Genomic DNA, 57,671 nt, shown 5'->3' with positions numbered 1-57,671 from the left:
GCTCTGCGCCCGTGCCAGCGCGTCCAGTCGGGCGTCGAAACGGCTCGAGAAGTCAGCCATGTCGCGGCTGGTGGCCAGCGTACGGCTGGCCATCGCACGCACCACCGACATGATGTTGCGCGTGCGGTGCTGCAGTTCGTCCACCAGCATGCGCAGCAGCGATTCGTTGCGGGCACGTTCCTCTTCGTGTTCGCTGCGTTCGGTGACATCGCGCGTGGTGCCGATGATCGCCTCGACCTCGCCATCCAGCCCCAACTGCGGCACGAAGATGTAGTCGTACATGCGCCGGCCCAGCGGACCTTCGAAGGGCACGTCGCCGCGGATCGGACGACGCGTGGCGATCACCTGTTCGATCTCGCGGCTGTGCATGGCCGCGTGCCAGTCCGGATAGCCCAGTTCCAGGCAGTTGCGGCCCAGCGCCTCCTCTTCGGTCTTGCCCCACATGCGCAGCAGTGCGCGGTTGGCATAGGTGAAACGGTGTTCCAGGTTGAACACGTAGGCCAGGTCGGGCGAGCTGTCCAGGAAGGCTTTCAGCCTGCGCCGCTCGCGCTCGGTATCATGCAGCGCATTGCCAACCGCATCGGCGGCCTGCTGCAGGGCGATCTGCTGGTCTTCCCGGTCCAGCACCAGCGCGGCGATGCGGGTGGCGAAGCTGGCCACTTCCTGTTCCCATCCGGTAAGCGCGCGCGGCGTGGACAGGAACAGCAGCAGCCATGCCCGTTCGGGATGGGCTTGCCGAGGAACCGCGATGGGCCTGCAGGCGGGCAGGTCGTGCTGGCCGCACGCAGCCTGCCAGTTCGTGCGCCACTGCGTATCGGTCGCGAAATCAACGCCACCCGGTAGTTCCAGATCCGCCGACTTCGGCGCCGCGCCGGGATGTTCCAGCAGCGCGGTGATCGTCGGGTGCACGTTGCAACTGCTGCCGTAACCGGGCCGCTGCTGGCCGCCGGGTGTGACGAAAAAAGCGCTGCGCAGGCCGGGCTTCAGCCGTTCGATGGCCTCGGTGAGCACGCGCAGGCACTCGCGCGGCGGCGTACCCCGGGCGAGGGTATCCAGCAGCATTGCCTGCTCGCGGACCAGCTGTTCGGCACGCACCCGGCGGGTCATGTCCACGCACATGCCGCGCACTTGCCCCAGCGCGCGATCATGGCGGCCGCGCAGCATCAGCCAGCGGCGGCTGATGCCATCGGTCCAGGGCAGCTCTATCTCAAAGACCGGCTGGTCCGGTTCCTGCCGCAGGATCCGCCGCCACGCACTGCGCAATGTGTGCGCGCCGATGCCGGCCAACTGTGCGCTGGCCATGTCCGAGCCGCTCAGCTGGCGCGTTGCGAGGTCGAACTGCCACACGCCTACGCGGGTGTCGTCGAGGATGGCGTCGATGGCGAGCGCGTCGGTCAGGACAGGTTGCATGGCAGGCGCGGGCGTTCAGGGATCGCCTTTTTTGCCAAGCTTGCCGCCAACATGCCGTGAAGATGGCAACGCTCCAGTCAGATTCAGTTAAAGCGAAGGCGCACGCCCGCGTACACGCCAAAACCTTCGCCCGGCGTGGAGCGCGCTACATCGCGCCCCCCATCGTCATAGCCCGGTGTCACCGTGGCAGCGTAGTGGCGGTCACCCAGGTTGCGCAGCTCCAACCAGCCCTGCCAGCGACCAGTGGGCGCATCGAAGCCCACGCGGCTGCCGAAGATGAGGTGGTTGTCGGCACGATAGCTGTTGGCATAGTCGACGAACACCTTGGAGGCGTACTCGGTGTTCACTGCGGCATACAGCCCCGATGCGTGGTCGTAGCGCAGCTCGGCCTGGTAGAAATGCATCGGCAGGCCGGGCAGGCGGTTGTCACCGAAGCGCTCGTCATGGCGGTAGCGGAAGCCGCTGAAGGTGTACGCCTGGCGCAGCGAGAGACGCCCGGTTCGCCCTTGCCACAGCGTGCTGTCCAGCCCGGCCTCGATGCCACGATGCACGGTGGGGCTGGCGTTGTTCTCGGCGATGAACAGGTTCGGCACCGGCACGACTTCAACGCTCAACAGTTCGTGGTTGACGTGCGCGTAGTAGCCGGTGAGCTCCCAGCGACCGATGCGGCCCTCGCCGCGTGCGCCGAGTTCCAGCGTGGTCGCGGTCTGGTTGTCCAGTTCCACCGGCGCGCGCTGGCGGCCGGTAGACGCGCCGTTGCCGGCGGCGAAGTACTGGTTGGAGCCCCAGATCATCGACCAGGGATGGGCCGGCTCCACCGAGCGGCTGAGATTGCCGAACCACTGCGTGGCCGGCGAGACCTGCCAGGTGAAGCCGAGCCGCGGCGCGTAGTCCCAGTCGCGCTCGTTCAAGCGCTGATCGGTACGCGGCCAGATCACTTCCACCGTGCGGCGGGTCTGCACCAGCGCCAGCCCGGTCTGCACGCGCAGTGCATCGCTCAACTGTAGTTCGTTGCCCAGGTGCAGCGTGCTGTCGGTGCCGTGGTGGGAAAAGTCACGCGTGTGGGTGCCCGCCGCATAACCGTTGCTGGCCAGGCGCAGCGTCTCGCGCACGTCGGCATCCAGGTCATGGGTGACGCGCAGGCCGAGCGTGGTCACGCTGTCATGGCCGAACAGGGTGTGCCGGCGGCGGTAGTCCAGGGTGGCATTGAGGTTGCTGTAGTCCAGCTGCTGGCGGTACAGGCTCTCGTTCAAGTCCATCGGGTACTTGTGGTACACCAGCCCGGCCTGCAGCGAGGAGTCTTCATCCAACTGCAGCGTGGTCATGTTGCCGATCCAGGTGCTGCCCGGTTGCGGCCGCTTCGCGTCGATCGCCACGTTGGTCGGGTTGGCCGCGCGGGGGTCGTTGCGGATCTGCGCGCGGGTCAGTCTTCCCGGTGTTTCGTGGTTGGTTTCGCGGTAACGCAGGTAGAAGCGGGTCTGCAGGTCCGGGTTGATCTGCCAGCCGATGTTGGCCATTGCGCCCTTGCCATCACCGCTGGCATGCGTCTGGTAGCCGTCGAACTCGGTGTCGGTGTAGGAGAAGTAATAGTCCAGCGTGTCCTGCACGCCGCCGTAGCCCAGGCTGCGCTTCTGGTAACCGCGGCTGCCGGCTTCATAGTGAAGTTCCAGGCCCGGCGCATCGCGGCCACTGCGGCTGACGTAGTTGATCGCACCGCCCAGTGCCAGCGCGCCGCGCTCGAAGCCGTTGGCACCGCGAAGCACCTCCACCCGCGACAGCCATAGCGGCTCCAGCAGCTCGTACGGCGTGCCGCCGGCGGCCGTCAACGGCAGGCCATCCAGCGACGCCGCGATGCCGGAGGCATGCGCGCCGGGGCCGCGGTTGATGCCCGATCCGCGGATGGACACCTTGGTGCCTTCGTTGCCCGGAGACTGCGCACTGATGCCCGGCTGGTAGGCCAGCACATCGGCGGTACTGCCGACGCGGCCCTGCGCGACCTTGGCCAGGTCGATCACGTTGCTGGCGCCGGGCACACGCGCCAACGCCTTGCGGGCGTCGTCGGTGTTGCCGGCGGCGATGACCTCGACGCGGTCCAGGGTGGTGGGTTGGACAGCCGTTTCCGCATGGGCGGGCAGGGCGGCGAGGGCGCTCAGCACGGCAACGGTGAGCACGCAGGTACGTGGGCAAGCAGGAGTCATGAGCAGTAGAGCCAGCAGCGGAGTGGGGCCGCGGCCGGGGTGTGCCCTGTAAACCGCGTAGAGGCGGCGAAAGTTAACAGGGTGCTCTGAAGTTGTCGAGCCTCCTCGAGGCATGAGGACGGTTGGCGCTGGGAGCGCCGCGGCAAGGGCAGAAGCGTGACGACCAACGGTCGTCACCCACCAGGGCGAAGAGCGGACGGCTAACGGTCGTCACTACCGGGGAGCAGGTAGCGCCGAGCCGTGCTCGGCGAGCTCAGCGGCAAGGGCAGAAGCGTGACGACCAAGGTCGTCACCTACACACTGGGGTCAGCGCAGGATGCTGGGCAGGTCCAGGCCCTTTTCCTTCGCGCAGTCGAGGGCGATCTCATAGCCGGCATCGGCATGCCGCATCACGCCGGTGGCCGGGTCGTTCCACAGCACGCGGGCGATGCGCTTGGCCGCCGCTTCAGTGCCGTCGCAGACGATCACCATGCCGGCATGCTGGGAGAAGCCCATGCCCACGCCGCCGCCATGATGCAGCGACACCCACGTCGCGCCGCTGGCGGTGTTCAGCAACGCGTTGAGCAGCGGCCAGTCCGATACCGCATCGGAGCCGTCAGCCATCGCTTCGGTTTCCCGGTTCGGCGAAGCCACGCTGCCCGAATCCAGATGATCGCGACCGATCACCACCGGTGCCTTCAGTTCACCGTTGGCCACCATCTCGTTGAATGCCAGGCCGAGCCGGTCACGATCGCCCAGCCCCACCCAGCAGATACGCGCCGGCAGGCCCTGGAACTTGATCTTCTCCGCTGCCATGTCCAGCCAGCGATGCAGGTGCGGGTTGTCCGGGATCAGTTCCTTCACCTTGGCATCGGTCTTGGCGATGTCCTCCGGATCACCACTGAGCGCGGCCCAGCGGAACGGCCCGATGCCGCGGCAGAACAACGGGCGGATGTAGGCCGGCACGAAACCGGGGAAGTCAAACGCATCTTCAACGCCTTCTTCCAGCGCCATCTGGCGCAGGTTGTTGCCGTAGTCCACGGTCGGCACGCCCAGCGCATGGAAGGCCAGCATCGCGCGGATGTGGTTGGCCATCGATTCGCGCGCGGCTTTCTCCACTGTCTTCGGTGCGGACACGCGCTTTGCGTCCCATTCTTCCACCGTCCAGCCCTGCGGCAGGTAGCCGTTGACCGGATCGTGCGCAGAGGTCTGGTCGGTCAGCAGGTCCGGCTTGATCCCGCGCACCAGCAGTTCGTCGAGCACGTCGGCGACATTGCCGAGCAGGCCGACCGACAGCGGCTTCTTCGCCGTGCAGGACTCTTCGATCAGGCGCAGCGCTTCATCCAGGTCGTCGGTCCAGGTGTCCAGGTAACCGGTGCGCAGGCGCATTTCGATGCTGGTCCCGCGGCATTCCACCGCCAGGCACGAGGCGCCGGCCATCACCGCGGCCAGCGGCTGTGCGCCGCCCATGCCGCCCAGGCCGCCGGTGAACAGCCACTTGCCGGCCAGGCTGCCGTCGTAGTGCTGGCGGCCCATCTCCACGAAGGTTTCAAAGGTGCCCTGCACGATGCCCTGCGCGCCGATGTAGATCCAGCTGCCGGCGGTCATCTGGCCGTACATCGCCAGGCCCTTTTTATCCAGCTCGTTGAAGTGGTCCCAGTTGGCCCAGCGCGGCACCAGGTTGGAATTGGCGATCAGCACGCGCGGCGCATCGGCATGGGTGCGGAACACGCCCACCGGCTTGCCCGACTGCACCAGCAGGGTCTGGTCGTCCTCCAGCCGGGTCAGTGCATCGACGATGCCGTCGAAGCTTTCCCAGTCCCGCGCGGCGCGGCCGATGCCGCCGTAAACCACCAGTTCCTGTGGTCGTTCGGCCACGTCCGGGTGCAGGTTGTTCATCAGCATCCGCAGCGGTGCTTCGGTCAGCCAGCTCTTGGCGGTCAACGTGCTGCCGGTCGGCGCGATGATGGTGCGGGACGGGTCGTTACGGGTCATGCGGCGCTCCGGTTCGATGCGAATTCAAGGCAGGCGGTGAGTACCTGCGCCAGCGTGTGGCGCAGCGGCGTGGCGTGGTCGTCATCCAGCGGCGTGGGCCAGCTGTGCGCATCCAGCGCTTCGGCGGCCGGTTCGGCCATGTAGCCGCGGCAGGCCAGTTCCATCTGCAGGCTGTGCACGCCGCCGGGGATGTCGCTGTAATGGCGGGTGATCCAGCCGCCCTTGAAGCGGCCGTTGCGCACGTGTGGCATCCCGCTGAGCCGGCACAGGTTGTCCACCACGTCGGACAGCGCGTTGTCGCACGACGTATCGACCTCGCCGGTCGGGCCGGCGGTACCCAGGTTGAACTGCGGCAGCTCGCCATCAAACAGGTGCGGGATGCGCGAGCGGATCGAGTGCGCGTCATACACCACCACGGTGCCGTGGCGCGCGCGCAGGCGGGCGATCTGTGATGCCAGCGCGTCGTGGTAGGGCGCGAAGTACCTCTCACGGCGAAGCAGGATCTCCGCTTCGTCCGGTTCCTGCCCGGGCTGGTACAGCGGCTGGTTGTCGAAGGTGGTCAGCGGGCACAGGCCGGTGGTGTTCTGGCCGGGGTACAGCGATACCCCGCTGGGGTCGCGGTTTAGGTCGATCACCGACCGCGAAATGGACGAGCGCACCGTGGTCGCGCCAAGCCCGCGCGCGAACGCGTACAGCTCATGCACCCACCAGTCGGCATCGCGCCGGGCCAGCCAGGGCGACACGAAACGCCCGGCCAGGTCGTCTGGCAGTTCGGTGCCGGTATGCGGGAAACTGATCAGCAGTGGCGCATCGCCTTCATGTACCTCCAGCCACGGCGGCTGCGGGCTCATGCCACCGGCTCCACGTTGGGCAGCACGTCGGCCAGCCCGGCGGCCAGCGCGCCACTGCGTACCAGGTCGGTGGCGGCCACCATGTCCGGGTGGAAGTAGCGATCTTCTTCCAGCGTCGGCACCTGCGCGCGCAGCAGCACGCGGACCGCTTCCAGCGCGCCACTGGACTGCAGCGGGGCGTGGAAATCGCAGCCCTGCGCGGCGGCCAGCAGCTCGATGCCGACCACGTTGGCGGCGTTCTCGGCCATCTGCAGCAGGCGGCGCGCGCCGTGCGCGGCCATCGAAACATGGTCTTCCTGGTTGGCCGAAGTGGGGATTGAATCCACGCTGGCCGGGTAGGCGCGCTGCTTGTTCTCGGACACCAGCGCGGCGGCGGTGACCTGAGGAATCATGAAGCCGGAGTTCAAGCCCGGGCGCGGGGTCAGGAAGGCCGGCAGGCCGGACAGCGCCGGGTCCACCAGCATCGCGGTGCGGCGCTCGCTGATCGAGCCGATCTCGCAGATCGCCATCGCCAGCATGTCCGCGGCGAAGGCCACCGGCTCGGCGTGGAAGTTGCCACCGCTCAGCGCATCGCCGGTATCGGTGAACACCAGCGGATTGTCGGACACGCCGTTGGCCTCGATTTCCAGCGTGGTGGCGGCCTGGCGGATGATGTCCAGCGCCGCGCCCATCACCTGCGGCTGGCAGCGCAGGCAGTACGGATCCTGCACGCGCACGTCGTTGTCGCGGTGCGATTCGCGGATGGCCGAGCCCTGCATCAGCGCGCGCAGCGCGGCGGCAGTGAGGATCTGCCCGCGCTGGCCGCGGATGCTGTGGATGCGCGGGTCGAACGGCGTGTCCGAGCCCTTGGCTGCTTCCACCGACAGCGCACCGGTGACCAGGGCGGCCTGGAACACGACCTCGATCTCGAACAGGCCGGCCAGCGCATAGGCGGTGGAGAACTGGGTGCCATTGAGCAGCGCCAGGCCTTCCTTCGCACCCAACTGCAGCGGCTGCAGGCCGGCACGCGCCAGTGCATCGGCCGCACTCAGGCGTTCACCGCCAAGGAAGGCGTCGCCGACGCCAATCATCACGCTGGCCAGGTGGGACAGCGGGGCCAGGTCGCCGGAGGCGCCGACCGAGCCCTGCGCCGGGATCACCGGCACCACGTCGTGCTGCAGCAGCGCTTCCAGCAGCTGCAGCGTCTCCACGCGCACACCCGATGCCCCTTGCGCCAGGCTGACCAGCTTCAGCGCCATCATCAGCCGCACCACCGGCAGCGGCATCGGCTCGCCCACGCCGGCGGCATGTGACAGCACGATGTTCCGCTGCAACGTGGCCAGGTCTTCCGGTTCGATGCGCACGCTGGCCAGCTTGCCGAAGCCGGTATTGATGCCATACACCGGCGCGCCCCGGGCCACGATCGCGTCCACGGTGGCAGCACTGGCACGCACGGCCGGCAGGGCGGCGGCATCCAGCTCGATGCGCGCCCCGCGATAGACCTGCCGCCACTGCGCCAGCGGCACATGGGCGGGGCGAAGCACCAGGGTGTCGGGTGTTTCATGCTGCATTGAAGCGTGCTCCGTCAGAGGGGATCGAGCTGCCCGCGCACCACGCGCGCGTGCAGCGGGTTGAAGCCGATGCGGTAGACCAGGTCGGCCGGGGCGTCGATGTCCCAGATCGCCAGGTCGGCGTCCATGCCCACCACCAGCTGGCCGATGCGGCCGGCGCGACCGAGCGCGCGCGCGGCGTTGCGGGTGAAGCCGGCGATGCATTCGTCCACGGTCAGCCGGAACAGCGTGGCGCCCATGTTCATCGCCAGCAGCGGACTGGTCAGCGGCGAGGTGCCAGGGTTGCTGTCGGTGGCCAGCGCCAGCGGCACGCCGGCCGCACGCAGCGCCGCGATCGGCGGCGGGGTGGTGTCACGGGTGAAGTAGAACGCGCCCGGCAGCAGTACGGCGACCGTGCCGGCGGCCGCCATCGCCGCGATGCCGGCCGCGTCCAGGTGCTCGATATGGTCGGCCGACAGCGCCCCGTGGCGCGCGGCCAGTTCAGCGCCGTGCTGGTTGCTCAGCTGTTCGGCGTGGATCTTCACCGCCAGCCCGTGCGCGCGTGCAGCGTCGAAGACCTGCGCCGCCTGCGCGGTGGAGAACGCGATGTTCTCGCAGAAGATATCGACCGCCTCGGCCAGCCCTTCGGCGGCGATGGCGGGAATCATCAGGTTGCAGACTTCATTGATGTACTCCTGGGCGTCCCGCCCCGGTGGCACCGCATGCGCCCCCAGGAAGGTCGGCACCACGTGCACGCTGCAGTCCACACCCAGCTGGCGTGCGACCTGCAGCTGCTTGCGCTCATCGTCCAGGGTCAGCCCGTAACCGGATTTGATCTCCAGCGTGGTGATGCCTTCGGCGCGCATCGCCAGCAGGCGAGGGCGGCTCTGGCGTGCCAGTTCTTCGTGGCTGGCCGCGCGGGTGGCGCGCACGGTGGAGACAATGCCACCGCCGGCGCGGGCGATGTCGGCATAGCTGACACCCTGCAGGCGCTGCTCGAATTCGTTGGCCCGGTTGCCGGCGTAAACCAGGTGGGTGTGGCAGTCGATCAGGCCGGGCGAGATCCAGCGGCCTTCGCCGTCGATGCGCGTGGCCGGCTGCAGGTGCGCGCCACTGCCGGCCGCGCCCACATGCACGATGCGGCCATCCAGGCAGGCCAGTTCGGCATCGGCGATCACGCCCAGGCCGTCGCCCTGCAGGGTCATCAGGTGTACGTTGGTCCAGAGGGTGTCGCAATGCATGGGCGGCGCTACACGGATGAGCTTATATGTCTATACAATATAGGCGTCCCTTTCCGGTTGTCCAGCCATGACGGATTCGTTGTCTCCCCCTGCCTTCCACGCTGACCGCGCATTGCTGCCGCAGGGCTGGGAGCGCGATGTCCGGCTGACCGTGGTGGATGGCTGCATCGGGGAGGTGCGCACCGGTGTTGCGGCCCAGGCAGGCGACCAGCGCGTGCGGATCCTGGTGCCGGGCGTGCCCAACCTGCACAGTCACGCCTTCCAGCGCGGCATGGCCGGGCTGACCGAAATCGGCGGGGGGGACGGCGATAGTTTCTGGAGCTGGCGCGAGCTGATGTACCGCTTCCTGGCCAAGCTGGTGCCCGATGCGGTCGAAGCGATCGCCGCCCAGGCTTACATGGAAATGCTCGAATCCGGCTTCACCCGCGTCGGTGAGTTCCATTACCTGCACCACGATGCCGACGGCCAGCCGTATGCCGATCGCGCCGAAATGTCCGCGCGCATCGCCGCCGCCGCCGCGCAGACCGGTATCGGCCTGACTCTGTTGCCGGTGTTCTACGCGCATGCCGATTTCGGCGGCGCGGCGCCCAACCCGGCCCAGCGCCGGCTGATCCACGACGTGGACGGTTTCGCGCAGCTGCTGGACGGTGCACGCACGGCCCTGCGGCCGCTGCCCGATGCGGTGCTCGGCATTGCCCCGCACAGCCTGCGTGCGGTGACCGGCGAGGAGCTGTCCGCGCTGCTGCCACTGAACGATGGGCCGGTGCACATCCACATCGCCGAACAGCTGCGCGAGGTGGATGCCTGCGTGGCCTGGAGCGGCCTGCGCCCGGTGCGCTGGCTGTATGAAAACGTGGCGGTGGACGCGCGCTGGTGCCTGGTGCACGCCACCCATATCGACGATGACGAGCGTGCGCGCATCGTCGCCAGCCGGGCCGTGGCCGGCCTGTGCCCGGTCACCGAAGCGAACCTGGGCGATGGCCTGTTCCCGATGCAGGCCTTCGCCCGCGAGGGCGGCCGCTTCGGCGTCGGTTCGGATTCCAACGTGCTGATCGATGCAGCCGAAGAGCTGCGCCTGCTGGAATACGGCCAGCGCCTGAGCCTGCGCGGGCGCAATGTCATCGCCCCGGATGCGCAGCGCAGCAGCGGCCGTTACCTGTTCGATGGTGCGCAGCAAGGCGGCGCGCAGGCGTTGGGCGTGGCCGCCGGATTGCAGCCCGGCGCCAGTGCCGACCTGCTGGAACTGGACGCCGACCACCCGGCGATGATCGCCCGCGATGGTGATGCCTTGCTTGACAGCTGGGTGTTCGCCGCACGTAATGGCGCGCTGCGTTCGGTTTGGCGCCGCGGCCGCCAGTGCGTCGCAGACGGTCGCCACCTGCAGCGCGACGTCATCACCGCCCGTTTCGCCCAGGCCCTGCGCAGCGTGCTGGGCTGATCCTCTTTCCAGATCGAGACCACAGTGAAGGCCAGCAAGTCCGCCACGCTCAACCAGCGCATCCGCAGCGAACTGGAAGGCCGCATCCTCAGTGGCGAATGGGCGCCGGGATTCCGCATCCCGTACGAACACGAGCTGATGGAGCAGTACGGCTGCTCGCGGATGACCGTGAACAAGGTGCTGACCGCACTGGCTGAAAGCGGGATGATCGAACGCCGGCGGCGTGCCGGTTCGTTCGTGGCGCGGCAGTCACCGCACCTGGAACAGGTGGCGCTGGCGATACCGGACATCGCCATGCAGGTCACCGCGATGGGCCACCAGTACGCGTACCGGCTGCTGCGCCGTCAGTTGCGCGCCGCGCGCGATGGCGATGCCGGCGAACGGGAGCTGGCCGGTGAGGCGAGGCTGCTGGCGATGGATTGCCTGCACCTGGCCGATGACCGGCCGCTGGCGCTGGAACACCGGCTGATCAGCCCGGCCGGCGTGCCGGAGGTGCTGGAGGTGGATTTCGAAGTCACCGCGCCCGGCAGCTGGCTGCTGCAGAACGTGTCGTGGACGCGTGCCCAGCACCGCATCAGTGCGTGGGGGGCGGATGCGGCCAGTGCCAGGCTGCTGGATGTCAAAGCCGGCACGGCGTGCCTGGTGATCGAGCGGCATACGTGGCGTGGGGACCAGGCGATCACCCGGGTACGGCAGATATTCCTGGGCGATGCGTGGGATCTGGTGGCGCGGTTCGCGCCTGGGAATAATCGCTGATGGGTTGGCTCGGCTTCGGTGGGTGACGACCGTTGGTCGTCACGCTGTTGCCTGGAGTAGAAACGTGACGGCCCACGGTCGTCACCCACGCCATCCGTCACTACCGGGTTAGAGGGTGCTGCATTGGCGCCAGCGGACGGGTTCGTCCACGCCGGGGCGGGCGTTGAGCTGGATGCGCACGTTGCTCAGCGCGGGGTAGCGGGTCACCTGGTCGCAGATCATCGGCCATACCTGGTCCAGTTCGCCGGTGCGGTTCACCGCCAGTGTCTGCCGGGTCTGCCAGATGCCGCTGTGCACGCCAGGCAGCTTGCTCAGCGCGCGGGAGATTTCCTGCTGGTAGCGATCCAGTGTTTCGGTATCCGGGTTGAGGTCCGGACCGGCCACGGTCGCCTGCGTGGCGCGCGGCGCCGGATCGGCGGCGGCAACTGCAGGCACGGTAGCGGCAACGGCAGGCGCTGCAGGCGCGGCCCTGGTGACGGCCGGGGCGGGCGCCGGGTCTGGCGTGGCCACGTGTACGGTCTGGTAGCCCATGCCCACCAGCAGGCCCAGTGTGCTGGAGGCAAATGCCGCAATCACGATGCGCCGGATCGCCTCATGGCGGGCGGCATTCTTGACGCCCGATTCGATGTCACCGGGCAGGTAGGGCGAGAGCAGCGGCCACAGCCGGCGGCCATCCAGCACTTCCACGGCCTGCTTCTCCGCAATGGCCTGGCCATCGCCGTCCACCAGGCCTTCGGTGATCAGGATGCCGCCGCGGGCACCCGCCAGCCGCGCCGCCGCGCCCAGTTCGTTGATCGCCGCGGTGCCGATGCGGTACGCCAGCCCATGCTTGCAGGTCACCAGGAAGTGGCCGCTGGCGTCGGCCATCAGGAAGTCGCTGCGTGGCTCACGGGTGTCATCCTCGTGCCGGCTCATCTCGGTCAGTCCGCGCCGTTCGTGCAGGGCGCGCTTGACCAGTTCGGAGAAGTTGCGCCAATGCATGCCGGCCAGGGCCTGCAGGCCCAGCTGCATTTCCTTGCGACGCCGTTTGACCAGCCACAAGTAGCCGGTGGCGAGGACGAAACAGGTGACGGCCAACAGCAGGGCCAGTATCCAGGAGAACATGCAGGCAGCAACGCACAACGCAGGAAGGGGCGGACAGTGTACTGGGGCGTAGCGCTGATCGCGTCAGGGCGCCCCCTACAACTGGGCGCTGCATCTCAAATCGCAGGCACGAAAAACCCGCCATTACCGAATCCGTGAGGGGAGGGACAAACGGGGTAATGACGGGTTGGATGCAGTGTCACCCACCGCCTGCTGCATTGCAACAAAGCGGCGGGTAACACAGTGTTCCGGCAGGATCAGCTGCCGGTGGGCGACTGGTGGCTGCCCGGGGTCGGTTCCCCGCTTGCCGCGCTGGCCTGCCGGCTTTCCAGCCGATTCAACCGCGTGGTCAGCGCATCGATGCGGGCATTGAGCGTGGACACATCCTCGGCATTGGGCACGTGCAGGCGCTTCAGGACCCCGTGCACGCGGTCTTCGAAGGCTTTTTCCACCTTGTCCCACGTGCCGGAGGCCTTTTCACGCGCCTGGCCCAGCTGTTCTTCCACATTGTCGCGCCAGCCCGGGCCGTCTTCGGTGCTCTTCTCGCGGCGGCGGTTCTCGAAGGCTTCGCCTTCCTTCACCAGGCCATCGAAGAAGCGGCTGCCTTCGGCCTGCGCGCGGCCCAGCGCACCCAGGCCGGCCAGCCACACCTGCTGCGCCGAGTCGCTGAGCTTGCGCGAAACGCGCTCGGCCTGGTCCTGGAAGGACGCCTTGTCCTGGCCGTCGTTGCGGGGGTCGTGCTCGTCATACTGGTTCATGGGGTCTCCTGCATGGGCGGATGCAGGGACCAGACTAGCGCTGCAAATGCGGGGGCGGCGTGATGGCCGGCAACAGCGCCGGCCGGCAGTTCAGCCGACGGTTGGATCAGCCGAGCTTTTCCTTCAGCACGCGCTGGATCTCGCTTTCCACCATGCCCTTCATCGCCGACAGCAGGAAGCCGAGCTTGGCGGTCACGCGCACCGCAGTGGGCTGCAGTTCGATGGCACCGTCCACGCCGCTGCCGGAGAAATCCAGCACGTCGCCGCGCCAGGTGGACTGCAGGCCGAAACGATCGGCCAGTTTGGCGGCCACTTCCTCGATCGCCTGGCGCGCGGCCGGTGCGGCCAGGGCATGGGCGTGGACGATATCGATGCTGGACATGCGGGTTCCTTTGCGGGGTGGAGCGATGACAGGGCGAGCATTGTGCGCATCAGGCGCGCAAACGCCAAGCGAGGGTTCTTCTGCGATTGCCAGCCAACTGCTAGTCTGCGCCGCATGCCTAAACTGCTCGTGCACTACAGCCAACCCTCGCAACCCGACCAGCCGCTGGTGCCGGGCGTGCAGAAGATCGTGCGCCAGGCCAACGGCAGCATTCGCCTGGTCGAAGCCAGCCAGGGCAGCCTGCTGCTGGCCCAGCTCAGCCTAGACCAGCGCGGCCTGTGGCTGCAGGTGGCCGCCGGCGTGCGGGGCGTGCATGTCAACGGACGCCCAGTGAAGCGCATGGCGCTGCTGCGCGCCGGTGATGCGGTGTACGTGGAAGGGGTGGAACTGCTGATCCAGGGCGAAGTGGATACGCCGATGCTGCCGCCCTCGCCACAGGCGGCGGTGCAGTCCGACGAACCGCGCCTGCTGCGCGGCGTGGGCGGGCCACACCACGGCCGCGGCTATCCGCTGCACGGACCCTTGCTGGTAGGTCGCAGCAGCGAAGCGGACATCGAAATCGACGAGCCGGCCTTCGCTGAACAGCACGCGCGCATCGAAAGCCATGGCGAGCGGATCCTGCTGCGCGACCTGGGCACCGGCGAAGGCAGCCGGGTCAACGGTGTGGCAGTGCGCCACTGCTGGCTGCAGGGCGGGGACCAGGTGGTGTTCGACGGCCAGCACCGCTTCGTGCTGGAACTGCCCGACGACCCGCGCCAGCGCCCACTGCCGACCGAAGAATTCGTCTTCAACGACCTCGACGAAGCGGCCGAACCGCAGGCCCCGCGCCGCGTGCGCCGCTGGCCCTGGCTGCTGGTCAGCGCATTGCTGCTGGCCGGCGTGTTGAGCCTGCTGCTGTGGTTCGGCGCCCGCTGACCTGCCGATAGTGACGGCCGCTGGTCGTCAGATCCTGCCTCGGTGGTTGACGACCGCTGGCCGTCAGATCCTGCCTCGGTAGTGACGGCCGCTGGTCGTCAGATCCTGCCTTGGTGGGTGACGACCGTTGGTCGTCACGCTGGTGCTCCCTCACCGCTGCGCTCGCCGAGCACGGCTCGGCGCTACCAGATCGGGCTCCGATGGATACCAATGCAACCAAATTTCCCTTGAACGGCGCGGTCTAAAGCCTGATGCGCTGCGGCATACTAGGGATCTTGCCCCACAGGTGTGACATGACCCGCGCGTACAACTTCAGTGCCGGCCCTGCAGCGTTGCCGGAAGTGGTCCTGCGCCAGGCGCAGGAAGAGATGCTGGACTGGCATGGCGCCGGGGCCTCCATCGTGGAAATGAGCCATCGCGGCCCGGAATTCATGGCCGTCGCGGCTGCAGCCGAGGCCGACCTGCGCCAGTTGCTCAGTGTGCCCGACGACTACGCGGTGCTGTTCCTGCCTGGTGGTGCCACCACCCAGCAGGCGCTGATTCCGATGAACTTCGCCAGCCCCGGCCAGCGCACCGATTACGTGCTCACCGGCCACTGGGGAAAGACCGCGGTCAAGCAGGCCTCGCCGTACGTCAGCGCGCACATCGCCGCCAGCAGCGAGGCCAACGCCTTCCGTGACATCCCCGCGCGCGCCGACTGGCAGCTGTCGCCGGATGCCGCCTATGTGCACATCACCGCCAATGAAACCATCCATGGCGTGGAGTTCCGTGACATTCCCGATACCGGGGATGTCCCGCTGGTGGCCGATTTCAGCTCGTCCATCGCCAGCGAGCCGCTGGATATCAGCCGTTTCGGCGTCATCTACGCCGGTGCGCAGAAGAACCTCGGCCCGGTCGGCATCGCTGTGGTGATCATCCGCCGCGACCTGCTCGAACGCACCGGCCAGCCGCGTGCGGACATCTTCAACTACGCCTCGCACGCTGCCCGCGACTCCATGCTCAACACCCCGCCCACCTGGAACTGGTACCTGGCCGGGCTGGTGTTCAAGTGGATGCTGGCCGAAGGCGGGGTGGTGGAATTCGCCCGCCGCAACGCCGCCAAGGCTGCGCTGGTGTATGCCGCCATCGACGCCTCCGGCGGCTTCTACCGCAACGAAGTGGCCGTCTCGGCGCGCTCGCGGATGAACATCCCGTTCTTCCTGCCCAGCACCGAGCTGGACGCGCGATTCGTCGCCGATGCCAAGGCCGCCGGGCTGCTGGCGCTGAAGGGCCACAAGGCGGTCGGCGGCATCCGTGCCTCGCTGTACAACGCCATTCCGGTAGCGGGTGCCGAAGCGCTCGTTGCCTTCATGGCTGATTTCCAGCAGCGTCACGGTTGAGTCGCTTCACTGTGTCTACCCCCGGCGCGCGTTGACCGCGCGCCCTGCACCAAGGAACACCGATGGCACGCAAACCTGCCAAGCCGGCCAGCCCCAAGGCCCTGCCTGCAACGCCGAAGACCGCCAAGCCGAAGGCCAAGGCCAGCAAGCCGGCCAAGCTGGAAACCGCCACCAGCGCACCGCCGGTATTGGCCGATGTGCGCGGCAAGATCGACCAGATCGACCGTGACATCCAGTCGCTGATCGCCGAGCGCGCGCGCTTCGCCCACCAGGTCGGCAAGGCCAAGGGCAAGCTGGCTGCGGCCGTGGACTACTACCGTCCCGAACGCGAAGCGCAGGTGCTGCGCATGGTGGTGGACCGTAACGAAGGCCCGCTCAGCGATGAACTGCTGGTACATGTCTACCGCGAAATCATGTCCGCCTGCCTGGCCCAGCAGGAGCCGCTGAAGATCGGTTACCTCGGCCCGGAAGGCACCTTCAGCCAGCAGGCCGTGCTCAAGCACTTCGGTCGTTCGGCACTGGGCCTGCCGATGGCCAGCATCGAAGAAGTGTTCCAGGAAGTTGAAGCGGGCAACGCCGATTTCGGCGTGGTGCCGGTGGAGAACTCGGGGCAAGGCACCATCCAGATCACCCTGGACATGTTCCTGACCTCCAACCTGAAGATCTGCGGCGAAGCCGAACTGCGCGTGCAGCAGTACATCATGTCGCGCAGCGGCCACCTGGAAGACATCGAGCGCATCTACGCGCATCCGCAGTCGTTCATGCAGACCTCCGCCTGGCTGCGCGCCAACCTGCCCAATGCCGAAAAGATCCCGGTGTCCAGCAATGCCGAAGGCGCGCGGCGTGCCCGCAATGCCGACGACGCGGCGGCGATCGGCGGTGAGAACGCCGGCCACGTGTACAACCTGAAAAAGGTGGTCACCAAGCCGATCCAGAACGATGCCGACAACACCACGCGCTTCCTGGTGATCGGCCGCAGCCTGTTCCCCAGTTCCGGACACGACCGCACTTCGGTGCTGGTGCTGATCCATGACAAGCCCGGCGCGCTGTTCGATGTGCTCAGCCCGTTCGCCCGCCACGGCATCAGCATGAACCGCATCGAATCGCGGCCCTCGCACCACGGCAAGTGGGAATACGGCTTCTTCATCGATCTGTCCGGCCACATCGACGACGCGCCGATGCAGGCCGCCTTGGCCGAACTGGAAGGGCATGCGGCACAGATCAAGGTGCTCGGCTCCTATCCGGTAGCCGTGCCCTGAGTGAGTTCCGCGGGGGTGCCAACGCGTCCCCGCGCCCAGATCCCTCGCCGCACTGCGGCGCTGACGGAAGCAACAGACGATGAGCAACGCGCAACACTGGATCGCCCGCAAGGGCCGGCCCCTGCAGGGCAGCCTGGTCATCCCGGGCGACAAATCGGTTTCCCATCGTGCGGTGATGTTCGCCGCGCTGGCCGATGGCACCTCCACCATCGATGGCTTCCTGGAAGGCGAAGACACCCGTGCCACCGCGCGCATCTTCAGCCAGATGGGCGCGCGCATGGAAACCCCGTCGCTGTCGCGGCGCGTGGTGCACGGCGTGGGCATCGATGGCCTGCAGGCCCCGCAGGGCGAACTGGACTGCGGCAACGCCGGTACCGGCATGCGCCTGATTGCCGGTGTGCTGGCCGGGCAGGCGTTCGACAGCGTGCTGATGGGCGATGAATCGCTGTCACGCCGCCCGATGCGCCGGGTCACTGGCCCGTTGGCCCAGATGGGCGCACGCATCGATACCCAGGCCGACGGCACCCCGCCGCTGCACGTGCACGGTGGCCAGCCACTGAAGGGCATCGCGTTCGCCTCGCCGGTGGCCAGCGCGCAGGTCAAATCCGCGGTGCTGCTGGCCGGGTTGTACGCCGATGGCGAGACCTCCGTGGTCGAACCACATCCCACCCGTGACTACACCGAACGCATGCTCGCTGCCTTCGGCGTGGAAATCGAATACTCGCCCGGCAAGGCCCGCCTGCGCGGCGGCCAGCGCCTGCGTGCCACCGATATCGTGGTGCCGGCGGACTTCTCCTCGGCCGCGTTCTTCCTGGTGGCGGCCAGCATCATTCCTGGTTCCGAACTGCGCCTGCAGCAGGTCGGCCTGAACCCGCGACGCACCGGCCTGCTGCACGCACTGCGCCTGATGGGCGCGGACATCACCGAAGAGAATCCGGCCGAGCAGGGCGGTGAGCCGGTGGCCGACCTGCTGGTGCGTCATGCCCCGTTGAAGGGCGCACGGATTCCCGAAGCGCTGGTGCCGGACATGATCGATGAGTTCCCGGCGTTGTTCGTGGCGGCCGCTGCGGCCGAAGGCCAGACCGTAGTGACCGGTGCGGCCGAACTGCGGGTAAAGGAATCCGATCGCCTGGCCGCGATGGCTACCGGGCTGCGCACGCTGGGCGTGCAGGTGGACGAAACCGAAGACGGCGCCACCATCCACGGCGGCGCGGTACTGGGCAGCGGCACGATTGAAAGCCACGGCGACCACCGCATCGCGATGGCCTTTGCCATTGCCGGCCAGCTGACCGATGGCGAAGTGCGGATCAACGACGTGGCGAACGTAGCGACCTCGTTCCCCGGCTTTGACAGCCTCGCCGGTGGCGCAGGTTTCGGCCTGACCGCCGCATAGACCAGGTAGTGACGGCCGCTGGCCGTCCTGCTTCTGCCCTGGTGGGTGACGACCGTTGGTCGTCACGCTTCCGCCCTGGTGGGTGACGACCGTTGGTCGTCACGCTGTTGCTCTGCTACCGCTGCGCTCGCCGAGCATGGCTCGGCGCTACCAGGTGCCCGTTCTCCTTACGCACACAAAAATGCCGGCACAGAGGGGGCCGGCATTTTCATCTCACATCTTCACAGCACTCAACGCCCGGTACGGAAATCCACCGGTACGTTGACCACGCTGGCAATCGCACGGCCATTCTGCATCGCCGGCTCGAACTTCCAATCACGCACGGTCGTCAGCACCGCACGATCCAGCTCGCGGTCGCGCTGACCGGTACGCGAAACGATGCTCGCCTCCGTCACGCTGCCACTCGGGGCCACCTTCAGGCTGGCCACCACGCTGCCCTGCACGCCATTGCGCAGCGCGCTCGGCGGATACGACGGCTTGGCATTGCTGGTCAGCGGACGCGCCTCGCGGTTACGCACGGCCGGGGCTGCACGCTGCTGGGTCGGGGCCGGTGCAGCGCGCGGCGTGGTGGCCGGCGCATTGGCCACTGGTGTGCCGGTGGCCGGCAGCATCCGCTCGCCAATCGGCGCCGGGGCGACTTCATTGTTGGACGTACGCAGCCACACCAGCGCGGCGGCGAACATCGCCACGATCAGCGCCATCCACAATGACGGGGACGGGCGGCGGCGTTCGTGGGCAAGGTCGGCATCGGTCTGGTGACGCGGCGAGGCCGGCATTTCCGGAGCATGGGTCGCACTCATGTTTGATCTCCTACACTTGTCGTTTCCGACGACGCCCAGAGTCTTGCCGCTAACGCAGGCGCGGGTGTAAGCGTCACGTCAATGCAGTGCACGGAGTTCAGGTTCGGGTGCGGGGACCGTTCAGCGATGCAGCGCGTGCGTGATCAACGACCAGGGGTGAAATCGAACGGCACCTCGATGGTGCCCGGCACGGCCTGGCCATTGCTCATCGCCGGGGTGAACTTCCAGCGGCGCACGGCCTCGGTGGCCGCACGGTCCAAGTCTCGCGACCCGCTGCGCTGCACCAGCGCCACCCCATACGGGCGGCCGGTGGCATCCACTTCCACGCGCAGCACCACCGAACCGGACTCGCCACGGCGCAGTGCGGCAGGCGGGTAGCTCGGCGGCGGCGACTGACCGGCGATCGGCATCGGGCGGTCGTTGGCCACCGGACCGGCGGTGGTCGGTGCGGTACCCGGGGCCGGCATGCCTTCGGCCATCGGCGCGGGTGCCGGCGTGGTTTCCACCAAGGTCGGGGTTTCTTCCGGCGCCGGGGCAGGGCGCGCGTCAGGCATGTCGCTGGAGCCGGCTGCGGCGGCCAGTGGCTCGGGCAGCGGCTCGACCTCAGCCACTTCCTGCGGCGTCTTGGCGGCCGGTTCGGCCTGGAAGAAGCCCTTGTCGCGGCTGCTCAACCACACCACCACGAAGAGCAGCAGCCCCACCGCGAACGCGATGCCGGCGATCTTCAAGGCGTTGCGGGGAATCTGCAGGGTGATGGACTTGCCGGATGAGGTGCGGGTAGCAGGCATGACGCAAACCAGTACGGGACCGGGCGATTCTGGCACAGCCGCGATGAACCGTCCGGCAGAAATCCGCATAACAGGCGATAATCCGGTTCCTGAACCACAACCACCGACCGCCGCCATGCTCGATCCAGCCCTGCTCCGCAACCAGCCCGCCGACCTTGCCGAACGCCTGCGCACCAGTCGCGGTTTCGAGCTGGACGTGTCCGCGCTGGAGTCGCTGGAAGCAGACCGCAAGCGCATCCAGGTGCGCACCCAGGAACTGCAGAGCCTGCGCAACAGCCGCTCCAAGGCCATCGGCCAGGCCAAGGCCAAGGGCGAGGACGTGGCTACGATCATGGCCGAAGTGGCTGCGTTCGCCGACGAACTGAAGGCATCGGAAGTCACCTTGGACGAACTGCGCGAGAAGATCGACGCGGTCGCGATGATGATCCCGAACCTGCCGGCCGACGACGTGCCGGCCGGCGCTGACGAAAGTGAAAACGTGGAACAGTCGCGCTGGGGCACGCCGCGCCAGTTCGATTTCAAGGTGCTGGACCACGTAGAGCTGGGCGCCCGCAACAAGTGGCTGGACGGCGAAACCGCGGCCAAGCTGTCCGGTTCGCGCTTCACCGTGCTGCGCGGCCCGATCGCGCGCCTGCACCGCGCCCTGGCCCAGTTCATGCTCGACCTGCACAGCGGCGAGCACGAGTACCAGGAAACCAACGTGCCGGTGATCGTCAACGCCGACAGCCTGTATGGCACCGGCCAGCTGCCGAAGTTCGAAGAGGACATGTTCATCACCCACCTGGGTGAGCAGAAGCGTTACCTGATTTCGACCTCGGAAATCTCGCTGACCAACATCGTGCGCGATGAAATCGTCGACGCCGAGCGCCTGCCGCTGCGCATGACCGCCCACTCGCTGTGCTTCCGTTCCGAAGCCGGCAGCGGCGGCCGCGACGTGCGCGGCATGATCCGCCAGCACCAGTTCGAAAAAGTGGAGCTGGTCACCGCCTGCCGCCCCGAAGACAGCGATGCCGAACACCAGCGCATGACCCGCTGCGCCGAAGTGGTGCTGGAAAAGCTGGGCCTGCCGTACCGCAAGGTGCTGCTGTGCACCGGCGACATGGGGTTCTCCGCAGTGAAGACCTACGACCTGGAAGTGTGGCTGCCCTCGCAGGAGACCTACCGCGAGATCAGCTCGTGCTCCAACACCGGTGACTTCCAGGCCCGCCGCATGCAGGCCCGCTGGCGCAACCCCGCCACCGGCAAGCCCGAGCTGCTGCACACCCTCAACGGCTCCGGCGTAGCGGTGGGTCGCGCGATGATCGCGGTGATGGAGAACTACCAGAACGAAGACGGCAGCATCACCGTCCCGGACGTCCTGCGCCCGTACATGGGCGGCATGGAAACCATCGGCTGAGAGCGGTAGTGACCGCCGCCGGCCGTCAGCTCCCGCCCTGGTAGTGACGGCCGCTGGCGGTCAGCTCCCGCATTGGTAGTGACGGCCGCTGGCTGTCAGCTCCCGCTTCGGTAGTGACGGCCGCTGGCCGTCAGCTCCCGCCTTGGTGGGTGACGACTGTCAGTCGTCACGCTTGCGCTCCTGCCGCTTCGCTCGCCGAGCATGGCTCGGCGCTACCGCCCATCGCGCGCACCAAAAAAAAACGGCCCCGCAAAAGCAGGGCCGCCGGGTCGGGCTGGAACGGGGGAGGGGATCTTCCAGCCCACGGCTACCGGCCGACGACGAGCCCGCCAGCAACCGTCTTGAACGCTTTACTCAGGCCTCAGCGAATTCCGCTTCCGGCAGGCTCGCCAGCGCGGCCGCAATCGCTTCTTCGCGGTGCTTCGGCGAATACGCGATGCCCTCGGCGCGCACGAACTCCACCTCGGTGATGCCCATGAAAGCGAACATCTGGCGCAGGTAGGGCTCCTGGAAGTCCGCCGGCGAATCGACATAGATGCCGCCGCGGCTGCTGGCGATGATCACTCGCTTGCCACCGGCCAGGCCCACCGGGCCTGCTTCGGTGTACTTGAAGGTCTTGCCAGCCACGGCCACGCGGTCGATCCAGGCCTTCAGCGTGGACGGAATGCTGAAGTTGTACATCGGCGCACCGATGACCACGACCTCCGCCGCCAGGAACTGCGCCATGACGTTTTCAGCGTCCGCCACCTCGGCCGCGTCCGCGCCGGCCAGCGAACTGCCGCGCAGGTGGGGGATCGGATTGGCATCCAGATCACGGTAAGACACGTCGAGGGATTCGACCGAATCCTTGAAACGGGCGACCACGGCCGCCGACAGCTGGCGGGAGACCGAGTTGTCGCCGAGCGCGCTGGCGTCGATGTGAAGAAGCTTCATGGCAGTCACCTGAGGTTTGTGGGGTGGGCAGCCGTGCTGCCGACGGAGCAAACGATAGGTTGTTGCCAATCTGGGATAAAGATGGTTGAATGCCACGTATTGTTCTAGATATGGAACTTCAGCATGCAAGACCTCAACGATCTCTACTACTTCGCCATGGTCGTGGACCACGGCGGTTTTGCCGCAGCCGAACGCGCGCTGGGCATCCCCAAGTCCCGCCTGAGCCGCCGCATCAGCCAGCTGGAGACGGATCTGGGCGTCCGCCTGCTGCAGCGCTCCACGCGCCGTTTCGCGGTTACCGACGTGGGAACCAGCGTACACCGACACGCGCAGACCATGCTGGCCGAAGCCCAGGCCGCGCGCGAAGTGGTAGACCGCCTGAGTGCCGAGCCACGCGGCCTGGTGCGTGCCAGCGTGCCGGTATCGCTGGCGCAGATGCAGCTGCCCAAACTGCTGCCGAAGTTCCTGGAGCAGTACCCCAAGGTGCGGCTGCAGTTGAACATCAGCAACCGCCGCGTGGACATCATCAACGAAGGCTACGACGTCGCCCTGCGCGTGCGTTCGCGGCTGGATGACGATGGCAGCCTGGTGATGCGCAGCTTCGGCCAGGTGCAGGAACTGCTGGTGGCCAGCCCGAAATACCTGGACCGCGCCGGCCGCCCCAAGGACCCGGACGAACTGACCAACCATGTCACCCTGAGCATCAGCGAAGACGAAGCCCGCCAGCGCTGGGAACTGCACGGCCCGGAAGGCGCGGTACGCCGCGTGGACCTGCAGCCGCGCGTGGCCGGCTTCGATTTCCCGCTGCTGCAGAGCATGGTCAAGGACGGTTTCGGCATCACCATGCTGCCGGAAACCGTCTGCGCCGATGCCGTACGCAAGGGCGAACTGGAAGTGGTGCTGCCGGACTGGTCGCTGCCGCAGGGCATCTGCCACGCCGTGTTCGCCTCGCGCCGCGGCCTGCTGCCGGCCGTGCGCGTGTTCATCGACTTCCTGGCCGAGCACCTGCCGCCGCAGCTGGAGGCCTCGCGCCTGGATTGCGGTGGCGCCTGCGAGCGCGCCAAGGAGAAGATCAAGGCGACAGCCCTGGGCGCGCTGGCCGTAGACGCCGGCTGACCTGACGCCGGCAAGCTCTGGTAGCGCCGAGCCATGCTCGGCGTAAACCATCACAGCCCGAGCTACTGTCACCCGCCCAACCATGGGCAAACGCCCCCGACGCATGCGAGAATACGCCTCCCCGGACAGCCTCCGGGACTGCAGCACATCGGAGAGATGGCCGAGCGGTTTAAGGCACCGGTCTTGAAAACCGGCGAAGGGTCAAACCTTCCGTGGGTTCGAATCCCACTCTCTCCGCCAGATACACAAGACGCCCCGAAAGGGGCGTTTTGCGTATCTGGCGGAGAGAGGTGGGTGCCGAAGCAGCGCGGGTTCGACGGATTCGCCTGGAGCGAATCCGGACAGCCGAATGGCTGGCCCTGGAGCGCGTAGCGCGGAAGGGTGAGGTGCATGGATGCACCTCACAATCCCACTCGGGCTGTCCGAAGAGATCACGGCCCATCGGCCTTCTGCTTCTATATTGAGCAGCACGCGGAATAGCTCAGGGCCAGGTCGGCCGCGGTCTTCTTGCCGCTCATCATTGCTCCTTCGCCGCCTCGATCGCGGGCGGTTTCGTTTTGCCAGTGCGGCCTCTTGCATGCGCCATGATCCTGGCCACCTTTTCTTTGTCAACGCGCACTAGGGCGATCAGCGCTAGGCCGCGCGCTTCCCACAGCCGCGCAACGCCTTTCCGTGCGCGCATAACGAAAGCATGGCAAAGTTGGCAGAGGCGTTAGAGCTACCCGTAGGGTATTTCATGATGTCAGTGAGCCGATGGCTGAGGCCATCCTGGTGATGGCACAACTGCCCGAGGAAGCACAGCAGGAGCTAGTGCACCGAATGCGTGAGGTCGCTAGAAAAGAGGGGACGCGAGCTCAGTAAGATGAATGGGCCAATCAGAAAGCAATTCGCGCAATTTATGGCGAGCTGTCGTTCCAGTCTCTCAACATCAGACCACCGACCGCTAGTCACCTGTAGTGGTATTTATTGCGATCTTGCCCGGTTTTACTGTCAAGGTATTGAATGATGCTGCGGGTTAGATTGATGGCGAGCAACGCCTCATCGCGCTCGAGCAGTTGATCGTTGGCATGAGCCAGGCTTCCGCGGTTACGTAGTGGGTTGAGCGCGTCAAGGATGTTTCCAATGGAGAAGACGATTTTGCGCATCGCATCGTCTTGAACGCCCATATCGCGCAGGGCGGGATGGCTCTCACGCATCAACTTAAAAATCTGAGTGACTCCTGGATCCGTTGGCAGCGTAGCCATGTCCAGTCCTGCCGACCGACACATCGCTTTCAGGTAGCCATGAAGAGCAGTGTGAACGCGATCCAAGGCGCTCACTGGCCCCTGTGCCTCCAACAGCGATGCCGCGTCGGCCAACGCCTGCTGCACAAGCTCGCTGGCCAGCTTCGGGGATGTCGGCTCTACGGCGGCAATTTGGCTGCATCGCTTCGCCATTGCAAGCAACTTGGCGCGCGCCTCCGGGGTTCGCTGGACCTCCGAGCCGACCGGGAAGCGCCGGGCAACGCCGCGGACGATCGCTGCTTGAGACCGAGGCTCAGCGGAAGACAGCACCGCCAAGAAACGTTGGCGCGTGGTACCCGCGTAGTCTTCGGGATCGAGCGTCAGGTCGCAGTAAGCGGCGTAAAACTCACGGTGGGACGGATAGGTGAAATCGCCTAGGTAACCGCCTGACACGCCAATGTAGTGGTTGGCGATCCAGTGAATCTCAGTCGGACGCAGGCCATCCATGGAGCCCCTCGCTCGCCGGGTGGAAGGCCGGCCCAGATGGGGGCACTATAGCTCTGGCGCCCAGTTTCGGGCCATAGGGGGAAGACATGGAAAGGTCGTTTGAGGAAGGGACGGTCGCCGCCCCGGAGAGCGGGTCTGTGCTCCGGGAGCGAGGCTCGCTGATTGACAAGGTCAATCGGGCCCGCCTGGAGCTGCTCGACCTGTCGACCCGCAATCGATTGCTTAACGTCCCCCGGTCCGGCCACGCCAAGACGGTTGAAGTGGTCAATGAGCTCGCACGAGCGATGTATCAGACGCTCGTCATCGACGGAAAACGCTTCACCTTTGTTGCTGGTAGGGCTGATCCAAAGACGGCCGTAGACGATACCGTTGGCGAGGAAAGCGAACAGTCCGACTTAGCCAGCCTCGTCCAGGTCAACGCTATTGATGCGGAAGCCGACCTCGCGCTTCTCGAGGATGAGCCGGACGACCTTGAGCTTTTGGCGCAGCCCAACCTGGAGCTGGACGAACAGGGACGCCGTGTCAGCTACTGGGACGCACAGTTGATGACGCGCTTGACGCCGACCGGCCTCCAGAAGCGGCTTTTAGACCTCTACGTCGACGCCCGCACGCTTCAGGAAGAGCAGGGCATCAACGTGCTCTTTCTCGGTATTGGCTACCTTAAATGGCGAGCGCCGACCACGCCTAAGATCGACCGATATGCTCCCCTCGTGCTGGTGCCAGTTGCCTTGGAGCGCAGCAATGCGGGCGAGAAATTTCACCTTCGATGGCAGGGTGACGAGATTGTTGCCAACCTCTCGCTCCAGCTCTTCTTGCAACGTCAGTTTGAGATGAAGCTCCCCGAGATCGATGAGTTCGAAAGCCTCGACATCGATGACTACTTGTCCAAGGTGGCCGCCCTGATTGAGGGCAAGCCCGACTGGGCAGTTGTGCCGGACGATGCGGTCCTGGGCCTATTCTCGTTTGCTAAGTTCATGATGTATCGGGATCTGGACCCCGTGAGTTGGGAGCAGTCTGGTGGCCTGGAAGCGCTCCCCGCACTTCGTGGCGTAGTTTCGGACGGCTTCCCCGGCGCGGCTATTTCGACGAACGATGAGGACATTGACGCTACTGTTAGCCCGGAGCATATGCGCCATGTCGTCGACAGCGACAGCTCCCAGTCCCTCGTCGTCCATGATGTGCTTAAGGGGCGGAGCATCGTGGTCCAAGGGCCGCCGGGCACCGGCAAGTCCCAGACCATCGCCAACATTATTGCTGGGGCGATTGCCGAGAAGAAGCGCGTGTTGTTCGTGGCGGAGAAGCTGGCGGCGCTGGAAGTTGTGAAGAGGCGCTTAGACCAAGTTCGCCTTGGCGCCGCGTGTCTTGAGCTTCACAGCAACAAGGCGAACAAGCGAGCCCTGCTCGAAGAACTGCGACTGACATGGAATTTGAGCCCACTGGCCGATGAGGACAGCGGCCCGATCGTTCGTCAGCTCACTGAGCGACGCGATTTGCTTAACGCCCATGCCTTGCGCCTACATCAAGAACTGCTGCCGTCGAAACTGACGCCCTACGAAGTATTCGGCAACCTTGTTCGGCTGCGTCGGGAGGGGCATGTCACGGCACGCATCCGACTCGATTCGCCGCTCGAGTGGGCGTGGGACAGAGTGGGAGAAAACCAGAAGCTGCTTCAGGATCTGTGTGACCGTGTCCTCACCATGGGCATCCCCGACCAGCACGCCTGGGCCGGTGTGGAGAATGAGGCGCTCCTGCCGAACGATCGGGACCGGTTGATTCGGGAGATCGCTGACCTCGCCAATAAGCTGGAGGACTGGAGGCAACGCGCCGTTGCGCTGACAGGCATGCTTGATCTTCAGTTCTCCGACCGCCTCGACGCGCCACAAGCCGGAATCGACCGAGCCAAGATTCTGCTGACGGCACCGCGCCTCGGGTCCGATGCACTCGCAGACGCCTCGTGGGAGGCGCCTGCAGGCCCCGAAAGCCTCATCGAAGACGTCCGGCGGGCGCAGGAGCTGCGCCAAACTTGTAACGAGTTTGCATGCGAATCCGCACTTGAACAGGAGTGGGGGCAGACTAGGCGAGACTTGTCGAATGTTCCTGGAGACTTCGTCCTGGGCAAGGAACTGTCTGCGATGCGCGATGCGCACCAGAAGCTGTCGGGCATGGCTTCTGACCTAGCCCGGCTAGCCCAACTGGTAGGGGAGCAGCGACCGCTGACATTTGAGGTAATGGCTCATGTCTGCGCGCTCGCGGAGCGCGCTAGCTCAGCGCCGCAGATCGATCGCGATGCTCTAGTTGCCCGTATTTGGGAGCGAGGCGTTGACTCGGTCCAGAACCTGGTTGATTGGGTGCAGCAAGTCCAGACGGCCCGCCGTGAACTCAGCGGGGTGTTCCGCGAGTCTGCCTGGTCCGCTGACCTTGAGGACGCCCGGCTGCAAATCGCAAGCCGCACTGGCAGTTTCTTCCGCTTTGTAAGCGGCGAGTGGCGCGCCGCGAATCGGCTGGTCCGCGCGCAGCTCCGAAATCCCAAGCTGCCGGCTGATCAGTTGCTTCCAGAATTGGACAAACTCCTTGACGCACAGGCAGCGCTTCGTCGGGTCGAGGAGGGCAATGCTCAGGGCGAGGAGGCATTCGGTGCTAACTGGGAGCGTGATCGCTCTGATACCGCTTTCTTGAGGGGCGTCGTAGCTTGGATGCGCGGTATGCGCCCGCTCGGGCTGGGCGCTCGCGAGCAAGTCGCTGCTATTGGTGACAGGGGGTTAGCGGCTGAGTTGGCGGCTCGTTTGATCCCCGGGCTTGCCGAAGTCCAGGCCCTATTGTCTCCCATACACGAATCACTGCTCACTAGCGGGCAGATGCTGTGGAGCGCGGTAGAGTCCTCGCTTCCGAGGGTTCCGCTGCTTCGATTGTTGGACGACACGGCCCCGTTCGGGCAGGCCATTTTGGTGTGCGATTCGCTGAATGGCGCCAAGGCGTTGACCGTGTCACTGGCCCTCGAACGCATCGACGCTCTCACCAGCACTCAGGCAGCACTTGCCGCACTTGCTCAAATCGACCCGCAAGGAGAAGCCTCGTTCGGTGACCTGTGGTTTGGCCTCGCCTCGGACGCTGCTGCGCTCCAAGAAGCCTGTCTCTGGATGACTACCCATACTGACTTGAGGGTGCTGGCCTCGCGGACTGCTGACCCCCAGCAGAAGCTCGAGCAGGCGACAAATCAGCTTGAGGAAGCTGAAAGGCTGGGCATCAAGCTTTCTGAGCTATTCACTGCCCTGCGATTTGCGGGCAACGACGAGCTCGCATCGGATACCGCTGAGGTCTCCGTAAATGTCGCGATAGTCCAGCTCAAAGCGTGGGAAGCAAATCCGGAAGGCCTCCCGCAATGGGTTGCTTATATCGCTCAAGCAAATGTGGCCGAACGACGTGGACTGAAGAACTTCGTCGATGGGCTGGCGACCGGCTCGCTGGCTCCCGATGAGGCTCGCGGCACGTTCGATCTAGCCTATTACGAGGCGGTTCTGTCGGCAATGGTGGCCCGGGACCCGGAGCTGGCGACGTTCGACGGCAAAAAGCAGACCGAGATTGTCGAGTCGTTCTGCGAGCTGGACCGAAGCCGCATTGACCTGGCTCGGCGGCAGGTTTCGCGCTCGCATCGCGAACGAATCCCATCGAAGAGCGGGGCCGCGGGCCCTGTGGCGGTGATTCTCGGCGAGATGGCGAAGAAGAGAAGCCACCTCCCTATTCGCCAACTGATGGTGTCGGCGGCGCCTGCCATCCAGGCACTCAAGCCAGTCTTCATGATGAGTCCGCTGTCGGTGGCGCAGTTTTTGCCGCCCGGCGCGGTGGAATTCGATCTTTTGGTCATCGACGAGGCAAGCCAGGTCCAGCCAATCGATGCCTTGGGTGCTATTGCCCGTGCGAAGCAACTGGTCATCGTGGGGGACGAGCGTCAATTGCCCCCCACGCGGTTCTTCTCAAGAGCGTTGGGCGATTCGTCCACACCGTTGGATGACTCCGCAGCGCCTGCCGACGTGGAGAGTATCTTGGGCCTGTGCTTGGCGCGTGGGTTGCCGGATCGAATGCTCCAGTGGCACTACCGAAGCCGCCACCAGTCTCTAATCGCGGTTTCCAACAGTCAGTTCTACGAGAACAAGCTGCTGATCGTGCCAAGCCCCTACACGAGTGAGGCGGGAGTGGGTCTGCGGTTTCACCACTTGCCAGACGCCGTTTATGACCGGGGCGGGACCAGCACCAACGCGCGTGAAGCGAGGACGGTTGCCATGGCCGTTATTGCTCACGCACAAGCGACACCGCATCTTACCTTGGGGGCTGCCGCTTTCTCGACCCAGCAGCGGCGCGCAATCTTCGACGAAGTGGAACTGCTGCGTCGCCAACATCCTGAAACCGAAGGCTTCTTCACGGCACATGCCCATGAGCCTTTCTTCGTCAAAAGTCTCGAGAACATTCAGGGCGACGAACGCGATGTCATCTTTATCTCTATCGGCTATGGCCGAGATGCGCGCGGCGGCGTGAGTATGAACTTCGGTCCGGTCAGCAGCGAAGGCGGCGAACGCCGTCTCAACGTGCTCATCAGTCGCGCCAAACAGCGATGTGAGGTCTTTTCGTCCATCACCGATGAAGACATCGATCTCAGTCGAGGCAAGGGTAAGGGCACGGCTGCACTCAAACTGTTCTTGCACTATGCCCGCACGGGGCGTCTCCATATCGCAAACGAAGCTGTCGAGGAGCGCAAGAAGACGTTTGAGCAGGAGGTTGCCAAAGCGCTCATCGCTCGTGGCTACGACCTTCATATGCATGTGGGCGTGGCCGGGTTCTTCGTTGACATCGCCATCGCCGATCCGGAGAAGCCAGGACGCTACGTCATTGGTATCGAATGCGACGGAGACTCCTACCGGAAGTCCAATGGTGCACGCGATAGAGACCGTCTACGTGACCAGGCGCTACGCGACAAGGGCTGGCAAGTCCACAGGGTGTGGAGTGCCGAATGGTTCCTGAGGCCGGCCGCAGAGCTTGATGCCTTGGTGCGCGTCATCGAGCGCTCAAAACTGGAGCCGGATCCCTTTGAGGCGGAGACGGTCTCTCGATCGCGCGCCGTTCCAATAAACATCGAGAGCGTGGACCACGACGATTTCGTCGAGGTGGGTCTGGTCAGCTCTGACGAGTTACCCAACACCGATCCTTACGTGGAAGCCAACTTCGCGGTGCCCAGCCAGCAACAGGAGCTGCATGCAGTTCCTGCGATGCGGATGGCAGGTTTTGTGCGGGACTTGGTTCACATCGAGGGCCCAATCCATCGGTCAGAGGTCGTCGTGCGCATTCGTTCGCTATGGGGCTTGCAACGGGCAGGAGGGCGCATCCAGAGCGCGGTCGATGAGGGCATCAGGCGGGCCGTCGAAGACGGTCTGGTGCTGCAGAATGGCGAGTTTCTGCTATGGCCTGGACGCGCTATTCGAGTGCGGGACAGAAGCGGCGTTCAGTCCCTGAGCCTGCGGCGTCCCGAGTTGCTTCCACCCATGGAGATGGATGTCGCGATTTTGGAGCTGGTGCGCGAGAACCTGGGCGCGACATTGGACGAAGTCGCGCTCCACGTGTCGCGCCGGCTGGGCTTCCGAACCACGAGCGCGCAGTTGCGTGCGGCTCTGGTGGGTCGGACCGAATCACTTTTGGCGCGTGGTGCCTTGGATTTGCGAAATGGATTGGTGGTTGAGCGGCCTGTTCAGGAGTGATGGTGCATGGCCTCGGTTCGCCGTGAGAAAGCGGGCTTGCTCCTATCACCGCAAAATTCACAGCAAGCCCGATTTGGCTGGCCGGTCCAGTTCTCGAAGCATCTAGGCGGAGAGAGCGGCCAAGAAGCTGGCCGCCGAGGCGTCACTGAAATTCGGATGCATACAAGCTGCATGGAGTTGAGAACGGTTCCATACAATCAAAGGAGTTCCAATGCGCAACTGCGGCGGTCATTACCTTACTCATTGAGGCTATGGCCATAGATCATGGTTGAGGTTGTTTATTCGCCACTCGTCGATGCCACGCCCTGTCGCCGTCGAGGGCACCTCAATGTTACTGATGTGTAAAGCGGCACGAGCCGCAGTCCCAAGTGCCGGATGCAGTGGAGCCGGGCCGCTATGATCGAGGACACACCGACAGAAAACCTGCCGGTCATGCCCTATGCAACGATTTGAATGGGTCGGGTCAAGCGTGATCCGATTCCAATCTCTCCGCCAGATACACAAGACGCTCCGAAAGGGGCGTTTTGCGTATCTGGCGGAGTGAGGTGGGCGCCGAAGCAGCGCAGGTTCGACCGATTGGCCTGGAGCGAATCCAGACAGCCGAGTGGCTGGCCCTGGAGCGCATAGCGCGGAAGGGTTCGCTGCATGGATGCACCAACAATCCCACCCAGGAAATCCTAAGTCCATGAAGCCCCGAAAGGGACGTTCTTCATACGGTGCCATCACCCTTGAACCCCGGCGGCAGCTCCAACCCATGCCCCCTGAGCATGGTCTGTATCAACGCCCGCACCTCATCCTTCTCCGCCTGCCCGCACTCGTCCAGGATCTCTTCCGCCAGCACCTCGAACTGGGGCCAGAACTGCGCCGGATGGCGCACGCGCGCCACCCAGTGGTGCAGCATTTCTGCCAGCGCATCAAGCTGCACCTGCACTTCTGGCCGCAGGCTCATCCCGAGGATGAACCCAGGTCGAGCGCGACGTGGTAGCAATGTCCGTCGTCGCGAATCTGGACGGTGAGGCCCGGCTGCAAAACGCCATCCACATGCAGCGTAGGGGCACCCTGCGCAGTACGGGTCACCACGAACTCATACAGGCTGCGCCCGAAGCGGTAGCTCAGTTCGAACGACTGCCAGTGATCGGGCAGGCAGGGTTCAAGCGAAAGACGATCGCCGTCGCGACGGATGCCGAGCAGGGACTCTATCAGCAGGCGATACATCCACCCGGCCGACCCGGTGTACCACGTCCATCCGCCTCGTCCGACATGCGGGGACACGGCGTAGACATCGGCGGCCAACACGTAGGGTTCAACGCGGTAGGTCTGGACCGCCGCCGCGTCCAGCGCGTGGTTCAGAGGGTTGATCATGCCGGCCAGCTCCCAGGCACGCACCGCATCTCCCTGCTGTGCGAACGCCATCGCTGCCCACACCGCCGCGTGGGTGTACTGGCCGCCATTCTCGCGCACGCCCGGTACGTAACCCCGAATGTAGCCGGGGTCCTCCGTGGTCTGGTCGAAGGGCGGGTCGAGGAGCTGGATCAGCTTGGCGTCCTTTCGCACCAGATGCGTGTACAGCGAATCCAGTGCCTGGCTGGCACGCTCGGGCGCGGCGACGCCCGACAGCACCGACCAGCTCTGGGATATCGAATCGATGCGGCATTCCTGATTCTGTGACGAGCCCAACGGGGCGCCGTTGTCGAACCAGGCGCGGCGATACCACGCGCCGTCCCAGGCATGCTGTTCCAGGTTCTGGCGCAGGCGTTCGGCCTGTTCTTCGCACCATTGCGCACGGGAGGCATCGCCACGGGCGTTGGCCAGCCCGATGAAGCGGCGAAGCGTGTCATGCAGGAAGAAGCCGAGCCACACACTTTCACCGCGCTGCTGGTCGCCGACGCGGTTCATGCCATCGTTCCAGTCGCCGCTGCCCATCAACGGAAGCCCACGTTCGCCGAGCAACCGGCACCCGCGCTCCAGTGCAACGACGCAGTGCGCATACAGTGTGCCGCGCTGTGCCGAAAGGGTAGGCATGTCGTAGTAGCCTTCCTCTTCGGCTGTCACCGCGCGCCCCTCGATGAAGCCGACCACTTCATCCAGCACGCTGGCGTCGCCGGTGACCTCCAGGTAGCGGCATGCGCCCTGGGGCAGCCACAGGTAATCGTCCGAGCAGCGCGTACGCACGCCTCGACCCTGCGGAGGGTGCCACCAGTGCATCACATCGCCTTCGGTGAACTGGTGTGCGGCGCAGAGCAGCAGATGTTCGCGGGTCAGGTCCGGGCGCGCGTGTACCAAAGCGAGCGCGTCCTGCAACTGGTCGCGGAAGCCGAACGCGCCGCCGGACTGGTAGTAGCCACTGCGTGCCAGGTAGCGGCAGCCCAGGGTCTGGTAGACCAGCCAGCCATTGGCCAGTGCGTCCAACGCCGGGTCCGGGGTGCGTACCTGCACCGTGGCCAGTACGTTGCGCCAGTGGATGCGCACGGCGTCCAGCGCATCGATGGCTTCCTGATTGCCCTGGCGGCTGCGTGCCAACGCCAGCGTTTCCTCGCGGTCGCGCCCCGCGCCAAGCCGGAACGTGGTTTCACTGCGCTCGCCCGGCGCCAGCTCCAGCGGCACCTGGATCGCCGCGCAGGGATCCAGGCCGGCACCGGCCCGTGCATCCAGGCGCTCGCGACGCAGCGCCGCAGGTGCGTGCAATCCGCCGTTGCGGCCGATGAACTCCAGGCGGTCACAGGTCCAGCCACAGCCCTCGGCATCGGTGTCGAAGAAGGCCATCCGGCCGCCGAACTCGGTGCTGTAACTGTTGCGCGCCAGCAGCGCTCCGGTCTGCGGGTCGCGTTCGGTAACCACGTGCATGCGCGACTTCGGGCGCAGGTCACCCATGACCCACTCAACGTAGCCGATGGCCGACAGCCGCCGTGGCCGGCCCGAGAGGTTGTGCAACCGCAGGACCGAGAACTTCAGCGGCGCGGTGACATCGACGAAGACCCACAACTCGCTGGCGATGCCGTCTTCGATATGCTCGTACACCGTGTAGCCGAAGCCGTGGCGGGTACGGTACGCACCGGTGCCCCGGCATGGCAGCGGCATCGGCGACCAGACACGGCCGCTGTCCTCGTCGCGCACGTAGAAGGCTTCGCCGCCCGTGTCGGACACCGGGTCGTTGAGCCAGGGCGTCAAGCGGAACTCGTGTGCATTTTCGAACCACGTGTAGCCCGGCGCGCTCTCGCTGACGACCGTGCCCAGGCGGGCATTCGCGATCACGTTCGCCCACGGCGCCGGGGTCGGGGCGCCTTCGCGCAGCACCACGACGTACTCGCGGCCGTCCTCGCTGAAACTACCGGTGCCGTTGTCGAACCGGCCGACGCCGCGGTACGGAAGGAACGGCCATGGATCGTCCACCTCTTCGTCGTGCTCGACGCCCGGGGGCAGCCCGGGTTCGGGGCCCGGCTCGGCGACGACGGGCAGCCCGGGCGTCGCGTCCATCGCCAGTGCCAGCTCCTGCTGCTCCGCCTGCGGCACCAGGGCCGGAATGCGCCGGACAGGCAGCGGCTGGCGTCCGACCTGCGCGGCCAGCGTGCCGTCCTCGTCGCTGATCACCACCCGTGCCACCGCCTGCAGCAGAATGCGGTCCTCATGACTCATGTTCTGCACCGGCCGCACGAAAATGCCGCCGGGGCGATCCAGCAGGCCCGTCTCCGAACTGGCGGCCACCATCCCCAGGATCTGGTCCTGCAGTTCCTGCCGATAGCCGGCCTTGCTGTCGTTCCAGATCACCAGGTCGGTGTTGAGGCCCTTCTGGCGCCAATACGCGTGCGCCTGCACCAGTTGCCGGACCAGTTCCACGTTCTCCGCATCGGTGACCTTGAGCAGGACGATGGGCAGGTCGCCGGAGATGGCATGGCCCCACAGTCCGGATTGTCCTCGCTGGTTCTGCTGGAGGACGGCGGCGCCCGCGCGCAGCAGCGGATTGGCATACAGCACGTGGCTGGCCAGGCGCTCGTACAGCGAGGCTTCGGCCTGGCTGGCGTTGATCTGGCGGCGCACCACCTGGCTGTGCGTCCAGGCCAGGTCGAAGACGCGGTCGGCCAGTCGGCGGTCACGGTATTTGTCTACCAAAGCCTCGCAACCAGGGCGATCGACGCCGATGCCGAACACCATGTCCAGCTGCACGGTCTGCTCGGGCTGAAGCACCACGCGGACGCGGATCGCCACGATCGGGTCGAGCACCGAACCGTCCGTTCCGGAGAGCTCGGCATCGGTGGTCAGCGCCTGCGGCGTCCGCGGCGTGTTGCCACGCCCGAGGAAGCGCGCACGGTCGGTTTCGTAGGAGATCGCCACCACCGCAGCGTCATGCACCGCGACCAGATGGAACATCCACGGCGGCACTTCATCGTGTGAACGGGGCCGGCGCGTGCACAGCACGGCCTGCTTGGCGGCCAGGATCTCGCTCTGCACGAAGAGGTTGCTGAAGGCCGGGTGCGCGTCGTCGGATGCGGCGGGGGCCAATACCACTTCGGCATAGGTGGTGATCTCCACCGTGCGCTGGCGACGGCCGCGGTTGGTCAGGCGCAGGCGCCTGAGCTCGATGTCGTCCTCAGCGGAGATGGCGACCTGCAGATGGCTTTCGCAGCCGCGGCGCGTACCGCGGAACTCTGCCTTGGCGTCGGAGAAGATCGCTTCATAGTTGTCCACCGGCACGCAGGTGGGCTGGTAGGCGGCAGACCAGAACTCGCCGCTGTCCACGTCGCGCAGGTAGCAGAACGACCCCCAGGCATCGGTGGTGCCGTCTTCGCGCCAGCGGGTGAGCGACAGGTCGCCGTGGCGGCTGTAGCCGCTGCCGGCATGGGTCAGCATGCCGTGGAAGCGCCCGTTGGAGAGCAGCTGCACTTCCGGGCGCGGGCCGCCCGGGTCGCGCAGGACGCGCAGGGAGGTCTCGTGCTCGGCCATGGCGGAGTGCTCGCCCAGGGCTTCGACTTCATGCGGATGGAACAGGCCGATGCGCGGGATGCGTTCCTGCAGCAGCAGCAAGGTGGCCTGGAACTCGGTATCGGCAACGAAACGGCGCTGCATCGGCTGGTCGCGCAGCAGGTAATCCAGCGACAGCAGGCCCATGCCCTGGTGGTGGGCCATGAACGAACGCAGCAGCACGTGATCCTGCCCCGGCGGCACCCGGGCGGGGGTGTAGTCGATCGCTTCGTACATGCCAAAGCGCCCGGTGAACCCAAGGCCTTCGAGTACCTGGAGGTTCTGGCACGCCGCCTCCGGTGCCACCATCAGCGCCATCATGCTGGCATAGGGCGCGATCACCCGATCCTGCCCCAGGCCGCGCTTGAGTCCCAACCCGGGCACACCAAACGCGCGGTATTGGTAGTTGAGGCGGGCATCCACCGCGTTATAGCCGGACTCGGACACGCCCCACGGCAGGTTCAAGCTACGGCCGTAGACGATCTGCGCCTCGACCGCATGGCGCGCAGTCTGGTCGAGCAGCGTGTCGGGATAGCTGGGCATCACCAACTGCGGCATGAGGTACTCGAACATCGAGCCACTCCATGACAACAGCGTCGGCGTGCCGTTGACCTCGGTGAGCATCCGACCAAGCGCGAACCAGCTCTCCTGCGACAGCTGCCCCTGGGCAATGGCGACGAAGGCGCACAGCCGCGCTTCGGAGGCCAGCAGGTCGTAGAAGCTGTTGTCGAGGCGGTGGTCGTCGACGTTGTAACCGATCGAGAGCAGGTTGCGGGTACGGTAAAACAGGAACCCGTATTCCATCAGCGAGAACTGCCCGGCACGGTGCGCCAGCGCCTGCAGCTGCTCGATGCGCGCGCGCGCGTCCGCACCGGCGGAGCCGGGCAGGGCGGCCAGCTGGCGCAGGCTGGGCACCGCTGCCTCGCCGTCCATTGCGGCATCGGCAGGGAGGTCGGCGAGCGTCGCGTGGGCGGCATGGCATTCGGCAGCGAACAGGGCCGGCCAGTGCAGTTCACCTTCCTCCGGCGACGCCGGTGGCGGCCACTGCGCCAGCACGGCATCGGCCAGACTGGTGAGCTCCTGCAACCGGGCGAGCAGCTGTGCCGCCCCACTCGGGGGGTCCGTACGCGTTGCCGCCAGACGCTGGCGAAGGTGGTTGAGCGCCTCGCCCAGTAGTGCGTCAGCGGGGCGATGGCGCTGCCGTTCCTCTTCCAGCACGCCAAGCGTATCGGCCAGGCCGTCGAACGTGTGTGGCGCCAGTACCGGCGCGTCCACCAGCGCGAGCAGACCTTGCCGCAGGGTAAGCAGATGGCCGGCCAGGTTGCCGCTGTCCACGGTGGAGACGTAGCGCGGCTGCAGCGGCGCCAGGGTTTCGGTGTCGTACCAGTTCAGAAAGTGGCCGCGGTGGCGCGGAAGCTGGTCCAGCGTATCGAAGGTGAGCGCGGTACGTTCGGCGACCGCGCCCAGCTGCAGCCAGCCGAAATCCCACGCGGAGAGATTGGCCAGCAGGGACAGGCCGATGTTGGTCGGCGAGGTGCGCCGCGCCACCACCAGGGTCGGATGCTCCTGGATGTTGTCCGGTGGCAGCCAGTGATCCTGCTCGCGCACCCATGCCTGGAAGAACGACCAGGTGCGCCGCGCCAGCCGGCCCAGGAAGGCCCGCTGTGTCACGGAAAGTTCGGCCACGCTTGCAGCCGGCGGCCGGCCGAGCCACGCCATCAACGCGGGGGCGAAGGTCCACGCCAACAGCAGGGGCAGGGCGACAGGAAGCGCGTGCGGAGCCACAGTCGCCACGACCGCCGCCAGCGCAACCGCCAGCACCGACGCCGGCGCCATTACCCGCCATTCCGCGCTGCGGTCACTGCCGAGGCGGCGCTCGACTTCGCTGGAGGGGTTCCATTGCAGCAGGTGGCGGCGGGTGACAGTCATGCGCCAGAGCGTGCGCAGCACCGCGCCACCGGCCAGCAATGCTTCGTAGGGCAGACACGCGATCTGGGTGGCTGCGCGCAGCAACGACTGCAGCGTGCCGCGCCCGACCATGATGTAGTGCGCTTCCAGCGGGGTGTCGTCCGGAACGCTCAGCGCATCGCGCAGCATGCCGATCAGCGGCGGCGCGAACCACAGTGCCAGCACCCATGCCGTCCACGCAGCCGGGCTTTGGGCATACAGCCAACCGGCCACCAGCAAGACCAAGGCAGCGATCGGCACCAGGCTCCGGCGCAGGTTGTCCAGCAACTTGCCGCGCGAGAGCAGGCTGAGCCGGTTGCGTTCCCATCCCGATCCCGGGCGCGGTGTCCACGGCATCAACCAGGGCAACAGCTGCCAGTCGCCGCGGATCCAGCGCGCACGGCGCTTGGCGTCGGCGGCGTAGCGTTCGGGGTAGTCCTCGTACAGGCGCACGTCGCTGACCAGGCCGGCGCGTGCATAGCAGCCTTCCAGCAGATCATGGCTGAGGATGCGGTTCTCGGGCAGGCGGCCCTCGAGCGCATGCTCGAAGGCTTCGACGTCATAGATGCCTTTGCCCACGAATGAGCCTTCTTCGAACAGGTCCTGGTACACATCCGAGACCATGCGCGAGTACGGATCGATGCCGGGCTCGCTGCCGAACATCCTGGCAAACCGCGAGGTGCGGCGCGTGCCCAGGCTGGTGCCGACGCTGGGCTGCAGGATGCCGTAGCCCTCCACCACGCGTTGCAGGGCCGGATCGAAGCGCGGGCGGTTGAGCGGGTGCGCCAGGGTAGCGACGAAGGCGCGTGCAGCATCCCGCGGAAGTTGCGTGTCCGAATCCAGGGTGATGACGTAGCGCACGCCGATCAGGGCCGCCACGTCACCGACGGTCTGCATGAACGCGGTCGCATTGCCCTGGCGGAGCAGGGCATTGAGCGCTGCCAGCTTGCCGCGCTTGCGCTCGTGTCCCATCCACACCCCTTCGCCGGGGTTCCATTGCCTGGGGCGGTGCAGCAGGTAGAAGCGATCGCCGCGCTCGGCCGCGTAGCGTCGGTTCAATTCGTCGATCCGCTCCACGGCGTGTGCAAGCAGGGTGTCGTCGGTCGGCGTCTCGGCGGCCGCAGCGTCGAGAAAATCCGTCAGCAGCACGAAGCGCAGCTGGGGATCGCGGTTGGCCAGGAAGCGGACTTCCAGCGCTTCGGTGAGGACATCGATGCCGTCGATGCTGGACAGCATCGAGGGGACCGCGACCACGGTGGAGCAGGCCGCAGGGATGCCTTCGCTGAAATCGAGCTTGGGCAGCGGCCTTGGGTTGACCAGTACCGTCGCAGTCCAGTTCACCAGCACGATGCCCAGCTCGCTGAACACCAGCAGCCCGAGCAGCGCAGCCAGCCAGACCGGCGCCACACCACTGCCGCTGGCCAGCAGACCACCGGTGGCCAGCACCGCGAGCAGAGTGATTGGCAGCAGGTACAGCGACAGCGGTACGCGATGCGCCAGTCGCGGTGCCTTGCGGTGGCGTGGTGCAACCTCGGCCACCGCGTCAATGGTAGCGTTCACGCCATCGCCGACCAGCCAGTAGCCAACGTGCGTGCGCGGCCCGTCGAGCGGCGCAGCCCGCGCCAGGTCCAGCGCGATGGTCGCCACGCGTTCCTCCGCGACGCGACTACCGCGAGCGATCTTTTCCACGACATGGCGATAGGCGTCGCGGGTGCCGAAATCCATCTGCGCGTAGACGCCCATGGGGTCGTCGCGCAGCCGCTGCTCGACCACGCTCATATCTTCGACAAAGGTGCGCCAATCCATCGTGGAGAGAAAGCGCAGGCTGCCGATGCTGTTGCCGATGGAGACCTGGTCGGCCGCCTGCTGCTGTCCCTCGGCGGCGACCAGTTCCTCGATGCGCTGGCCCGCTGCGGCTGCCCATTGTTCCAGCCAGGCGACGGGCATGGCCCACGCGCCACCGCGCCCCTGCAGCGAGCGGGTCAGTTCGGCGATGAAGGCGCCGGTCAGAGGTGGCTGGGACCTCGCCATATCGGCCACCACCAGGACCACATCGGTAGGGGTGTCGGAGGCGGCGCGATTGAGGTTGTCCGCCCACTGCGCAGCCAGGCCACGGTCGGTCCCGTCGCGCATCACCCGCGCCGCCATGCGCCGGAGATTCTCCAGCAGTGCCAGCCGCAGCATGATGGGAACGGCCCACAGTTCGCCCAGGCTCAGCGGAGCGAGTGACTGGTAGGAGGTGATGAAGCGGCCCAGGGTGTCGGCGTCGATGCGGCCATCGCCGTGCGCGATGGCCTGCATCGACAGCTCATACACGCGCGGCAATCCGGCCGAGGGGCCAGCCACAAGCGAAGGCAACTGCCGGCTGTAACCACGCGGCAGGTGGCGTCGCGCGGTCTGGATCTGTTCTTCGATCAGGTAGTAGTTGTCGAGCAGCCATTCCCCGGCCGGGGTCACCGGCCGCTGTTCGCGCACCACGTTGCTGAGCAGCGTGTTGGCGTCTTCCAGGACACGTTCATTGGCCTGCAGGCGGCCGAGAAGGCGCTCTGCACCGGGCCGCATCCGCACGCGATGCTGGCGCGCAAGCGCGCGTCCGTAGACCTCCATCTGTTCAACGCTGTACAGCGCGGCACGCAGTGGGACCTCGGCGGCTTCGATGGCCGGGACCGAGGCTTGGTGCTCACGCCAGCGCCAACGGACCAGGCGACGCAGACGGAGCCAACGACCTAGAAGACGGCGAAAGTGGGGCATAGATTACCCATGAGGCAGGTCGCGATATGCATAGTTGCATTGCGGGTGCCGTGGTGGCTGTGAAGGCCGGCAACCGGAACACGTACATGGCTTGCCCGGCAGGTACCCTCTGTCCGCTCCAGCGGGGGGTACCAACACCGGACGACCACGTCGGCTTCGGATGTGGCAACCTCGAACCCGCAGGCTCAGCAACCCCACAGGCGCCCCCGCATGGAAACCTTGATGACCCCGGACGGCCGCTACCTCATCGTCCGAGGGCGACTATGGCGAGCCACCAATCCTGACCTGGATGAGCAGCGCAGAGACGAGTTGGTCCATGCGCTGATGGATGCACGCCGGGCCGTCAAGGCAGCCAAGGCCTCGGCAGATGGGGAGGCACTTGCCGCTGCGCGGCAGGCAGTAAACACCGCCAAGGTTGGCCTGGGCGAACGAGGCCCCGTGTGGTGGACCGATGGGTCCCCCGACCTCAACCGGCGCATGATCAGCAACACACCGTACGCCGACTGGTTCAACAGCGTGAGCGCGTGACCAACCACGATGCGGCAGGCGTAGCGCCAGCGCGTCCGTTGTCACCGGAAAGGAGCGTCACCAAGCCATCCCGTCGATACAGCTGGCAGTTTGAATGCTGCTGGTAGCCTTGAACTCATGCCCTCATCTGCCGCTCAAGCACGTCGGTCAAGCCACGCATCTGAGTATCTGTATCCCGACCACCTGCGGGAGGTAGCCGCAGCGCTGCCCCGCCTGCCAGGGGTTTATACGTTTCACGGTGTCGAAGGTGGCTTGCCTCTCTATATCGGCAAGAGCATCAATGTCCGTACCCGTGTAATGGATCATCTGCGCACGCGCGAAGAAGCCGCGCTCCTGCGGCAAAGCCGAAGCATCAGCTGCGTACGAACGGCGGGCGACCTGGGCGCCCGGCTGCTGGAGGCGCAACTGGTCAAGCGCCAGATGCCACTCTACAACCGGCTGCTGCGGAAACTCCCTCGGCAATTCAGCCTGCGGCTCTATCGTGGCGAGGTTTCTGTGGTCAATTCGGCCGACTATGAGCTCGCCAGCGCTCCGATGCTCTACGGACTGTATTCCAGCGAACGATCAGCGTTGGAATCGCTCAGGCGCGTCGCCGACGATCAGGCGTTGTGCTACTCGCTGCTGGGCCTGGAGCGCTTGCCCAAGGGGCGCCCGTGTTTCCGTTCCATGCTGCGCCAATGCCTCGGCGCCTGCTGCGGAAAGGAGACCCCCGCTGAGCATGAGCTGCGCCTGCGTGCTGCGCTTGCGCATCTGGAGGTCACCGCGTGGCCTTACAGCGGCCGCATCGCGATCGAAGAGGCCGGGGAGGATATGACCCAGTTTCATGTTGTCGACAACTGGGCCTACCATGGCAGTGCGCCGACGCTTGCCAAAGCGCGGCGTATCAAACCAGGCGCCGAGCAATTCGATCGTGACTCCTACAAGATTCTCCGGCATGCGCTGGACCGTGGGACAGCGGTTATCCATCTGCTTTCCTGAAGCACTCCGCGCGGGCAATCTTGGCTGGCGGCCCCATTTACAAGCACACCAGCCCACCCCGTCGCCGAGCTACCCCAGGCGAGTGACCCATAACCCGCTTGCAAAAGCGACTGAAAGCCGCCTGCGACGCATACCAAGACGCTCTGCCACCACCTCCATGGACAGGTTCTCAGCGGGTCTGACGTTTCATATCTGGCCGTTTCGCAGGGGAGCCAGGCGGCGACGCAGCGCGCCGGCCGCCGCCGCGATAGCCATGGCAGGCACCGCCAGCACCAGTGCGTATACCAGTCCGGCCAGCAACAACGGACCAAAGCCCGACACCGCGGCCACTACCGGCACCTGCAGCGCCATGAGCAACAGTCCCCACAGCCACGCTCGCCGGGGGAAACAGGCGCCCAGGACCGCTGCAATGCCCAGCGCGATGGGATAGACGACTGTCCAGAACGCGGGCGCGTCCCATGGCTCGCCGCCCGGCGTCCGCCACGCCACCAGCACCCAGAACACCACGCCGACTTTCAGCGTTACCGCACTTGCTGCAAGCAAACTACCCGTCATCCGCATCGTTGGTCCCCCGCACGAATGCGCAGCATGCCACTGTCGCCGTTGACGGCGTATGACCAGCGACGCCACCGGGATGCCAGGCGCACCCCCTCCGCACCCACGTGTCGACGCATCGATTTCCGTCTCCATCCCTGAGACCAGCCCAACCTATCCTCCAGCCCCATGGACGCCCGCCAGCAAACCCTCACCCCCATGCCAGACGACTTCCACTGGAAGCCACGCTGCCACCTCGACATGCTCCCCACCGGGCTCTTCCTTCACGGCGAGATCGTAGCCAGCATGCACCAGCGCATCGACGGCGCGTGGCTGGCTCGTCTCCACGCGGACGATGGCCTGGATGCCCCGCTGGTGATGCGTCGCTGCACCTCCTTCGATGCCGGCCGCAAAGGCTGCGAACTGTGGGCCCTGCGCCACGAACGTGCGCTGCGCCGCAAAGTGGCGATAAAGCTTCAATGGATCCAGGACAACGTGGTGCTGAGAGGCAGGGGCATGCCGTTGGACCTTCAGGACGTGGCTTCTTCTCATTGATCGCCGTCGGCTCCGTTTTCAAGCAGCGATCCGTCCATAGCCAAATGTAATGTCATAACGTTACAATCGAGCGTCGGCCCGCTGGGGTGAAGGGGCACATGCGGCGCCCCTCCGACAGGTCGACCGCACGCCACTCTTTGCGAAACGCCCATGCCACCAAGCACCCTTCCTTTGCCCCCGGAACGCCACGCAGGTGGCCGCCGGACTGACCGCCTCGCCACGACCCTGCTTGCCTTTACCGTTTCGCTAGCCTGCCAGGCACAGGCTGCCGACAGCCCATCCGACGTCAGTGTTTCCGAGTTCGATACGGTCCGGGTGAAAGCCAAGCGGGAGGGCACGACGGAAGGAAGCGGCTCGTATACATCGCCGCTGGTGACGTGGGGCGGCAAGGCACCGGTGCGGATTCTGGACGTGCCCAACTCGGTCAGCGTCATCACGCGCCAGCGTATCGAAGACCAGAACCTGGTCACCGTGGAAAGCGCGCTGCGCGAAGTCACCGGCATCACGGTCACACCGTGGGATGGCGCCACCAGCCAGATCCGCTCCCGTGGATATAACCTGGAAGCTTCTTACGATGGCATCCCCGCCTACGGCGCGTTGTCGGCGTTCCAGCAGTTCGATCTGGCCGTCTATGACAGGGTAGAAGTACTGCGCGGCCCCGGCGGTATCTTCCAGGGTTCAAGCCAGCCGGGCGGGGTGGCCAACTTCGTTCGTAAACGAGGCAGGGACGTGTTCGGTGGTGCTGTGGCACTGGCTGCAGGTTCCTGGTCGAATTATCGAGGCGAGATCGATGTTGGCGGACCCTTGAACGCTGCCGGCACGTTGCGCAGCCGGGCGGTCATTTCCAGCCAGGGCCGCGAGTACTTTTACAGAAAGGCCGACTCCAGCAAGCAGCTTTTCTACGGAACGCTGGATCTCGACCTCACCCCGTACACGACCGTATCGCTGTCGGCCACGCAACAGTCCGATGACGTCATGCCGTACATGGGACAGCCGGCCTCCACCGATCAACGCTTTCTGGATGTTCCGCGCTCGTTCTACGCCTACCCGAGTTGGGTGATCCAGCGCTGGGACAAGCAGTCGTTCGCGTTTGACCTGGAGCATGCATTCCAGAACGACTGGACCCTGAAGGCGCGCGCCAGCCGGCAGCGCCTGGATTGGTTCTACAAGGACAGCTATCCCACCAGCGGAGTCGCCCCCGGTGCCGGCACGGTGGCCAGCTACGCGCGCCGCCAGAGCGACAACGATGAAGTCAGGCAGGGCGTGGATGTGTTCGCATCCGGTCCCTTCCCGTTGCTGGGGCGCGAACACCACGCGACGGTGGGTGCGAACGTGGAAGAGTATGAGAGCACCAGTCGATATGGCCAAGGCACTCCGGTCAGGAACGTGCCGGTAGCCACGCCAGACGTCGTAGAAAACCTGCCGATCACGCCAACCTCCGGGTACAACTCAATCACGCGTCAAAGCGGTCTTTATGCACAGCTTCGCTTGTCGTTGAGCGACAGGCTGACCGGCGTGGCCGGTGGCCGTTGGAGCAACTTCGACGTCAAAAGCAGGAGTGTCGCTCCGCAACCGCTGAGTGCGTGGTCGGCGGGCGCCGATGCGGACGGTGAGTTCACGCCCTATGCGGGTCTGGTGTTTCATTTCACCAACGATCTGACTGCCTATGCGAGTTACGCGGACACCTTCATACCCCAGACGCAGCGAAAGGTATCGGGTGAAGCCGTTGATCCGCGCCTAGGCAAGCAGATGGAGATCGGCACCAAAGCGAGTCTGCGTGGTGGGACGCTGAACGTGGCAGCATCCGCGTTCCGTACCCGCGACGTGAACCGTTCCTACCCCGACACCGCCAACCCCGGCTTCTTCCTGCAGGCCGGAGAGGTGGAGGTCAAGGGCTGGGAAGTGGAGGCCAGCGGCAGTCCGCTGCCCAACCTGGACCTGACGGCGGGCTATACCCGTCTGATGACCCGGTATGTCCGCCATCAGTCACTCCAGGAAGGCTCACCATTTGCATTGTTCGAGCCCGACCACACGGTGAAACTGTTCGCCAACTACCGCATCGAGTCCGGGCTGTTGCGCGGTGTGTCATTCGGCGGCGGGGCGCATGCTTCCAGCGGCATCCTTGGATCCGGCGTCGCAGGCGTGCGCGAGCAGAAGGGCTACGCGGTGGCGAGCCTGCAGGCCGGTTACCGATTCACGGAAAAGCTGCGGATGACCGTTGCGGTGAACAATCTGTTTGACCGCCGCTACTACGAGCGCGTTGGCGCACTGAACACCTACAACACGCCCGGCGAACCCCGGAACGTGATGGTGACCCTGCGTTCCCGGTTCTGATCGCGAAGGACGACCAGGCGCCATGAAGCTTTCCACGCGGGACGTGTGGCGTCTGGTCAGCCCCTATTGGGCGTCCGAGGATCGGTGGCGTGCCTATGCGCTGCTGGGCACGATCGTGGGCCTGGACGTGTTCCTGACCTACATCGGGGTGCGCCAGACTTACTGGCAGAAGAACTTTTTCGACGCTCTGGTCGAACGCGATCTCAACGGATTCTGGCGCCAGATGCTGGAGTTGGGCTTCATCATCGCCGGCATCGTCGTGGCTGGCACGGCAAGGGTATGGTTCGAGCAGGCACTCCAGATGCGCTGGCGCGGTTGGGTGACCAACACGTACCTGGCACGCTGGCTGGGCGGCCGCGCCTACTGGCACATGCAGCACAACGGCTGCGTGGACAACCCGGACCAACGCATCGCCGAAGACCTCCGCATCATGGCCAGCGATACGCTTCGGCTGACCGTGGGAGCGCTGAACTACGTCGTCGACTTCTTTACTTTCGCCACCATGCTGTGGGGGCTGGCCGGTGCGTTGTCGTTTGCCGTGGCCGGTGCGCAGGTGCAGATACCCGGCTACATGATGTGGGCTGCCGTGCTGTATGCACTGATCGGCTCAATGATGATCGAATGGATAGGGCGTGGTTTGGTGCCCGTGGACTATCAGCAGCAGCGCCGCGAGGCGGACTTTCGTTACCTGCTTGTCCGGGTGCGTGAGAACGCCGCGGCGGTCGCGCTGTGGCGCGGTGAACGGACGGAGTCCAACGGGCTTGCAGGCGCCTTCGACGGCATTCGGCGCAACTGGGGCGAGGTGATGCGCTACACCAAACGCATCACGGCGATGAATGCTCTGTACGTCCAGTCGTCGATGCTGTTGCCGTATCTGATAACCGGCCCGCGCTACTTCGCAGGAGACATCTCCGTAGGGACGCTGATGCAGCTCAACAGCCTGTTCAATCGCGTCCGGGGAGCCCTGTCGTGGTTCGTCTACCGCTACAAGGACCTGGCCCTCCTCCGTTCGGTATTCCATCGGCTGCATCAGTTCGAACGCGCGGTTGGCGAGCCGGTGCACCCTGGTCTGCAGCGGACCTTCACTGGCAGCGACCTGATACTGGACGCAGTGCAGGTACGTCTGCCCGATGGCAGCGCGCTGGGCTGTGTAGACCACCTGCACTTGAGCCCCGGTGACCGGCTGCTGATACAGGGCGCATCGGGTACGGGGAAGTCCTTGTTGCTTTCCTCGCTGGCGGGGCTCTGGCCGTTTGCCACGGGTGCGGTGCGGATGCCGCAGGGCAGGGTGGTCTTCGTTGGGCAAGCCTCCTACTTGCCCGTCGGAACCTTGCATGCCTGCGTCGCATATCCTGGCAGTATCGAGGAAACCGGTCCAACAGAAGTTGCGGCGGCGCTTGTTGCCGTCGGGCTGGGGGATCTTCTTGGTGAGCTCGAGAATGCTGCGGAATGGTCGACGCGCCTATCCCCGGGCGAACGCCAGCGCCTTGCATTCGCAAGACTGCTTGTTCAAAAGCCGGACCTGGTGTTCCTCGATGAGGTGACCTCTGCGCTCGACACGGAAGCCGAAGCGACGCTGTACGCTTTGCTTGCCGAACGCTTGCCGCGTTGTATCGTCATCAGCAGCGCACACCGGCCCAGCCTGCACGCGTGGCATGGCCGGAACCTGCGCTGGCCCGATAAGAACGTCCCGCGCCCGTAGATAACACCAACAGAAAGCCGCCGCTACGGAAGGCAAGCAATGAAAGCCCTCTGGTACATCTCAGCCACGATTTCACTGCTCTGCGCAGCGCTCGTCATCTGGCTGTCAGCCACCCTGGGCGCCGGCCCAAAGATGCTCGCGGCCATGCAGCTTTTCATCCTCGGCGCATGCGCGGCCCTGGTCTGCGTCATCACCGCCGTCGCCCTGCAGGGCCGTCGCGTGATCCCCAGCGCAGTGCTCCTTCTTGCCTACGCAGCAGCGTTCGTCCTCTTCATGCTGAGCCTCGGTAACGTCCGGTAATCCCTAAGCCGCCGTGCCAAATCCGCAACTTTCCTCATTTACACGCCCGCCACACCAGCACACGATGTCCGTGCTGACCCGTAGGGCCAGCCGGGATTGGCATCCCGAACGTCGTTAGCAAAGCGTCTCCGTTGTCGCCTTCGGGTACGGCGGAGCATGCGCCCTCGTGCCATCCTTTTGGCGGACGGTGCGGGGGATCGCATGATCCGCCGGTTAACTGCTTTGTACGACGCCGGTATGCCAACCCGCACCGTCCGCCACCCTGCGCCTCGGCGCCGGTGGCCATGCCATGCGAGGTCACCCCTTGTCCGCAGAATTCAGAGCCGGCGTGCGCCTGTACGCGCTCATCGGCGAATCCGTCCACACGCTGCCCCCGCGCTTCGTCAAGAAGCTGGAAGGCATCCTGCAGGCCCACGAAAGTTCGCGGCACGCCTACCGCCCCATGGTGGCCGTACCGCCGCCGCGCCGGCGTTCGCCCAGCGACGGCTCCAACCCGGATCCACGCGCCGCCGCCGATGCCTGGCGCTGCGATCTCAGATTGGTGGACCGCCAGCTGCGCGCCCTTGCCGACGTGCTGGAGATCGTCCATATGGCGCACCGCGACATACACAGCTCGGTAGAGGAGGGGATATCCAGCGACAGCCTGATCGATGCCTTGCTGGGCGACGGCCGGGATAGGGTCAGGACGGCGCGTGACGCCCTGCGTGGCGTGCTTTAGGCCACGCGCCAAGTACCGCTACAATCGCGCACAGCCCGCAGCAAGCGGGCACGCCCGATCTATCCCCCCATGAGCAGGATGCACATGCGCAGATCCGTCTACACCTTCACCGAAACCCCGCACGTCATCGTCGGCCTCGGCACCGCCCACGTGGCGACTATTCTGGTCATCACCATCGCCAAGGGCTTCATGCTCTGGTTTGGCGCTGCGATCGCGGTGGGCTCCGCGCTTGCCGCGCTCCGCTCCCTGGGCGCGACGATCCTCGTCACCGGCGATTCGCTGACCCGTCGCTCGCCGTTCGGCGAGGTCCGCATCATGTGGCGCGATCTGGATGGGATGGAAATCGGCCCCGGTTGCAGGACGCTGCTGTTCCGTGCAGGCGACAAGCAGGTATGGATGCGCCGACCCGCCGAATCGGTGGCGGCGTGGTTCAAGGCATTCCACGACCAGGAGGTGGAGGAGGATGCGCTGGACCAGTTGTTGTACATGGCCGACGTGAAGCGTGTTTCTGCAGAGAAGCGCTGGCTGACGCCGCTTCGTGTTTCGCGTGGTCACGAGTGAGCGGAGGTCCTCATGAGGCGTGTCTCCACGGCGCTGGCATTGTTGATTTGCTGCATTGTTGCAGGCTGCAATCTTGCCGGGCTTCCGCCTTTGGGTTGGAGCACCAGAGAGGAAGGAACGCAGGACTGTCGCTTCGACTATCAGGCCGACCCTTTGGCTGGACAGAATGCCTCGGTTCTCATCGAGGCCAAGCGCGGTTCAACGTGCCGAGTGATGTACGCGCTGAAGAATCAAGACTATGGCTCCAGGACACTCAAGCTGTCGGCGCGGCACCTGACCGCAGAGGGAGCCTCCTCGGTTCAGTTGCGCGCTTTCGACGGGAAGAAAACGGTCGGGCGTGCAACGCGACGATTCGAGGGCGGGGCACCCCGCTCTGAAGCACTGATCCAGATAGATCTGCCGAGGTCTTATGATTTGGTCGTGGTTTCCTTTGTTGCCGAGAATGAAACCCGGCTCGAGGTGAAGGGGCTGACGTTGGAATCGGCCGAATCCAATAGCGCTGGGCAAGCGCAGGCTCAGGCGATATATGCCGAGGCGGCAGGCCTCATCAAGACCCATGCTCTGGCTTACGAGGCGCTTGGCCCAGAGCGCATCGAGGCGGGTCGGCCAGCCCCCGATGCCATGCTTTGGCAAGCGCGCTCGGCCATCAAAACCCTTCTGCGGGATTTGGGGGACGGCCATAGTTTCCTGATCTCGCCAGATGGCCTGCAGGAGGCGGAGAGGATATCCAAAGCGGAAATGGAGCACGCAACATGGCGCATGTTTCGTCCAGGGATCGCGGTTATCCACGTGCCGATGTTTCGTGGAACGGACGATGAGCTTGAGCGCGTATTTGCGAACAGCATCCGGGAAGCTCTCGCCAAAGGACTGGAGGCGGGGGCCAGGGCGTGGATTGTTGACCTCAGCGGGAACAGGGGCGGAAACATGTGGCCGATGCTGTACGGCCTATCGCCCCTGCTGGGTACGGAGGGGATAGGTAGCTTCCGCTATAGAGATGGCTCTTCCAGCCCTTGGATTCTCAAAAGCCACGAAGGGATTGTCGAGGTGCGAGACCTTGGAAGTGTGCCGGTCGCGGTGGTGACTTCTGGACGAACTGCCAGCTCCGGGGAAGCCGTTGCGGTGGCTTTCCGTGGCCGGCCTCTTACACGCTCTTTCGGCGGTGCCACGTCTGGCTACTCTACGTCCAACACAACATACAAGCTTGCAGATGGATCCGGACTCTATCTCACCACGGCTGTATTTGAGGATCGGAACGGCAATCGCTATGGCGGCAAACTTGCCCCGGATCAGGTCGTTCAGGGCATAGGTCCTGAAGCATCAATCGGTGCAGCTGCTGAGTGGTTGGAAGCGTGTTTGCGTGATGAATGTAATGAGTAGAGCGGTCGAATGGTTCTCGGCCGGTCAGGCGTCAAGGGCTAACTGAGACGGGGTTAAAGCTGGCTTACGCGCTTCATGCTTCGTGGTCACGAGTGAGCCGAGGCAGGCCGTCAGCGGAATATCGATGGTGGTCAACGCTGGGATCTTCTTGGGGTTGTGGACGCGAGCGACGACTATGAGCTGATCCGGGATCTGGCCATGTTTGGGCGCAGGGATATCGAAAGGCCCAGCACGCGCTCGAGTCTTTCGACCGCAGCCTGTAGCTCCTCCGCTTGCCGCTCATTGCCTTCGATGTAGATGATCAAGCGATCTTCACCTGGACGACCGAGCAAGCCGGTTATGCCCGGTATGGCGCTGTAAAGAAGATCCTTGTGCTTAGCAATACGTGCGTGGAACTCTTCCCCGGTGTGCTTGTGGCCCTCCTCGAAGACCACCCGTGTGCTACCACTGCGAGTAACGAGTCGCCTGTTGGCGACGGGCGCTGAGCCTTTCAGTTCAACAAGGATGTGTTGATCCGGCGCTGGTTGGATGGATATCTCCGTCAATCTGCCCGCGAACTCCCGGCGCAGGTCCTGCATTGATTGCAGGATTTCCGTCTGAACCGCGAGCCTGGTGATGGCTTCGTCGATGGATATTCCAGGATGCTCGGCGACGTAGTTCTTCACCAGCGTCTGCATCTCCTGGCCCAACTCAGAGTCTGGCTCAGGCACTTGTGCCCAAGCCGTCGTGGACAGGCTCAGGAGGAGCGAACAAGCGAGAATCTTCCATTCCATATAGGTGTCCACGTCCCCGTGGGTGAACTGGGGGGCTTCTTCAACGCCCTGAAGTAGGTAGGCTAGCAGTTAAGTACGTCATCAGAATGGTCAACCCGGACTATCCAGGAGCATTCAACCCACGCAAGCATGCTGCTCGGCGCGCCTTCTGCTGATTTTCTGCACTGCACTGTCAGCGGGCCCCATGCCCTGACCACGCGCCTTTTATGCGCACCCCTGTCTAATGATTCTATGCCGTCCAATCTGCCTGCCCCGCATTCGCTGACGCTCTGGACCATCGGTCACTCCACCCGGCCTTGGGACACGTTCCTGCAGCTATTATCCGCGCACGGAATATCGGCCATTGCGGACGTGCGTCGCTTTCCGGGCTCGCGCCGCCACCCCTGGTTTGCTTCGGAGCAGATGGCAGACACGCTGCCTGCCCTCGGCGTGACCTATCAATGGATTCCCGAACTGGGCGGGCGTCGCAGGGTGCAGCCGGAATCGCCCAACGGCGCGTGGGATAACGCGGCGTTTCAGGGCTATGCTGATCATATGACGTCTGCCGAGTTTGCCAGCGGGCTGGAGAAAGTTCTCGCGCTGGCGGCTACGCACCGGACGGCGCTGATGTGCGCGGAGGCGCCCTGGTGGCGTTGCCATCGGCGCCTGATCTCCGACCTGCTGACGCACCGCGGTAATCAGGTGCTGCACATCGTGTCCGGTGCGGAACCGAAGCCGCATCCGCTGAATCCGATGGCGCAGGCGGTGGGGCAGGACCTGATTTATCCACCCGCGCAGGCCACGTTGTTCTGAGTCCGCCCGCATCCCGGGGCCATGACCGAGCTTACCGCCGGCGCCGCCGTTCGGATTTGGGCGCCGGGCTCTCCGTTGTGGGAAACACCCGCGCGGACAGGAAATCGACCAGCGCCCGGATCTTGGGCGAGGGGTGCTTGCTTGCCGGCCACAGCACGTGGAAAACCCCGCTGCGCTGTACGTAGTCGGCGAGGACCGGCAGCAGCCGGCCATCATCCAGCGGCTCGCGGATGGCGAAGTCGGGAAGGTAGGCGATGCCCAGGCCCTGGAGCGCAAAACAGACGCGCGTCTCGATGTTGTTGCAGATCATCGAAGTCGGCAGTTGCAGCTCGGGTTCGCCCGGCTTCTGCCGCAGCGCCCAGGCCTCCAGCTTGCCGCTGTTGGGAAAGCGAAAGTGCAGGCAGGCGTGTTGCTGCAGATCAACCGGCAGCGCGGGCGTCCCGCGTCGCGCCAGGTACGCAGGCGAGGCGACCAGTCGCATCTGGAAGGCGCCCAAGCGACGGGCGGACAGCCGTGAATCGGCAGGTTCGCCCGTGCGGACCACGGCATCGAAACCTTCTTCGACCACATCCACCATGCGGTCGGTGAAATCCAGGTCCAGTTCAATCTCCGGATACGCCTGCATGAACTCGCCGAGCACCGGCAGCACCAGCGAGCTGACCAGCGGCAGGCTGACCCGCAGACGTCCCCGCGGTGCGGCGGCGGCCTGCGATAGTTCCATTTCAGCCGCTTCGATCTCTGCCAGGATGCGGCGGCTGCGCTCCAGGAACAGGGCGCCCTCGGACGTCAACGTGACGCTGCGCGTGCTGCGGTGGAACAAGCGCACGCCCAGCTTTTCTTCCAGCCGCGCCACGCTCTTGCCGACGGCGGAGGCCGATACGCCGAGCAGCCGCCCGGCGGCGACGAAACTCCGGGTTTCGGCTACCTGCACGAACACGACGAAGCCACCCAGGCTGTCCATGATCCAGTCCCTTCATTGCGGACAGGATGTTCCGCACATCGAGGAAATGTAGCCCACTTTCTCTTTAATCGGCGGGTTCCTATCGTTGTGGCCTGGCAATCACAGCGAGTTGAACAGCATGACGCGTCTCCCAGTTTTCCCGCACATCGGCGGGGTTCACCGATGAGTGCGCCCACGGCACGGGTGGGGGTCGCCGCGGAGGGTCGGCTGCCGCTGGCGTCGCTGCTTTCGCTGGCAATGGCGGCTTTCATCACCATCCTGACCGAGGCGCTGCCGGCCGGTCTGCTGCCGCAGATGGCGCAGAGCCTGGCAGTGTCCGAGGCATGGGTTGGGCAGACCGTCACGATCTATGCCATCGGGTCACTGATGGCGGCAATCCCGTTGACCGCCGCCACGCAGGGCCTGCGTCGCCGCCCATTGCTGTTGGCGGCGCTTGCAGGCTTTGTGCTGGCCAACACGGTGACCACGCTCTCCACCAGTTTCGTCCTGACCATGACGGCGCGCTTCCTGGCGGGGGTGTCGGCTGGCGTGTTGTGGGCGCTGCTGGCCGGTTATGCGGCGCGCATGGTGCCCGAACACCAGAAGGGCCGTGCCATTGCCGTCGCGATGGTCGGCACACCGCTGGCGCTGTCGCTGGGGGTGCCTGCCGGCACGTTCTTTGGCAACCTGGTGGGTTGGCGGGTGTGCTTTGGCATCATGAGCGGACTGGCGTTGGTACTGATGCTGTGGGCGCGTCTCAAGCTGCCGGATTTCGCGGGGCAGGCCGCGGGCAGGGCGTTGTCGCTGCGGCAGGTGTTCACCTTGCCCGGCGTGCGCCCGGTGCTGGTCGCAGTGCTCGCCTTCGTGTTGGCCCACAACGTGCTCTACACCTATATCGCGCCGTTCCTGTCGGAGGCGGGCATGGCCCAGCGCACCGATGCGGTGCTGCTGGTGTTCGGCGTTGCATCGTTGTTGGGCATCTGGATTGTCGGCGTACTGATCGATCGTCGCCTGCGCGCAATGACACTGGGCAGCATCGGCGTGTTCGCGATGGCCGCGTTGGCACTCGGGGTGGCCCGTGATGTACCCGGCGTGGTGTATGTGGCCGTGGCCGCGTGGGGCGTGGCGTTCGGGGGTTCGGCGACGCTGTTCCAGACCGCGCTGGCCAACGTGGCAGGCAGTGCCGCCGATGTCGCGCAGTCGATGTTGGTCACGGCCTGGAACCTGGCGATTGCCGGCGGAGCGCTTGTCGGCGGCGTGCTGCTTGAACGATTGGGTGCAGGTGCTTTCGCCCCCGCCTTGATCGCGCTTCTGGTGGTTGCGCTGGGGGTGGTGTGGGCGGCCGGGCGGCATGGTTTCCCTGCACCGGCGCGCTAGGCCGTTTCACCGGCCTGCGCACCCCTGGCATGGACGCGCGGGCAGCGCCTGCGTCGCCGCTATTTCATGGCTTCCAGTGGCACCAGCGACGCCCATACCAGCAGCAGCACCAGCCACAGCCAGCGCCAACGGCCCATCCCTTGCCACGCCGCGCGCCAAGGCCCCGGCAGCTTTTCGTGACTCACGCCGGCCTCCTCTTTGCTGCCGATCGCAGCGAATCCACCGTGCGCAGCCCGTAGAGATACACGCCGGTAAAGCACAGCCCGGTGAGCAGGGTGCCGGCCAGCAACCAGAGCAGCCGGATGGGCCAGCCACCGAAGCTGCCGAAGTGCAGGGGGTCGGCCATTTCGGCGATGCGCTGATGGACGCTCAGCACACGGCCGTCATGCGCGCCCATCACCTGCCCGGTACGCAGGTCGACGGCGATGTTGTTGGCCCGCTCGCGTACCAGCCAGGCGTCGGCTTCGCCCATGAAGAGGATGCTGCCGCCATCGCGTGCGGGAATGGCCGCGAGGATATCCAGGGTGGGCCATTGCTGGCGGACGGTCTGCGCTGCCGTGTCGACGGCAGCCGGGTCTACGGGGGCAACCCGGTCGCCGCCCTCGGCCAGCTGCAGGGTGGGCGCGGCCGGTGCGTCGCCGCCGAGCGATTCGACCAGGTACCACGCCCCGGTCAGGCCGATCAGCAGCAGGAACCAGAGCGACCACACCCCGGCCAGGCGGTGCACATCGCCCCATAGGCGGCGCGGTCGCGAAGCGTCGGGCCATTTCAGGAATCCACGCCACCACTTCTTGTAAATGTAGAGACTGCTGAGCAGCGAGAGCAGCAGGGGAATGGACAACGCCGCCACCAGCGGCACGCCCCAGGCCACCGGCAGCATCAGGTGGCGGTGGGTGTTGCGCAGCAGCCGTTGTGTGTTGAACCAGCCGGTGTCGCCGGTCACCCGCGCGGTATACGGGTTGACCCAGACGAAGCGGCGCTTTCCGTCAGGCAGCCGCATCTGCGCACGTGCGGCGAACAGACGGGTGTGGCCGGCGCTGATGCCTTCCAGTTCCCAGTCCGGATGTGCCGTCTGTGCGGCATGGATGACCGCGCCCCAGCCGGCCTGCTCACCCCCGTCGGCCACGCGCATGGGGGCGTGCAGCAACCAGTCGATCTCCTGGGAGAACACCGCCAGCGTGCCGGTGAAGCAGACAAAGCCCATGAACAGGCAGAGCTTCAGGCCCAGCCAACTGTGCAGGTCGAACCACAGCCGCCGGCCACCGCCGGCGCGTGCCGGGCGGGTGGGGGGCGCTGGCGAAGGCTGGCGCATGGGCGGGCTCAGAACGCGTAAGCGGCTTGCACGTACACCCGGCGCGGCTCACCCGGGAAGTGGCCGGTGCGCCCGGTGAAACCGCTGGCGGCATAGACCTTGTCGAACAGGTTCTTGACGTTGGCCTGGAACTGCCACTGCTGCCACTGCGTCTTCCAGCTCATGTCGAACACGGTGTACGGCTTGACCCGTTGGCCATCCAGGCTGACGCGCTCATCCACGTAATCGGCGCCGAAGCCGATCGCCGAGTTGATCGCCGGCAGCTCGTAGCGGGTCCACAGGCCGAGTTTGTTCTGCGGGGCATTGGCGAAGCGGTCGCCGGAGGCATTGGTGATGCCGTCGCTGCCGGCATCCTTCACCCGGGCATCGTTGTAGGCGTAGGTCAGGTTGAGCACCCAGCGTTCGGTCACATCGGCCAGCAGGTCCAGCTCCATGCCGGTGCTGCGCACCAGACCCAAGGCAGCCAGCTGGTTCACGCCATCGACGATCTCGCCGGTGGCCTGCACGATATTGCTGCGGTCGATCCGATAAGCGGCCAGGTTCAGGGTCACGCGCTCGGCCAGCAGGGATTTCAGGCCCACTTCCCACTGCCTGCTGCGCTCGGCATCGAACGGGCCGCCTGCTTCGGCGCTCTGGTTGGCGGCGTTCTGGGGCATGAACCCGCTGGCGATGTTGGCGTAGACATTGATGCCTTCGCGCACGGTGTAGGTACTGCCCAGCCGCCAGCTGATGTCGTTGCCATCCACGGTGGTGCCGGCGATGCGGTCGTCGTCCTTGAAACCGTCCCAGCGCAGCCCGGCCAGCACGTGCCAGCGCGGGGTCAGCGCCAGTTCGTCCTGCAGGTAGCCGCCATAGCGCTTGCTGCGCGTGCTGGTGCTGCGCCAGGGCAGGGTAGCCAGGTTGTAGTCGCGCCACGAGCTGGCGCCATACACCGGGTTGAACAGGTCGATGCCGGGCACCGGGCCGGCACCCCGCGCCAGGTCGGCGCTGTTGGCCGTCTGTGCGGTGAAGTCGGCATCCTGCTGGTAGACATCGGCGCCGAACAGCAGCTTGTGCCCGATGCGGCCGGTGCTGAAGCGCCACACTGCGTTGCCGTTGGCGGTAAACGCGTCGTTGTCGCGGATCTGGTTGCGCAACTGGCGGGTCATCCATTCGGCCACGCCGTCGCGGTTGCGGTCGATCAGCCCCATCGGCTCGTGGTAGATCTGATGCTCGTTGTTCTCGAACCAGCGTGCGCCAAAATCGACGTCCAGGTTGCTGGCGGGCGAAAAGCGGTACTGCGCCAGCGCCACCTTGGCACGCATATCCAGGAAGTCGCTGGCTTCGTTATGGTTCCATCGCCGGTCGGTCAGGAAGCTGCCGTTGTCGTCCACCGGCACGCCGCGCAGGCGGTTGCCGCCCAGGTTCTGGGTGATGTCGGTGAACTGCAGGGTCAACTCGCCGGTGTCGCCCACGTCGAAGGCCAGCGACGCATCGCCGATCACGCTCTCGCTGTCCGCGTTCCAGCGCACGCCCTGTTCGGTGTCGCCATACAGTCCGGCGCGGTAGCGCACGCTGCCTGCGGCGTTCACGGGCCCGGTGGCCTCGATCGATGCGGCCCTGAAATCGTTGTTGCCGGCCTGCAGTTCGATGCGGCGCTCGGCCGTGGCTTTGGGCTTGCGCGTGACGTAGTTGATGACACCCCCGGCATCGCCGCCCCCATACAGCGCGCCGGCCGGGCCCTTCAGCACTTCCACGCGATCGATGTTGAACAGTTGCGGTACCGAAAACCCGGCGTAGGGGTCGCCGCGCATGCCGTCGTACAGCACGTTTTCCTGGCGGAAGCCGCGCAGGGTGACGCCGGCGTAGCTGAAGAAACTGATGCCACTGATGCTGCGGTAGAGATCGGTGATCTGGCGCGCAGCCTGGTCTTCAATCAGCTCGCGCGGCACCACCTGGATGGATTGCGGCACCAGTGCCAGCGGGGTATCGGTGCGCGTGCCCACCGTCGCATCGTCCACCCGGTACAGGGTCTGCGCCCGGCCATGCACCTGCACGGCATCCAGCTGTTGCACATCAGCGGAGGATGGCGGCGCTGCGTTGGCCGAAGCACAGGCGAGGGTCAGGGCCAGGCCCAGGTGGGGGAGAGAAGGCGTCGGGCAGGTCATCGCGGGCCGAAATGCG

Annotated in this window: 41 protein-coding genes and 1 tRNA gene (1 of these 42 cut by a window edge); 21 read left to right on the top strand and 21 right to left on the bottom strand. The window is 65.6% G+C overall.

Annotated features, from left to right (window positions below):
• The 6 genes from ACI2JH_RS01575 to hutI all read right to left on the bottom strand — a co-directional run.
• Positions 1-1,410, bottom strand: partial view of a sensor histidine kinase gene (locus ACI2JH_RS01575; RefSeq protein ID WP_404735232.1) — the 5' portion only. It extends 489 nt beyond the left edge of the window; only the first 1,410 of its 1,899 coding nucleotides appear in the window; it begins with the start codon at positions 1,408-1,410; its stop codon lies beyond the left edge, outside the window.
• A gap of 83 nt (positions 1,411-1,493) precedes the next feature.
• Positions 1,494-3,608 (bottom strand): TonB-dependent receptor family protein, encoded by a 2,115-nt coding sequence (locus ACI2JH_RS01570; RefSeq protein ID WP_404735231.1) that lies wholly within the window; start codon positions 3,606-3,608, stop codon positions 1,494-1,496.
• A 306-nt stretch (positions 3,609-3,914) separates the two neighbouring features.
• Complete coding sequence (hutU, locus tag ACI2JH_RS01565; protein ID WP_404735230.1) at positions 3,915-5,582, bottom strand: urocanate hydratase; 1,668 nt, start codon at positions 5,580-5,582, stop codon at positions 3,915-3,917.
• The gene (gene hutG, locus ACI2JH_RS01560) at positions 5,579-6,433 is read right to left on the bottom strand and encodes an N-formylglutamate deformylase (protein ID WP_404735229.1); all 855 of its coding nucleotides are present in this window, start codon (positions 6,431-6,433) and stop codon (positions 5,579-5,581) included. Before hutG ends, hutU begins: the two co-directional genes overlap by 4 nt.
• Positions 6,430-7,983: a histidine ammonia-lyase gene (gene hutH / locus ACI2JH_RS01555; RefSeq protein ID WP_404735228.1), complete on the bottom strand. Its 1,554-nt coding sequence runs from the start codon at positions 7,981-7,983 to the stop codon at positions 6,430-6,432. Before hutH ends, hutG begins: the two co-directional genes overlap by 4 nt.
• A 14-nt stretch (positions 7,984-7,997) precedes the next feature.
• Positions 7,998-9,203: an imidazolonepropionase gene (hutI, locus tag ACI2JH_RS01550; RefSeq protein WP_404735227.1), complete on the bottom strand. Its 1,206-nt coding sequence runs from the start codon at positions 9,201-9,203 to the stop codon at positions 7,998-8,000.
• 67 nt (positions 9,204-9,270) lie between these two features.
• On the opposite strand from hutI, the gene ACI2JH_RS01545 reads away from it, so the two are divergent.
• On the top strand, positions 9,271-10,641 hold the full coding sequence (locus ACI2JH_RS01545; protein WP_404735226.1) for a formimidoylglutamate deiminase: 1,371 nt from the start codon (positions 9,271-9,273) through the stop codon (positions 10,639-10,641).
• A gap of 24 nt (positions 10,642-10,665) precedes the next feature.
• On the top strand, positions 10,666-11,397 hold the full coding sequence (gene hutC, locus ACI2JH_RS01540) for a histidine utilization repressor (RefSeq protein ID WP_404735225.1): 732 nt from the start codon (positions 10,666-10,668) through the stop codon (positions 11,395-11,397).
• A gap of 108 nt (positions 11,398-11,505) precedes the next feature.
• On the opposite strand, the gene ACI2JH_RS01535 is transcribed toward hutC, so the two are convergent.
• The 3 genes from ACI2JH_RS01535 to ACI2JH_RS01525 form a co-directional block, all read right to left on the bottom strand.
• On the bottom strand, positions 11,506-12,501 hold the full coding sequence (locus tag ACI2JH_RS01535) for a restriction endonuclease (protein WP_182655691.1): 996 nt from the start codon (positions 12,499-12,501) through the stop codon (positions 11,506-11,508).
• 236 nt (positions 12,502-12,737) lie between these two features.
• Positions 12,738-13,238 (bottom strand): phasin family protein, encoded by a 501-nt coding sequence (locus tag ACI2JH_RS01530; protein ID WP_191768126.1) that lies wholly within the window; start codon positions 13,236-13,238, stop codon positions 12,738-12,740.
• 106 nt (positions 13,239-13,344) lie between these two features.
• The gene (locus ACI2JH_RS01525) at positions 13,345-13,620 is read right to left on the bottom strand and encodes a polyhydroxyalkanoic acid system family protein (RefSeq protein WP_042612543.1); all 276 of its coding nucleotides are present in this window, start codon (positions 13,618-13,620) and stop codon (positions 13,345-13,347) included.
• A gap of 114 nt (positions 13,621-13,734) precedes the next feature.
• Here ACI2JH_RS01525 and ACI2JH_RS01520 point away from each other — a divergent pair, with 114 nt between their 5' ends.
• From ACI2JH_RS01520 to aroA, 4 genes are all read left to right on the top strand, one after another.
• Positions 13,735-14,535, top strand: coding sequence for an FHA domain-containing protein (locus ACI2JH_RS01520; protein WP_101099112.1), 801 nt, complete (start codon positions 13,735-13,737; stop codon positions 14,533-14,535).
• Between the two features lie 293 nt (positions 14,536-14,828).
• Positions 14,829-15,914 (top strand): 3-phosphoserine/phosphohydroxythreonine transaminase, encoded by a 1,086-nt coding sequence (serC, locus tag ACI2JH_RS01515; RefSeq protein ID WP_101099113.1) that lies wholly within the window; start codon positions 14,829-14,831, stop codon positions 15,912-15,914.
• A 62-nt stretch (positions 15,915-15,976) separates the two neighbouring features.
• A complete protein-coding gene (gene pheA / locus ACI2JH_RS01510; RefSeq protein ID WP_404735224.1) occupies positions 15,977-17,173 on the top strand; it encodes a prephenate dehydratase in 1,197 nt (398 codons plus the stop codon).
• A gap of 79 nt (positions 17,174-17,252) precedes the next feature.
• On the top strand, positions 17,253-18,566 hold the full coding sequence (aroA, locus tag ACI2JH_RS01505; RefSeq protein WP_404735223.1) for a 3-phosphoshikimate 1-carboxyvinyltransferase: 1,314 nt from the start codon (positions 17,253-17,255) through the stop codon (positions 18,564-18,566).
• Positions 18,567-18,796: 230 nt separating this feature from the next.
• Here aroA and ACI2JH_RS01500 read toward each other — a convergent pair whose 3' ends face one another.
• Positions 18,797-19,366 carry an energy transducer TonB gene (locus ACI2JH_RS01500; protein ID WP_404735222.1) on the bottom strand — a complete coding sequence of 190 codons (570 nt, stop codon included), beginning with the start codon at positions 19,364-19,366 and terminating at the stop codon, positions 18,797-18,799.
• A 143-nt stretch (positions 19,367-19,509) separates the two neighbouring features.
• Entirely contained in the window at positions 19,510-20,154 is a 645-nt protein-coding gene (locus ACI2JH_RS01495) for an energy transducer TonB (protein ID WP_101099117.1), read from the bottom strand.
• Positions 20,155-20,269: 115 nt separating this feature from the next.
• On the opposite strand from ACI2JH_RS01495, the gene serS reads away from it, so the two are divergent.
• The gene (serS, locus tag ACI2JH_RS01490; RefSeq protein WP_404735221.1) at positions 20,270-21,550 is read left to right on the top strand and encodes a serine--tRNA ligase; all 1,281 of its coding nucleotides are present in this window, start codon (positions 20,270-20,272) and stop codon (positions 21,548-21,550) included.
• 354 nt (positions 21,551-21,904) lie between these two features.
• Here the strand turns inward: serS and ACI2JH_RS01485 are convergent, their stop codons facing one another.
• Positions 21,905-22,483 carry an FMN-dependent NADH-azoreductase gene (locus tag ACI2JH_RS01485; protein ID WP_182655697.1) on the bottom strand — a complete coding sequence of 193 codons (579 nt, stop codon included), beginning with the start codon at positions 22,481-22,483 and terminating at the stop codon, positions 21,905-21,907.
• A 123-nt stretch (positions 22,484-22,606) separates the two neighbouring features.
• Here ACI2JH_RS01485 and ACI2JH_RS01480 point away from each other — a divergent pair, with 123 nt between their 5' ends.
• Both ACI2JH_RS01480 and ACI2JH_RS01475 read left to right on the top strand, forming a co-directional pair.
• Positions 22,607-23,599, top strand: a complete 993-nt coding sequence (locus ACI2JH_RS01480) for a LysR substrate-binding domain-containing protein (RefSeq protein WP_042612553.1) — start codon at positions 22,607-22,609, stop codon at positions 23,597-23,599.
• Between the two features lie 150 nt (positions 23,600-23,749).
• Positions 23,750-23,839: transfer RNA gene (locus ACI2JH_RS01475), tRNA-Ser, on the top strand.
• 707 nt (positions 23,840-24,546) lie between these two features.
• Here ACI2JH_RS01475 and ACI2JH_RS01470 read toward each other — a convergent pair.
• A complete protein-coding gene (locus ACI2JH_RS01470) occupies positions 24,547-25,329 on the bottom strand; it encodes an abortive infection family protein (RefSeq protein ID WP_182655698.1) in 783 nt (260 codons plus the stop codon).
• 86 nt (positions 25,330-25,415) lie between these two features.
• Between ACI2JH_RS01470 and ACI2JH_RS01465 the strand changes: the two genes are divergently transcribed.
• The gene (locus ACI2JH_RS01465) at positions 25,416-31,073 is read left to right on the top strand and encodes a DUF3320 domain-containing protein (RefSeq protein WP_404735220.1); all 5,658 of its coding nucleotides are present in this window, start codon (positions 25,416-25,418) and stop codon (positions 31,071-31,073) included.
• Between the two features lie 709 nt (positions 31,074-31,782).
• On the opposite strand, the gene ACI2JH_RS01460 is transcribed toward ACI2JH_RS01465, so the two are convergent.
• Together ACI2JH_RS01460 and ACI2JH_RS01455 are read right to left on the bottom strand one after the other, a co-directional pair.
• Positions 31,783-32,022 carry a hypothetical protein gene (locus ACI2JH_RS01460; RefSeq protein WP_404735219.1) on the bottom strand — a complete coding sequence of 80 codons (240 nt, stop codon included), beginning with the start codon at positions 32,020-32,022 and terminating at the stop codon, positions 31,783-31,785.
• On the bottom strand, positions 32,019-40,727 hold the full coding sequence (locus ACI2JH_RS01455; protein ID WP_404735218.1) for a GH36-type glycosyl hydrolase domain-containing protein: 8,709 nt from the start codon (positions 40,725-40,727) through the stop codon (positions 32,019-32,021). Before ACI2JH_RS01455 ends, ACI2JH_RS01460 begins: the two co-directional genes overlap by 4 nt.
• Positions 40,728-40,937: 210 nt before the next feature.
• Here ACI2JH_RS01455 and ACI2JH_RS01450 point away from each other — a divergent pair, with 210 nt between their 5' ends.
• Entirely contained in the window at positions 40,938-41,255 is a 318-nt protein-coding gene (locus ACI2JH_RS01450; protein ID WP_042612556.1) for a hypothetical protein, read from the top strand.
• 117 nt (positions 41,256-41,372) lie between these two features.
• Entirely contained in the window at positions 41,373-42,233 is an 861-nt protein-coding gene (gene cho / locus ACI2JH_RS01445; protein ID WP_404735217.1) for an excinuclease Cho, read from the top strand.
• Positions 42,234-42,419: 186 nt separating this feature from the next.
• Here the strand turns inward: cho and ACI2JH_RS01440 are convergent, their stop codons facing one another.
• Positions 42,420-42,788 carry a hypothetical protein gene (locus ACI2JH_RS01440; RefSeq protein WP_404735216.1) on the bottom strand — a complete coding sequence of 123 codons (369 nt, stop codon included), beginning with the start codon at positions 42,786-42,788 and terminating at the stop codon, positions 42,420-42,422.
• 168 nt (positions 42,789-42,956) lie between these two features.
• Between ACI2JH_RS01440 and ACI2JH_RS01435 the strand changes: the two genes are divergently transcribed.
• From ACI2JH_RS01435 to ACI2JH_RS01405, 7 genes are all read left to right on the top strand, one after another.
• Entirely contained in the window at positions 42,957-43,322 is a 366-nt protein-coding gene (locus ACI2JH_RS01435) for a hypothetical protein (RefSeq protein ID WP_404735215.1), read from the top strand.
• A 150-nt stretch (positions 43,323-43,472) separates the two neighbouring features.
• Entirely contained in the window at positions 43,473-45,656 is a 2,184-nt protein-coding gene (locus tag ACI2JH_RS01430) for a TonB-dependent siderophore receptor (RefSeq protein ID WP_404735214.1), read from the top strand.
• A gap of 22 nt (positions 45,657-45,678) precedes the next feature.
• Complete coding sequence (locus tag ACI2JH_RS01425; protein ID WP_404735213.1) at positions 45,679-47,358, top strand: ABC transporter ATP-binding protein/permease; 1,680 nt, start codon at positions 45,679-45,681, stop codon at positions 47,356-47,358.
• A 39-nt stretch (positions 47,359-47,397) separates the two neighbouring features.
• Positions 47,398-47,658, top strand: a complete 261-nt coding sequence (locus ACI2JH_RS01420; RefSeq protein WP_319274966.1) for a hypothetical protein — start codon at positions 47,398-47,400, stop codon at positions 47,656-47,658.
• Between the two features lie 304 nt (positions 47,659-47,962).
• Positions 47,963-48,376 (top strand): hypothetical protein, encoded by a 414-nt coding sequence (locus tag ACI2JH_RS01415; protein WP_404735212.1) that lies wholly within the window; start codon positions 47,963-47,965, stop codon positions 48,374-48,376.
• Positions 48,377-48,445: 69 nt separating this feature from the next.
• Positions 48,446-48,937, top strand: coding sequence for a hypothetical protein (locus ACI2JH_RS01410; RefSeq protein ID WP_404735211.1), 492 nt, complete (start codon positions 48,446-48,448; stop codon positions 48,935-48,937).
• 12 nt (positions 48,938-48,949) lie between these two features.
• Complete coding sequence (locus ACI2JH_RS01405) at positions 48,950-50,314, top strand: S41 family peptidase (protein ID WP_404735210.1); 1,365 nt, start codon at positions 48,950-48,952, stop codon at positions 50,312-50,314.
• A gap of 173 nt (positions 50,315-50,487) precedes the next feature.
• On the opposite strand, the gene ACI2JH_RS01400 is transcribed toward ACI2JH_RS01405, so the two are convergent.
• A complete protein-coding gene (locus ACI2JH_RS01400; protein ID WP_404735209.1) occupies positions 50,488-51,087 on the bottom strand; it encodes a hypothetical protein in 600 nt (199 codons plus the stop codon).
• A gap of 231 nt (positions 51,088-51,318) precedes the next feature.
• Here ACI2JH_RS01400 and ACI2JH_RS01395 point away from each other — a divergent pair, with 231 nt between their 5' ends.
• The gene (locus tag ACI2JH_RS01395; RefSeq protein WP_404735208.1) at positions 51,319-51,879 is read left to right on the top strand and encodes a DUF488 family protein; all 561 of its coding nucleotides are present in this window, start codon (positions 51,319-51,321) and stop codon (positions 51,877-51,879) included.
• Between the two features lie 31 nt (positions 51,880-51,910).
• Here the strand turns inward: ACI2JH_RS01395 and ACI2JH_RS01390 are convergent, their stop codons facing one another.
• The gene (locus ACI2JH_RS01390) at positions 51,911-52,840 is read right to left on the bottom strand and encodes a LysR family transcriptional regulator (protein ID WP_404735207.1); all 930 of its coding nucleotides are present in this window, start codon (positions 52,838-52,840) and stop codon (positions 51,911-51,913) included.
• Between the two features lie 162 nt (positions 52,841-53,002).
• Here ACI2JH_RS01390 and ACI2JH_RS01385 point away from each other — a divergent pair, with 162 nt between their 5' ends.
• Positions 53,003-54,196 (top strand): MFS transporter, encoded by a 1,194-nt coding sequence (locus tag ACI2JH_RS01385; protein ID WP_404735206.1) that lies wholly within the window; start codon positions 53,003-53,005, stop codon positions 54,194-54,196.
• Positions 54,197-54,255: 59 nt separating this feature from the next.
• On the opposite strand, the gene ACI2JH_RS01380 is transcribed toward ACI2JH_RS01385, so the two are convergent.
• The 3 genes from ACI2JH_RS01380 to ACI2JH_RS01370 are packed head-to-tail and all read right to left on the bottom strand — an operon-like array spanning position 54,256 to position 57,655.
• Positions 54,256-54,381 carry a hypothetical protein gene (locus tag ACI2JH_RS01380; RefSeq protein ID WP_262926815.1) on the bottom strand — a complete coding sequence of 42 codons (126 nt, stop codon included), beginning with the start codon at positions 54,379-54,381 and terminating at the stop codon, positions 54,256-54,258.
• Positions 54,378-55,508 (bottom strand): PepSY-associated TM helix domain-containing protein, encoded by a 1,131-nt coding sequence (locus tag ACI2JH_RS01375; protein ID WP_404735205.1) that lies wholly within the window; start codon positions 55,506-55,508, stop codon positions 54,378-54,380. The genes ACI2JH_RS01380 and ACI2JH_RS01375 overlap by 4 nt, the downstream gene beginning before the upstream one ends.
• 8 nt (positions 55,509-55,516) lie before the next feature.
• Complete coding sequence (locus ACI2JH_RS01370) at positions 55,517-57,655, bottom strand: TonB-dependent siderophore receptor (protein WP_404735204.1); 2,139 nt, start codon at positions 57,653-57,655, stop codon at positions 55,517-55,519.
• Between the last annotated feature and the right edge of the window lie 16 nt (positions 57,656-57,671).

The sequence above is a fragment of the Stenotrophomonas sp. NPDC078853 genome (assembly GCF_044901215.1).
Taxonomy (GTDB): domain Bacteria; phylum Pseudomonadota; class Gammaproteobacteria; order Xanthomonadales; family Xanthomonadaceae; genus Stenotrophomonas; species Stenotrophomonas lacuserhaii.
The sequence above is the reverse complement of the archived record's forward strand: the minus strand, read 5'-3'. Positions and strand labels throughout refer to the sequence as shown.

Excerpts from the sequence above, each read along its gene's own strand:
- ACI2JH_RS01480 (WP_042612553.1), top strand. The coding sequence starts at position 22,607 with ATGCAAGACCTCAACGATCTCTACTACTTCGCCATGGTCGTGGACCAC.
- ACI2JH_RS01570 (WP_404735231.1), bottom strand. The coding sequence starts at position 3,608 with ATGACTCCTGCTTGCCCACGTACCTGCGTGCTCACCGTTGCCGTGCTG.
- ACI2JH_RS01485 (WP_182655697.1), bottom strand. The coding sequence starts at position 22,483 with ATGAAGCTTCTTCACATCGACGCCAGCGCGCTCGGCGACAACTCGGTC.
- hutG (WP_404735229.1), bottom strand. The coding sequence starts at position 6,433 with ATGAGCCCGCAGCCGCCGTGGCTGGAGGTACATGAAGGCGATGCGCCA.
- ACI2JH_RS01500 (WP_404735222.1), bottom strand. The coding sequence starts at position 19,366 with ATGAGTGCGACCCATGCTCCGGAAATGCCGGCCTCGCCGCGTCACCAG.
- ACI2JH_RS01430 (WP_404735214.1), top strand. The coding sequence starts at position 43,473 with ATGCCACCAAGCACCCTTCCTTTGCCCCCGGAACGCCACGCAGGTGGC.
- ACI2JH_RS01410 (WP_404735211.1), top strand. The coding sequence starts at position 48,446 with ATGAGCAGGATGCACATGCGCAGATCCGTCTACACCTTCACCGAAACC.
- cho (WP_404735217.1), top strand. The coding sequence starts at position 41,373 with ATGCCCTCATCTGCCGCTCAAGCACGTCGGTCAAGCCACGCATCTGAG.
- ACI2JH_RS01520 (WP_101099112.1), top strand. The coding sequence starts at position 13,735 with ATGCCTAAACTGCTCGTGCACTACAGCCAACCCTCGCAACCCGACCAG.
- ACI2JH_RS01535 (WP_182655691.1), bottom strand. The coding sequence starts at position 12,501 with ATGTTCTCCTGGATACTGGCCCTGCTGTTGGCCGTCACCTGTTTCGTC.
- hutI (WP_404735227.1), bottom strand. The coding sequence starts at position 9,203 with ATGCATTGCGACACCCTCTGGACCAACGTACACCTGATGACCCTGCAG.
- ACI2JH_RS01425 (WP_404735213.1), top strand. The coding sequence starts at position 45,679 with ATGAAGCTTTCCACGCGGGACGTGTGGCGTCTGGTCAGCCCCTATTGG.
- ACI2JH_RS01465 (WP_404735220.1), top strand. The coding sequence starts at position 25,416 with ATGGAAAGGTCGTTTGAGGAAGGGACGGTCGCCGCCCCGGAGAGCGGG.
- ACI2JH_RS01460 (WP_404735219.1), bottom strand. The coding sequence starts at position 32,022 with ATGAGCCTGCGGCCAGAAGTGCAGGTGCAGCTTGATGCGCTGGCAGAA.
- ACI2JH_RS01455 (WP_404735218.1), bottom strand. The coding sequence starts at position 40,727 with ATGCCCCACTTTCGCCGTCTTCTAGGTCGTTGGCTCCGTCTGCGTCGC.
- ACI2JH_RS01525 (WP_042612543.1), bottom strand. The coding sequence starts at position 13,620 with ATGTCCAGCATCGATATCGTCCACGCCCATGCCCTGGCCGCACCGGCC.
- ACI2JH_RS01420 (WP_319274966.1), top strand. The coding sequence starts at position 47,398 with ATGAAAGCCCTCTGGTACATCTCAGCCACGATTTCACTGCTCTGCGCA.
- ACI2JH_RS01370 (WP_404735204.1), bottom strand. The coding sequence starts at position 57,655 with ATGACCTGCCCGACGCCTTCTCTCCCCCACCTGGGCCTGGCCCTGACC.
- hutH (WP_404735228.1), bottom strand. The coding sequence starts at position 7,983 with ATGCAGCATGAAACACCCGACACCCTGGTGCTTCGCCCCGCCCATGTG.
- ACI2JH_RS01390 (WP_404735207.1), bottom strand. The coding sequence starts at position 52,840 with ATGGACAGCCTGGGTGGCTTCGTCGTGTTCGTGCAGGTAGCCGAAACC.
- ACI2JH_RS01545 (WP_404735226.1), top strand. The coding sequence starts at position 9,271 with ATGACGGATTCGTTGTCTCCCCCTGCCTTCCACGCTGACCGCGCATTG.
- ACI2JH_RS01375 (WP_404735205.1), bottom strand. The coding sequence starts at position 55,508 with ATGCGCCAGCCTTCGCCAGCGCCCCCCACCCGCCCGGCACGCGCCGGC.
- pheA (WP_404735224.1), top strand. The coding sequence starts at position 15,977 with ATGGCACGCAAACCTGCCAAGCCGGCCAGCCCCAAGGCCCTGCCTGCA.
- ACI2JH_RS01385 (WP_404735206.1), top strand. The coding sequence starts at position 53,003 with ATGAGTGCGCCCACGGCACGGGTGGGGGTCGCCGCGGAGGGTCGGCTG.
- serS (WP_404735221.1), top strand. The coding sequence starts at position 20,270 with ATGCTCGATCCAGCCCTGCTCCGCAACCAGCCCGCCGACCTTGCCGAA.
- ACI2JH_RS01450 (WP_042612556.1), top strand. The coding sequence starts at position 40,938 with ATGGAAACCTTGATGACCCCGGACGGCCGCTACCTCATCGTCCGAGGG.
- ACI2JH_RS01395 (WP_404735208.1), top strand. The coding sequence starts at position 51,319 with ATGCCGTCCAATCTGCCTGCCCCGCATTCGCTGACGCTCTGGACCATC.
- ACI2JH_RS01470 (WP_182655698.1), bottom strand. The coding sequence starts at position 25,329 with ATGGATGGCCTGCGTCCGACTGAGATTCACTGGATCGCCAACCACTAC.
- ACI2JH_RS01530 (WP_191768126.1), bottom strand. The coding sequence starts at position 13,238 with ATGAACCAGTATGACGAGCACGACCCCCGCAACGACGGCCAGGACAAG.
- serC (WP_101099113.1), top strand. The coding sequence starts at position 14,829 with ATGACCCGCGCGTACAACTTCAGTGCCGGCCCTGCAGCGTTGCCGGAA.
- ACI2JH_RS01495 (WP_101099117.1), bottom strand. The coding sequence starts at position 20,154 with ATGCCTGCTACCCGCACCTCATCCGGCAAGTCCATCACCCTGCAGATT.
- hutU (WP_404735230.1), bottom strand. The coding sequence starts at position 5,582 with ATGACCCGTAACGACCCGTCCCGCACCATCATCGCGCCGACCGGCAGC.
- aroA (WP_404735223.1), top strand. The coding sequence starts at position 17,253 with ATGAGCAACGCGCAACACTGGATCGCCCGCAAGGGCCGGCCCCTGCAG.
- ACI2JH_RS01440 (WP_404735216.1), bottom strand. The coding sequence starts at position 42,788 with ATGACGGGTAGTTTGCTTGCAGCAAGTGCGGTAACGCTGAAAGTCGGC.
- ACI2JH_RS01400 (WP_404735209.1), bottom strand. The coding sequence starts at position 51,087 with ATGGAATGGAAGATTCTCGCTTGTTCGCTCCTCCTGAGCCTGTCCACG.
- ACI2JH_RS01405 (WP_404735210.1), top strand. The coding sequence starts at position 48,950 with ATGAGGCGTGTCTCCACGGCGCTGGCATTGTTGATTTGCTGCATTGTT.
- ACI2JH_RS01435 (WP_404735215.1), top strand. The coding sequence starts at position 42,957 with ATGGACGCCCGCCAGCAAACCCTCACCCCCATGCCAGACGACTTCCAC.